43 protein-coding genes (1 of these 43 running past the window's edge) are annotated in these 57671 nt (G+C 37.8%); 8 read left to right on the top strand and 35 right to left on the bottom strand.

Annotated elements, in window-relative coordinates; all coding sequences use genetic code 11:
- Positions 1–260, top strand: a 260-nt coding sequence (locus Q0779_RS17140) for a hypothetical protein (protein ID WP_298774400.1), incomplete at its 5' end; no start/stop codon positions are given.
- 88 nt (positions 261–348) lie between these two features.
- Here the strand turns inward: Q0779_RS17140 and Q0779_RS17145 are convergent.
- From Q0779_RS17145 to Q0779_RS17235, 19 genes are all read right to left on the bottom strand, one after another.
- Positions 349–879 carry an acyloxyacyl hydrolase gene (locus Q0779_RS17145; RefSeq protein WP_298774403.1) on the bottom strand — a complete coding sequence of 177 codons (531 nt, stop codon included), beginning with the start codon at positions 877–879 and terminating at the stop codon, positions 349–351.
- Positions 880–1342: 463 nt separating this feature from the next.
- Positions 1343–2122 (bottom strand): 3-deoxy-manno-octulosonate cytidylyltransferase, encoded by a 780-nt coding sequence (gene kdsB, locus Q0779_RS17150; RefSeq protein WP_298774406.1) that lies wholly within the window; start codon positions 2120–2122, stop codon positions 1343–1345.
- Between the two features lie 11 nt (positions 2123–2133).
- Complete coding sequence (locus tag Q0779_RS17155; RefSeq protein ID WP_298774409.1) at positions 2134–3222, bottom strand: galactosyltransferase-related protein; 1089 nt, start codon at positions 3220–3222, stop codon at positions 2134–2136.
- A 159-nt stretch (positions 3223–3381) separates the two neighbouring features.
- A complete protein-coding gene (gene wecB, locus Q0779_RS17160) occupies positions 3382–4554 on the bottom strand; it encodes a non-hydrolyzing UDP-N-acetylglucosamine 2-epimerase (protein ID WP_298774411.1) in 1173 nt (390 codons plus the stop codon).
- Between the two features lie 27 nt (positions 4555–4581).
- Positions 4582–5556 (bottom strand): glycosyltransferase, encoded by a 975-nt coding sequence (locus tag Q0779_RS17165; protein ID WP_298774413.1) that lies wholly within the window; start codon positions 5554–5556, stop codon positions 4582–4584.
- A gap of 14 nt (positions 5557–5570) precedes the next feature.
- A complete protein-coding gene (locus Q0779_RS17170) occupies positions 5571–7244 on the bottom strand; it encodes a polysaccharide biosynthesis/export family protein (RefSeq protein ID WP_298774415.1) in 1674 nt (557 codons plus the stop codon).
- Positions 7241–8476 (bottom strand): lipopolysaccharide biosynthesis protein, encoded by a 1236-nt coding sequence (locus Q0779_RS17175; protein WP_298774418.1) that lies wholly within the window; start codon positions 8474–8476, stop codon positions 7241–7243. The genes Q0779_RS17170 and Q0779_RS17175 overlap by 4 nt, the downstream gene beginning before the upstream one ends.
- Entirely contained in the window at positions 8466–9131 is a 666-nt protein-coding gene (locus Q0779_RS17180; protein WP_298774420.1) for an ABC transporter ATP-binding protein, read from the bottom strand. Before Q0779_RS17180 ends, Q0779_RS17175 begins: the two co-directional genes overlap by 11 nt.
- Positions 9128–9949, bottom strand: coding sequence for an ABC transporter permease (locus Q0779_RS17185; RefSeq protein WP_298774422.1), 822 nt, complete (start codon positions 9947–9949; stop codon positions 9128–9130). Before Q0779_RS17185 ends, Q0779_RS17180 begins: the two co-directional genes overlap by 4 nt.
- A gap of 56 nt (positions 9950–10005) precedes the next feature.
- Positions 10006–11511, bottom strand: coding sequence for a glycosyltransferase (locus tag Q0779_RS17190; protein WP_298774424.1), 1506 nt, complete (start codon positions 11509–11511; stop codon positions 10006–10008).
- A 4-nt stretch (positions 11512–11515) separates the two neighbouring features.
- Positions 11516–14053, bottom strand: coding sequence for a heparinase II/III family protein (locus Q0779_RS17195; protein ID WP_298774427.1), 2538 nt, complete (start codon positions 14051–14053; stop codon positions 11516–11518).
- Positions 14040–16664: a glycosyltransferase gene (locus Q0779_RS17200; RefSeq protein ID WP_298774429.1), complete on the bottom strand. Its 2625-nt coding sequence runs from the start codon at positions 16662–16664 to the stop codon at positions 14040–14042. The genes Q0779_RS17195 and Q0779_RS17200 overlap by 14 nt, the downstream gene beginning before the upstream one ends.
- 100 nt (positions 16665–16764) lie before the next feature.
- Entirely contained in the window at positions 16765–17253 is a 489-nt protein-coding gene (locus tag Q0779_RS17205; protein WP_298774430.1) for a hypothetical protein, read from the bottom strand.
- 96 nt (positions 17254–17349) lie between these two features.
- Entirely contained in the window at positions 17350–19695 is a 2346-nt protein-coding gene (locus Q0779_RS17210) for a heparinase II/III family protein (protein WP_298774433.1), read from the bottom strand.
- Between the two features lie 75 nt (positions 19696–19770).
- Positions 19771–24429 carry a glycosyltransferase gene (locus tag Q0779_RS17215; RefSeq protein WP_298774434.1) on the bottom strand — a complete coding sequence of 1553 codons (4659 nt, stop codon included), beginning with the start codon at positions 24427–24429 and terminating at the stop codon, positions 19771–19773.
- Positions 24430–24825: 396 nt separating this feature from the next.
- Positions 24826–26091, bottom strand: coding sequence for a UDP-N-acetyl-D-mannosamine dehydrogenase (wecC, locus tag Q0779_RS17220; RefSeq protein ID WP_298774436.1), 1266 nt, complete (start codon positions 26089–26091; stop codon positions 24826–24828).
- 981 nt (positions 26092–27072) lie between these two features.
- Positions 27073–28326 (bottom strand): capsular biosynthesis protein, encoded by a 1254-nt coding sequence (locus Q0779_RS17225; RefSeq protein ID WP_298774438.1) that lies wholly within the window; start codon positions 28324–28326, stop codon positions 27073–27075.
- Positions 28327–28381: 55 nt separating this feature from the next.
- Complete coding sequence (locus Q0779_RS17230) at positions 28382–30442, bottom strand: capsular polysaccharide biosynthesis protein (protein ID WP_298774440.1); 2061 nt, start codon at positions 30440–30442, stop codon at positions 28382–28384.
- Positions 30443–30476: 34 nt separating this feature from the next.
- Positions 30477–30662, bottom strand: coding sequence for a hypothetical protein (locus tag Q0779_RS17235; RefSeq protein ID WP_298774442.1), 186 nt, complete (start codon positions 30660–30662; stop codon positions 30477–30479).
- Positions 30663–30932: 270 nt separating this feature from the next.
- Between Q0779_RS17235 and Q0779_RS17240 the strand changes: the two genes are divergently transcribed.
- Positions 30933–31361: an HIT domain-containing protein gene (locus Q0779_RS17240; protein ID WP_298774443.1), complete on the top strand. Its 429-nt coding sequence runs from the start codon at positions 30933–30935 to the stop codon at positions 31359–31361.
- Between the two features lie 81 nt (positions 31362–31442).
- Here the strand turns inward: Q0779_RS17240 and kdsB (Q0779_RS17245) are convergent, their stop codons facing one another.
- The 13 genes from kdsB (Q0779_RS17245) to Q0779_RS17305 form a co-directional block, all read right to left on the bottom strand.
- Positions 31443–32261 (bottom strand): 3-deoxy-manno-octulosonate cytidylyltransferase, encoded by an 819-nt coding sequence (gene kdsB / locus Q0779_RS17245; protein WP_298774444.1) that lies wholly within the window; start codon positions 32259–32261, stop codon positions 31443–31445.
- Positions 32262–32279: 18 nt separating this feature from the next.
- On the bottom strand, positions 32280–33245 hold the full coding sequence (locus Q0779_RS17250) for a glycosyltransferase (protein ID WP_298774445.1): 966 nt from the start codon (positions 33243–33245) through the stop codon (positions 32280–32282).
- Between the two features lie 203 nt (positions 33246–33448).
- The gene (locus Q0779_RS17255; RefSeq protein WP_298774446.1) at positions 33449–33688 is read right to left on the bottom strand and encodes a hypothetical protein; all 240 of its coding nucleotides are present in this window, start codon (positions 33686–33688) and stop codon (positions 33449–33451) included.
- Between the two features lie 69 nt (positions 33689–33757).
- A complete protein-coding gene (locus tag Q0779_RS17260; protein WP_298774448.1) occupies positions 33758–35317 on the bottom strand; it encodes a heparinase II/III family protein in 1560 nt (519 codons plus the stop codon).
- Positions 35307–37355, bottom strand: coding sequence for a hypothetical protein (locus Q0779_RS17265; protein ID WP_298774449.1), 2049 nt, complete (start codon positions 37353–37355; stop codon positions 35307–35309). Before Q0779_RS17265 ends, Q0779_RS17260 begins: the two co-directional genes overlap by 11 nt.
- Entirely contained in the window at positions 37355–38032 is a 678-nt protein-coding gene (locus Q0779_RS17270) for a hypothetical protein (RefSeq protein WP_298774451.1), read from the bottom strand. Before Q0779_RS17270 ends, Q0779_RS17265 begins: the two co-directional genes overlap by 1 nt.
- 132 nt (positions 38033–38164) lie before the next feature.
- Positions 38165–39433, bottom strand: a complete 1269-nt coding sequence (wecC, locus tag Q0779_RS17275; protein WP_298774453.1) for a UDP-N-acetyl-D-mannosamine dehydrogenase — start codon at positions 39431–39433, stop codon at positions 38165–38167.
- A 76-nt stretch (positions 39434–39509) separates the two neighbouring features.
- Complete coding sequence (gene wecB, locus Q0779_RS17280) at positions 39510–40691, bottom strand: non-hydrolyzing UDP-N-acetylglucosamine 2-epimerase (protein WP_298774455.1); 1182 nt, start codon at positions 40689–40691, stop codon at positions 39510–39512.
- A 19-nt stretch (positions 40692–40710) separates the two neighbouring features.
- On the bottom strand, positions 40711–41685 hold the full coding sequence (locus tag Q0779_RS17285; protein ID WP_298774457.1) for a glycosyltransferase: 975 nt from the start codon (positions 41683–41685) through the stop codon (positions 40711–40713).
- Between the two features lie 12 nt (positions 41686–41697).
- Positions 41698–43437, bottom strand: coding sequence for a polysaccharide biosynthesis/export family protein (locus tag Q0779_RS17290; protein ID WP_298774458.1), 1740 nt, complete (start codon positions 43435–43437; stop codon positions 41698–41700).
- Positions 43434–44639: a lipopolysaccharide biosynthesis protein gene (locus tag Q0779_RS17295; RefSeq protein ID WP_298774459.1), complete on the bottom strand. Its 1206-nt coding sequence runs from the start codon at positions 44637–44639 to the stop codon at positions 43434–43436. Before Q0779_RS17295 ends, Q0779_RS17290 begins: the two co-directional genes overlap by 4 nt.
- Before the next feature lie 11 nt (positions 44640–44650).
- Complete coding sequence (locus Q0779_RS17300) at positions 44651–45316, bottom strand: ABC transporter ATP-binding protein (protein WP_298774461.1); 666 nt, start codon at positions 45314–45316, stop codon at positions 44651–44653.
- Positions 45317–45322: 6 nt separating this feature from the next.
- Complete coding sequence (locus Q0779_RS17305) at positions 45323–46111, bottom strand: ABC transporter permease (protein WP_298774462.1); 789 nt, start codon at positions 46109–46111, stop codon at positions 45323–45325.
- Positions 46112–47055: 944 nt separating this feature from the next.
- Between Q0779_RS17305 and Q0779_RS17310 the strand changes: the two genes are divergently transcribed.
- Positions 47056–48330, top strand: coding sequence for a CinA family nicotinamide mononucleotide deamidase-related protein (locus Q0779_RS17310; RefSeq protein ID WP_298774464.1), 1275 nt, complete (start codon positions 47056–47058; stop codon positions 48328–48330).
- 112 nt (positions 48331–48442) lie between these two features.
- On the opposite strand, the gene Q0779_RS17315 is transcribed toward Q0779_RS17310, so the two are convergent.
- From Q0779_RS17315 to argE, 3 genes are all read right to left on the bottom strand, one after another.
- A complete protein-coding gene (locus Q0779_RS17315; RefSeq protein ID WP_298774465.1) occupies positions 48443–48952 on the bottom strand; it encodes a DUF1439 domain-containing protein in 510 nt (169 codons plus the stop codon).
- 149 nt (positions 48953–49101) lie between these two features.
- Positions 49102–51738 carry a phosphoenolpyruvate carboxylase gene (gene ppc / locus Q0779_RS17320; protein ID WP_298774466.1) on the bottom strand — a complete coding sequence of 879 codons (2637 nt, stop codon included), beginning with the start codon at positions 51736–51738 and terminating at the stop codon, positions 49102–49104.
- Between the two features lie 365 nt (positions 51739–52103).
- Entirely contained in the window at positions 52104–53255 is a 1152-nt protein-coding gene (gene argE, locus Q0779_RS17325) for an acetylornithine deacetylase (RefSeq protein ID WP_298774468.1), read from the bottom strand.
- Positions 53256–53524: 269 nt separating this feature from the next.
- On the opposite strand from argE, the gene argC reads away from it, so the two are divergent.
- The 5 genes from argC to argH all read left to right on the top strand — a co-directional run.
- Positions 53525–54505, top strand: a complete 981-nt coding sequence (argC, locus tag Q0779_RS17330; RefSeq protein ID WP_298774470.1) for an N-acetyl-gamma-glutamyl-phosphate reductase — start codon at positions 53525–53527, stop codon at positions 54503–54505.
- Between the two features lie 47 nt (positions 54506–54552).
- The gene (gene argB, locus Q0779_RS17335) at positions 54553–55338 is read left to right on the top strand and encodes an acetylglutamate kinase (protein WP_298774500.1); all 786 of its coding nucleotides are present in this window, start codon (positions 54553–54555) and stop codon (positions 55336–55338) included.
- 29 nt (positions 55339–55367) lie between these two features.
- Positions 55368–56273 (top strand): ornithine carbamoyltransferase, encoded by a 906-nt coding sequence (locus tag Q0779_RS17340; RefSeq protein ID WP_298774471.1) that lies wholly within the window; start codon positions 55368–55370, stop codon positions 56271–56273.
- Between the two features lie 40 nt (positions 56274–56313).
- The gene (locus Q0779_RS17345) at positions 56314–57537 is read left to right on the top strand and encodes an argininosuccinate synthase (protein ID WP_298774472.1); all 1224 of its coding nucleotides are present in this window, start codon (positions 56314–56316) and stop codon (positions 57535–57537) included.
- 81 nt (positions 57538–57618) lie between these two features.
- Positions 57619–57671, top strand: partial view of an argininosuccinate lyase gene (gene argH, locus Q0779_RS17350; protein ID WP_298774474.1) — the 5' end (the start) only. Its footprint extends 1309 nt past the window's final position; the window shows 53 of its 1362 coding nt (coding positions 1–53); its start codon is at positions 57619–57621; its stop codon lies beyond the right edge, outside the window.

Genomic DNA, 57671 nt, shown 5'->3' on the forward strand with positions numbered 1-57671 from the left:
AAGTGAAACGCAATCGCGCCGATGGTAGTGTGGGGTCTCCCCATGTGAGAGTAGGTCATTTCCAGACGCCAAATAAAACACAGAGGCCACCCAATAGGGTGGCCTTTTTGTTTTGTCTGCTTTTTGGTAATGTCTCCTCACCCATGTGGGTCTACGACAATTGTTCCAGACATTGTCTGCATTCCCCACATCCTTTTGGGTTAACGCGGAGGGGGGACCGACAGGATGTTGGGAATGTCATTTATGCAGAATGCATTTAAATGGCCCCGCAGCTGGCCATGACAGGCGCCACTCTTTAAATGATAAGAGTGGCTTTTTTGTTTTGTATGCTTTTAAGGAGATATGGCGTTAAAATTGATACCTCAAAACGAGATTGTGAGTGTTTAATGCGGGGTTATGATCATAGTTATTCCAGTTGGACATGTGTTCAAATTGATAACCAATAGTCCAACTCTTGGTTGCATGGAACATAGCATTAGCACCTATGATAAATTGGAAATTACCGCCATAGTCCTTTGTATTAACATCGTTTTCACCGAAAACGGTTTTAGTGAGGTAGATCCCCCCACCTACCAGTGCGAAAGAGAATGATCCCACGTTGACACCCGGAGTTAAATAGAGGCTGAGACGTTCGCCTTTTTCATCATCGACTGATATTTGTCCAATTGTTGCACCCGCACCTAAAAAATAACGGTTAGAGTCAGAGCGAAGGAAAATGCGTTGGTATTCGACATCATATGTGTAGATGGTTTTATTTTGAGTATTGGTCGGCTCGCCGTAAATTAATCCGATACTATTATTGCTAATATCAGAAGCACTGACTGTCATGAGTAATGATGGGATAAAGTATGAACAACAAAAAACAGTATATCTGTACATCATTTTGACCTTTATAATCATGTCTCAAATCACTCAGACCATTGAGTGAGTTATTGATTTCAGCCTGATTAATTAAGGTGACTTCATGTTAGCTAACCTTAAAGCGTTAAATATTGTTTGTTTAACGCTCAAGCTATAGATTATTTATAGTACAAAATAATTACAAATGTTATTTTGAGGACGTTTTTTCTAGTTAAAAAGAATGATCTTATTGTCTTGTAGTGAATAAGCAATTGAAAAGATGATATAAGGCGTTTCAATAAAAATAATGATTTTTATGTAAAATAGAGAGGGGAAAAGCAGAATTCGATAGGGCAAGTACATGTTAAAGATAACATATGGTGAGAAAAATAACAGAGTGGGCAATTGAATTAACAAATGCTAATAAGAAATCATTGATATTCAAGGAGTACTAATCGAAGGTTTACTTGAAAGTGATCAATTGAGTCATGGCGAAACAGGTTCAAATCAATATTGCTTTACGGTTTGAAAATATTTGTCTAATTCGGATTAAGTCTTCAGGTGTATCAATCCCATGTATTGGTGGGGAGCTGATTTCGGTGACTTGTATTTTGATACCAAAGAACAATGCTCTTAATTGCTCAAGCCTTTCGTAGTGCTCTAATGGACAGCTAGGTAGAAGATGCAACTTTTTAATTGTTTCGGCTCGATATGCATATACACCTATATGGCGTTTAAAAGGGGTTTGCTCATTTTGACAATCAGTGAGTGTGATCGCTTCCCTAGGATAAGGCAATAATGCTCGAGAGAAATAAATGGCATGTTGGTTTTCATCGCATATAACTTTAACACAGTTTGGATCTTGTGCTTCTTTGAGTGAACTAAATGAGGTGCTGAGTGTGGCCATGCCCATTAATGGCTGATGATGTAAACTACTGGCAACCAGTTGAAGTGCGTTTGCAGGAATTAAAGGTTCATCTCCTTGTAAGTTGACAATAATAGTCTCATTGTCCCATTTCATTTTTGTGGCGACCTCAGCAATTCTATCAGTGCCTGAAGGGTGACTACTGGATGTCATCATTACTTGGGCATTGAAACGTTCTGCTTGTATTTTTATCTGTAAACTATCGGTAGCAATAATAATATTATTAGCGCTAATCCCTGTTTCTAGTGCTCTTTGATAAACATGCCAAATAAGCGGTTTGCCCTCAATTTCTGCTAGCGCTTTACCGGGTAATCGAGTTGATGTCATGCGAGTGGGGATAACGATTTTATAGTGCATAACGTGTACCTTTAGGGACGATTGATTTTTTGTGAAAATTTATAAACTTGTTTCTTGATGAGGTCGATAAAAAATAATCTCGGTTTGACATAGAGTTTTCGACACTTTCTCCAGAAGTATCTCTTAATGACAATATCTTGTTGCCAGTGAAATAAGCCAGGGTAAGTTTGAAGGGGCCAGTTATACTTTTGTTGTAATGATTGGATCCAATTACGGTAACCTTTATTGAGTGAAATGGGCTGATCGGAACTGATTGCAATACATTGAGTATTGATTAAAGTTTGCAGTTTCTCTTGCAATAATGTTTCATTCACTTTGCGTTGGCGATGATATTTATGGGTTAATGGTCTCGGATGCCACTTATGAATAAAGAAGTTAAATTCAAATAAATGTTCTAAAGAATATTGGGTTAAATAGCGTCTAAAACCTTCATAATTGGCGGGATGAATTGTTTTTTTATCATGACTGAAGTCAATAGGAATTTCCCCTTTCTGGTAATGTAACGTTAATCGGCAAATGAGCTCTAAATCTTCTCCACCATGACCGATAAAAGTTTCATCAAATCCCTTTAACTGTTTAAACCATTGCCTGTTTATGAGTAAGCAACTGGTAATAAGGGCAATATTTTCAATAATGTCATTTTTACCTTTCATGAATGAATCAAGACATTCTATTAATTTTGGCTTAGTCAAATGTTTTTCGTTGTTGAATACTGTTTCTTTTGTTAAGTAAAAGCACGGATACATTTCAAATGCGGTGATACTTCTGCTCATTAATCTTTCTGCAATTGAAACAAGTTTATTGAGTAATACACTCGGGACAATCAAATCAACATCAATGAAGAATAAATAATCACTTTTAGATAATTTAACCGCTTGATTTCTCGCAAAAGCGGGAGAGTAAACTTTGCCTTTAAAGGGGGAATGGATATAAATAATATTGTTAGAATGAGGCAAGTTATTAGCAGGTTTCGGGCTTGAATCAAAAATAATAATATCCGTTTGTGGAATACCATTAATCGCAGTGATAACCGAGAGCAATCTGTTATTGTTTTTTTCAAACGAACGTTGAGAATACGGAACGATGAATGAAATATTCATTTGGGGTAATCCTTTACCTTTAAACATTAAATTGAAATTTTAGAGGGCATTTTATGTTTTGAAAAATAAAGAGACGACATCAGTTCATGGAGAAATACACACCATGGCACTTAGTCTCAGGGCTATTATTTATGCTGACTTCTGATTTTAAATCAATATTTAAGCTGCAAAACTCGATTTATCAATTTGTAAGCTTAGTGCGCCATTTGTGCCTAAAACGGCATTAACAATACGTTCGCTTGTATGACCATCACCATAGGGGTTGATAGCATGACTCATGACTTGATAGGCAAAGTCATCATCAAGTAATCGAATAGTTTCGTCTACTATAGTTTTATCGCAAGTGCCAACTAAGCGCACAGTACCCGCTTTAACTGCAGCAGGCCGCTCGGTTGTATCGCGCATGCACAATACTGGGATCCCAAGTGTTGGTGCCTCTTCTTGAATACCACCCGAATCGGTTAAAATGAGATAACTTTTTTTCATTAAGTACACGAAAGGGAGGTAGTCTTGCGGCTCAATTAAAAAGACGTTGTGAAAGCCTGATAAATTTCTTTTTACTGGTTCTTGTACGTTCGGATTGAGGTGCACTGGGTAGACAATTTGTACATCATCACGGGTCGCTAATACAGACAACGCTTTGCAAATACGCTCAAACCCATCTCCGTGATTCTCACGTCTGTGACCTGTGACGAGAATAAGTTTTTTGTCAGTTTGCAAGAAAGGGAACTGCTCGGCAAGTTGATTTTGTACCGCTGGATTATTGTCAATATGTTGATTGATGTCTACTAAGGCATCAATGACTGAATTTCCAGTGACAAAAATGCTGTCAGGTGTAATATTTTCTAAAATTAAGTTTTTTAATGAGCCTACGGTCGGTGTGTAATGTTGATCGGCAATACTCCCTGTGAGCATGCGCATACCTTCTTCTGGCCAAGGTGAGTAAATATTACCGGTACGTAATCCTGCTTCAACATGACCGACGGCTACTTTATGGTAATACGCTGATAATGTGCTTGCAAAAGAAGTCGCTGTGTCACCATGAACTAAAATGCGATCGGGTTTAAACTCTGCAAAAATAGGTTTAAGCCCATGCAAAATAGCAGTCGTGACATCGGTGAGATCTTGTCCTGGTTTCATGATGTTTAGATCATAGTCAGGAATAATATCAAATAATGCTAGCACTTGATCGAGCATTTCTCTGTGTTGTCCTGTCACACAGACTTTAATATCCACATCTTCTCTTGCCTTAAATACTTTGACAATGGGAGCCATTTTTATTGCTTCAGGCCGGGTACCAAAAACCATTAAGATCCGTTTTACACTTGCCATATCAATCTCCTTATGTAGTTAATCGTACTATTTAAAACCAATATCCATTTTGATCTGTGCTAATCGGTGTTGCCATGTGTGTTGATCGAGCACAATTTCTTGGATGATCTTTGCATCTTTTAATCTTTTGCCATCATCTTTTAAGTAATCCTGATAAAGGCTGCTCACTGGATCGGTTTGTTGTATTTGAATGATGTGTGAGCCAAATATATTTTCTATTGCATAAGAGGGAGTACTTAACATTGGACTGGCACTGGCAGCCAATTCGAATACGCGTCTTGAAAGCATAGTGTGGGAATGTTGAACGGTATTAAAATTAAGATAAACTTGGTATTGATTATAAAGTGCATAAATGGCTTTTTCTGAAACTGCTGGGCGACAATTATCAATGAGTGATTGAGGAAAACGACATGACTGCTGAGATGTCCAGAAACGGTCGTATATCACTAAATTTTGTTGTTTTAATGCCTGCAAGATATGTAGTTGCTCTTCGCTCCTATTAGGTAATTCTTCCCCATAGAATCCGCCTAAAAAAGCAATGCTAGATAGTCGCTTCGTTTGCGTTGAAAAGTGTAATTTAGGTTGTGCGGCAAACATTAAGATGTTTATTGCATGGAATGAATGAGCCAGTGCTTTATACTTTGGAATGCAATTCGAATCGGTTGTATAAAGGACATTAAAACACATTGCAGCTTGCAAAAATCGTTCAAAATGAATGGGATCTTCTTTATTCCAAAAAATGGTGGGAATCGATTTTTTGCGGCAATAATCAGTGAGCCGTTTTAGACTTGAGTTTTCATTTGTATCTAAATCCACGACTTTTTTTTGCCAAGAAGCGTTAAAGCCCCTCCATGCAGACTCAACAAATAGTAAATCAGGTTTATGAACATTAATACACCAACGCCAATTGAGAGGGGTTAAATGAATGAGCTGTGCTTCTTCTTGTAGGCCTAAGCAGGTTGCTTCATCGACAATCACAGCCATTTTTAGTTTTTGACGCATAATAAGGGCGCTTCTTATATTGCTAAGACCACTGCTGCAGACATGGTGATTTGAAAAATAATTTGAGTAATATCTTTGGCTAGCTGAAAGCCTTTTTCATCGGGTTTGGAGATCACAAAGATCTCATCCCCTGGGCCAATGAGTTGTTCTTCAGATAATTGATCGTTGGCGCTAACAAAGCTGCCATTGGGCTTCATGACGAGTATGTTCATATCATCAAGATCGGTATTGGTTCCACCGGCTTTATTAATAAAATCTTCTATATCCAGCTTAGGGTTGTAAGCGATAGCGGTAGGAAACATGACTTCGCCATGGATCATGACTAAATTTCGCTTCGCAGGAATAACAATGCGATCGCCTTGCTGTAAAATAATCTGACTAAATGCATTTTTATCATTTAATAATACTTGGCCTTTGGGTTCCACTTGTCGGGCTTTTTCAATCCATTTTAAAATGGTTTCTGCCTCTGCTTGCCGCAATTGGGCAGCTTCTGTGGTATCCGAGCGCTTTGTCAGTACATTTTGTTCAAGCGCCGACAATGAGGCTTGTAACATGTCATATTGTCTTTTGGCAACGGACTGGCGATAGAGTTGCACTGCATCTTGGTTCGACAGTGGTGTAAATTGTGCTTGCGCTAACAAATCAGCAAGACTCGATCCCCACGGTAGTACCATTTCTTGGGCAGAATTATGTTCACCAATTAAATCAATGCTAATACTGCTGGGCCTTAATTGAGAGCTGACTTTAATCAATGCACCTGCAGGCACTTTTATATATTTTGCCTGTGATAATGTGTATTGTTTTGCATTGATGGGGCGATTACCGGGATTATTTGAATCTGACACAATAAGTTGTGAGGGGGTTAGTGGGCGAGCAGGTTCAGCTGCAATGACAGTGATATGGGTCGCTTGTTCATCGACAACCACAGCGTTAAGGATGTTTTTGAGTGTTGAACTTGTGACCAACTCGTATTGACCACTAAAACCTACATGACCTTCTATGGTGACCTCACCTTGTTTTGGGCCAATAAAAATGACATCCCCATCTTGAAATTGCAGTGATGGGATCGTACCCAGTTGTAAAAAGGCATATAAATCGATTTGTTTGATTGTTTTGTTATTACGTTTGAGTTGAATATTGCGATAACTGCCAATGTCATTTCGAATACCGCCCGCTTGATCGATAAAACGTAGCACGCTGTCTGCACTTTGGCCTTGGTATAGTCCAGGTTGATTGACCATACCCGACAAGAAGACTTTTACTTGCTGGCTTGACATCAAAGAGGCATAGACTTCGACATTGGATTTATAAACGCGTTTAACACTATTGAGTATGACTTGATTCAGCCTAGCGTTGGTCACGCCCAGTACTTTTATAGGGCCGACTTTAGGGATGAAAATATTACCTTGGGGATCGATGGTGACTTCGGCTTGGTAATCAATCGCTCCCCAGACTTGAATGAGTAGATTATCACCTTGGGTGAGCTGATAATTAGGATCAACGGCGGAAAACGAATATTGACTAAATCCGCCGTTGAATAACCAATTACCATAACGTTGTTGATTATCAGTATCATAGATACTAGCGGTTTTTTCGGCTGTCGATTCTTGTTGTAGTGCTACGGAAGCCATCGATGAGAAGCCAGTAAAAAATCCGATAAGGATAATAAATTGCATTAATTGCTTCATTCTCTGTGCTCCTTAACAATAGCAATGATTAGTTTTCCAATCAGGTAAATCAGTATTAATACAACAAACCAGGTGATGATGTTATAAAGCCGTTTGGGATAAAGGTTGTCTTGGGCGATGCGAGGTTGCTCGACCACAAGCAAATGTTTTAATTTTTTAAATGCTTCACTGCGGGTTTTTTCTAAACTGGCTAAGGCCGATTGATACAGATCGGTTGCCAGTTGAGTATTAAGTTCAATTTCTTTAAAGGTGAGGCTGACCTTATTGAGTGATGGTTGATCAGGTTGTATAAGTTTTTGTTTTTCTTGTTCTAATTGTTTTTCTAAAGCTTCAATTTGATATTTTTTTGCCACTATTTCACTGGCATCACTACGCATATAGGCACTGAGGGATTTCAGTTCGGCTTGTTGTGTCATAATTTGTGAAGCAAGTTGGTTCATGGCATTGAGTAAAGCGCTGCTTTGTTGTTCAGGATTAAAGAGTTTGGCAGTATCTTGAAATTTGATAAGTTTCATTTGTTCTGCTTTAAGTTGTTTATAGGCTCGAGTCACTTCTTCTTCAGCATATTGCATTTGTTGTGTGGCCATCTTTTCACCCAGTCGATTAATAAATTGCTCACTTATGGCCAGTAAGGTTTGGGTTAATTTGAGTGCGTATTCGGGCGTATAACCTTGAATTTCTACGGTAAGGATCTCAGACAAGTCATCATAATGTACTGATAAATGCTCTTGGTAATATTGAATAAAATCTTCTTGGGTACTGCTTTGATTTAAGCGACTGACTTTATCCCATTGTGTATTTTGGTAGTGAGACTTGAGTGCGAGTTTCTCATTTAATGCTAGAGCCATTTCGGCAGAATGAATATACTCTTGTAATATCAATGCATCACGCATATTAGGTGATGAGCTACCCAGTGAGGCTAATCCCAATAAAGGCAGTTCATTGCTACTGCTTTGTTTGACAATAAACTGGGTTTGACTCACATATCGTGGTGAGGCAATGATGCTGAAATAAATAATGACTGCAATAGAAGCAATGATTACCAGCGCAAAAGATCCCAGTTTCGCCCATGTTTGATATAAGGTCTTACGGGTAGTGATATAAGCTTTAGAGTCGGCTAAAAATAATTTAGGATCCCGACGTAACTTTCTTAATTTACGTTGAGTCGAGCTTAATATCGCTGGAGGGCTATGGTTTTCTTTAAGTGAGCTTGTTACTTGATTATTTGGCATAAGTTATTTGGTACTCTTCAATGGCATCGTTCAAGTTATCAAAATAAATTAATTTTTTATTCTTAATCACTAATCCCGCCTGACAATGTTGTTTAAGTTCAGATAGCGAATGGTTCACCATAATGAGTTTGGTGCTTGCATATTTTTTGGCGAGTAGCGCTTCACTCTTTTTTTTAAAATTGGCATCACCAACGGCCCCTAATTCATCGATGAGCAAAATATCGAAGTCAAAGTCAAAAGCCATGGTGAGTCCAAAGGTGATGCGAGAGCGCATACCGCTAGAATAATTTTTTACTGGTTCATCAAAAAATTGACCTATCTCGGCAAATTCTTCAACCTTGCTTTCGATGGGTTGAGTGTTTTTATAACCATGAATACGTGCAACAAAACGTACATTTTCTCGAGCGCTCATGGAGCCTTGTAATCCGCCTTGCAAACCTAAAGGCCAAGAAATATTCAGTGGTGAATGGATCGTGCCAGAACTTGGGTTTTCGGCGCCGCCGAGAAGGCGGATCAGGGTCGACTTTCCTACACCATTGGGGCCAAGTATGGCAATATTTTTATTGCTAGGCAGTGCTAAGTCGACGTTTTTTAACACGTAATGTCGACCACTTTTAGTGCGGTAATATTTACTCAATTGTTGAAAATATATCATGAGCCAATAAACCTATGTCGGCAAAGATGAAAAAGAGCCAGACCCAGACTAAAGCTCACAAGAGCACAAAAACTTAAATAAGACCATTGTCCAGCGGGGCTTGTATAGGCATTAAAAAAACTGTCTCTGCTCAGTTCGATGGCATGAAAAATAGGATTCCAATCAAGTAAATACCAATATTGGGGGGGGATCATCGTCGCGCAAAAAAAAATCCCTGAAATAAAGAATAATGGCCGAGTGATTATGGCCGTTAATTTATTGGCATCCTTCCAAAAACTGATAGCTGTGCATAAGAGCAAGCCTAATCCAACGGTGAAAATAATTAATAAGGCGGTTGCGGTTAATAAACCCAATAGATTATCTGGCCAAGCAGTAAAACCTAGCCACGCCATGACACTGAAGATAAAGACATACACTAATATGAAGGTCGCGACTTCAATAACGATGCGTGTAATAACAGGGTCGATGGCGGTGACTTGCCGATAACTTAATAGTCCTTTATTGGCATCGATTGCGGCTGATAATTGATTGAGTAATTTTCCAAATAATTTAAAGGGTAAAATAGCGGTAAATAAAAACAAGGCGACCGGAATGTTGGCAACGCTATTACGACCAATCAGTGAAAAAATAAGCCCTAAAATAGCAACTTGACCAACGGGTTCCATGATAGCCCAAAAGTAACCCAGCCGATTATGACCAAAACGGGTTTTAAGTTCCCGCATTGTTAACGCAAAAATGACATCGGACATAATTTTAAGACTGGCTCTTTTTTGTATCGCTCTGCGTTCAGGTTTCACAGAGTGCAGTCGATAAGGCATGTGAATATCCTCTTTTATCCGTATGACTTTCTAATGACTAGAAAAATACGCTTTAGTTATGATTCAGCAACAGCCGTTAAAGAAGGGGAGAGTGGCATTAACTTGGTTATTTTTGTTATCTCAATATCCCAGGTTTTCTCTTTTTTAATGAGGATGATGTCCTTTTGTACTTGTTTTAAAATATCATTATGATGCGTCATTAAGTGGATTATTTGTTTTTTTAAAGACGATAAACTCCCAGGTTCGCAATAAAGCACTGACTGTAAATCAGTTAACTGTTCTCTTAGGGCTGGCAAAGATGAAACAATGACAGGAACGCCATGACTTAATGCTTCTAAGGGTTTGAGCGGTGGCACCATTTGAGTGACATCGCATTTGATTCGAGGCACGATAACGCCGTGGTATTGAGAGTACAGTTTTGTTAAGGCTTCTCGGGTTAGTTTTCCATGGTAGCGAATGCGAGGTGTATCAAGTGCCTTAATGTGTTTTTCAATGTCGGCTTTCAAGCGGCCATCACCCATGATGTCTAATGTGATTTTATAAGCACTTAATTCAGCAACGGTATTAATCAATAGCTCAAGACCTTCATAAAAAACTAAGCTGCCAGCATAGAGTAATTTGAATGTTAGGCCTTGTTGGTAATGTAATTTGGGATAATTTGCATTAATTTCTTTTATATCGACGCAATTTTTTAAGACAAGATTTGGAATGCCAGTCAGACTCTGATAGTGGTTTTTCATACATTCAGTAATGAAAATATTGGCGCTGGCATGATTTAATACGAAGCGTTCCATGATCTCTTCATAACGAAACTGCTCACTGGTTTTGAATTGGCTTGATTTACTGCCACCTGTGATATGCCACATACCTCTTGCTTCATAAATAAAGGGGATGTGGCATTTTCTGCCAGCAAAATAAGCGGCAAGTCCATTGATATAATTAGATGAAGCTTGCAGTAAATCGATTTGTCGCTCACAAATAATATCAGCTAACAGGCCTGCGTATTGCAGGGCGTACTTTATATCACTATCCACTTTATATTGACGAATCCCGGTCAGGGTGATGATCTCCACTCCATCGACCCATTGATGGCGTTTTTTAGGTAAGTTTCTGTGCTTAGCTAAATCCCAAGGGTAACCCAATCTCGTGGCTATGATCACATGATAACCATGTGCTTGGTAGGCTTTGGCTTCATGCAATGTTCTATGGGCGTAGCCTGCACTGTCATAGGGAAAACTATTATGGACAACAAGTAATATGTTTTTATATTGATTACTGCTATTAAGAGGCAGAGTTTTTGTGTATTGCTGTGTGTTTGAATTGGGACTTAAACATTGTAAACAATGGGATAGTCGATTAATTCGTTTGCGATCTTGTTTTGTTTTATGCTTGATTTGTAATAATGAGAGGAGGGCAAGTTTAAATAGTCCTTTACTGATAAAATAGTTGTGTCTTTTTATTAGTGACTTTTTTTTTCTAAAGAAGACTGTCAATATTTTATATTTGTTATATATGAGTAAGTTATACGCATAATTGAATTTTGCTTTTATATTAACTTTCATATGGTTATGATACTTTAATTTCGATTAGGTTGTTGTTTGTCTTTTCTTGTATGAGTAATGCTTTATTACTTTCTTGGTGTTCAATAAATAAATTTAGATCTTCTGATTTGTTATTGAAACTAAATTCAGTAATTAATAAGCAGTTAGTGCTTGTTGTGTTATTTGAAAGTGCAAAGTTGGGTGTTAAAGAACTATAAGATAAAGAACGCCAGCCTTGTAATTCTGGGGTGGTTTGTCCTTTTATTATTTGTGTATTTTTTATATTGTCTTGAATAATCTGGGTGATTGAATCTAATTCAAAACTAGAGCACTTTATGCTCATATTTATTTTATCATGGAGAGTGGAGCAGTAATGTGTACTTTCATTATTGATACTCATGTCTTGATGAAAGTGCCACCATTGTGTGTAATCTCGTTTAATATTCGAATGCATCTCATCGATGACGATCAAGAATTCTTTTGGTTTATATACAATATGGCGAGAGTGATAGACATTAATATCTTTCCTTTCTATTAGTGTTTTTAATGTATAAACGCCATTACTTTCACTATGATGGACTAATCTTGTGTTATAATAGTGTTCTTTTTTAACTGAGTAATTTTCATTATCTATTATTAAACAGTTATGGGCTTTAGTTGATACAACAAATTTTCTTTTTTCATTATTATATTCATATGAATATTTTCCTGAGTCAACTAGTATATTAGTTTCATGTTCATAGAGTAATATATTGAAATCATCAGCATGTCTATGTGTATTGTTTTTAAATGCTGTTTGGAAGAAAAGCATGGATGCTCTACTTTCATGTTCATTAAAGTTACTTCGAATAAAAAAATACCCAGCATCTTTAAAATATTTTGTTATATAAGTTTTTTCATTGTTATCATTTTCCGCTATACTTTTGTTGATATTCCTTTTTGTAAAATTACTATCACCAATTGATATTGAAGTTAAATCAGGAAAAACTGTCCACTTTTTACACTCTTCAGTTAATTTAATCAAGTTATTTAAATTGTCATTTTTTTTACATATGTCTATTTCACCAAAAATATTAATAGAATTTGAAATAAACCAATGGTATTCATCTGAATTTTCAGTATGATAACCATCATTGTAAAATTGATTTTTTAATAAAGTTATAAGTTTATCCAATGAGTATTTAATGTTTTTATTCGATTTTTCATATCTAGATAACATTAATAATCCATGGATTTGAAAAACTCCATGATTATTGTTTGATATTGGTTGGCTTTTTAATTTTTTTATATGGAGTTCAGCTAATTCATATAGTATTAATTGATATTCATCTCCAATATCATCTTGTAGTTCATGATACTTTATATTGTATAATATATAAGCTATTTTTAAAGCCCTTAATCCAGAAGACATATCATACCATGTGAACTTATTATCATCATTATTTTTAAAGAAAATAAGCCATTCTTTCATTATACTGAAACATGGTCGTAATGTTTCGACTTTTTTGTCTTTTTCAAAGGCAAATAAACTACTTTCCATCATACGCCAAGCGTTAAGTTGAAAGCACCAATTTCTATCGTTAAATGGATCTATATTCCAATCTATTGGATATGTCAAATCATAGGGTGAATTGTCTTTTCTAGGTTTGAAAATATCAATGGTGCTTTGGTTTGGAGTAATACCAAAATGCTTTATGGTCAGATGCTTTGATTTGTTTTTAGAAAAATATTCATAAGTTTTTACTAAATCATCGAGAGCCTCATTGTATAGAGGTATTGCTGTATGGCCTCGATCATCATTTGTGATTATTGATGTTAATTTGTTATTGTTATTAGTGTTTAAGTACAAATTATTTATGGGCAGATAATGTTTTTCATAGTGAAGTGTGTCATTACTATTTTGCTTATAATAAATGTAAGGGAAATTGTTTTCTTTTTTTATTAATTCTATGATATTCACTCTTGATTGTCTGTTATCTTCTGATGATATATTCAAAAAATCAAAAATTTTATCAGTATATTTTTTATAATAATTACTTATTATTATTTGTGGGTTAACAACACAGGCTTTACTGTTTTGCAATAGTGTTGCAGATACTATAGAGGCGAATCCTCCAGCACTCGAACCATAAAAAATAACTGAATCCGGTAGTATAGCCAACTGATTTATTGTGTTTTCTATGAAAATGTTAAGCTTCTCTAGGAAGAATTCTTTTTCATCACCTTGATACCATGTGATGTAATTATTGTCTTTTTTGTTTAATAATAAATCTATAGTTGGGTCCATAATAATCATGGAAGAATAAGGAAGTTTATGTAACCAAGAGTGTCGTTGAAATGTTGGTAAAGGTGTTTTGTTAATATCAACTGCGCCATTAAAAAATACAATTAATTTATCAGAGTTTGTTTTGAAATGGGTTAGAATATGGGTTTTTCTGCTGCCAATATAAACTTCATGATGTTGATTTTTTTCATATGTTATATTTGGTATTTTTGATAATACTTGAGTTGGCTGACTGGTTTCGTGTTGATCTTTTTTTTGAGTGTGTTCATTTGGCATCATTGATTTTCCTGTAAACTTCGGCTACTTTTGTCGCCAGCATTGACCAGTCTTTTTCTTTTACAACCCATTCTCTTGCTTGTTTACCTAAACGGGTTCTTAAATCTGGGGCTGTGATTAGTTGCTTGAGCGCATCAGCCAGACTTTCTGGATTATTTTTTTCAAAGGTGATCCCTGTGTGATTATGATCGACTATTTCTGTAAGGGCTGCGACATTGGATGCAACGACGGCTTTACCCATACTCATGGCTTCAAAGGGTTTGAGTGGCGATACCATTTCACAAACGGGTAAAGCTTTTCTGGGAAAAGGAGCAATATCAACGAGAGAATAATAGTCTTCAACTTGTTCATGAGGGACACGACCAGTAAATGTGAATAACTCTTGGACATGCTTTTTCTTAACTAATGCTTTAATATCATTCAACACTGCACCATCTCCCACTATCATGACGGCGAAGTTATTGATAGATGCTTTTTTTAATATGCTGCTTGCTTCTACTAAATATTCTAAACCTTCATAACTGACCACTGAACCGATAAAACCAATGACGACTTTATTTTCATATTGCATTTTTTGTTCGAGTTCTTTCACTCTGCTCTTGGGGGCAAATCGATCAACATGTACACCATTGGATACCACTGTAATTTTGTTTGCAGGAAGGCCTCTGGAAATCATTTCATTTTTGAGTGCGTGGGTAATAGTGATCACGGCATCGGCGTTCATAGCCGCTTCCGTTTCCAGTCGTTTTATCATATTGAAATGTTCACTATTTTCCCATTCTGGCTGGCGTGACATACGCGTTATTTCCCATAATCCACGTACCTCATAGACACTTTTTATACCTAAGGTGCGTGCGGCATAATTAGCAGCAATTCCATTCATGAAATTCGATGCCGCATGGATAATCGCAATGTCTTTCTTATCTGCTAATGTTATTAATTCAGTCGCATAATTTTCAATATAATCAATTAAATTGGCAACACCATATTGGTTAATGTTAGTGAAAAGTCGATGGTAATTCAGTTGATCAACAACATCGATGCTCGATTGATCAGGGCTAAGGTTTTTGTGTGATGAGAGATCATGGGGGTAGCCTAATCGAGAACACATTTGGATATGCCAATGATTATTTGAAACGCCTTTCGCTAAACCATGTGATCGGGTCGCATAACCGCCGCTGTGGTAAGGTAAACTATTGTGTAAACAATAAAGTATATTTTTATTAGTAGTAGTCTTGGTTGATTTTTTAGGTAATGTAAATCCATGTTGGAGTAGTTTTTGATAAGCACAATAGTGAGATAGTTTTAACGCATGTTTAGGGTTGTTTAGCGATAGTCCTTTTACATTAATGGCATCGTGAATGTTACCTTGCTTAAAATATAAATTACTAATCGCTAGAGATGTGTATCCATCAGTAACTTTTTGTAGAATTTTTTCACCGTGTTTTATGGCTAATTCAGAGAGTTCATCATTGTTTCTACAGGCTTCGAAAATAATTTTTGACAGAGTTAAATTATTATATTTAAGTTCATTAGGTAATAGCTTCTTTATTGCTTTTTGTGGGTTTTTATGGCTTAAAGTCTGTATTATTTTATCTTGATTTAATTTACTAAATGAATTTATTACCTTGCTTTCTATTTTCTGGTTTTTATTTTTTTTGTATAGTGATAGATATAACTTATATGCATCTTTTTCTTTATTGTTTCTCATTAGTCTTAAAGCAAAAACTAGGCAAAATGATTCATCAATTTCTATACAGTTATTGATGTACTTTTTACCGAATTCAAGTGCATATTCTGGTTTTATGTCTTTTAGGTTAGCAAAGACTGATTTGTAGAAGTTGTTACTTACCTTGTTATTTTTTATGGTGTTATCTATGTATTGCTTTATATCTATAAGAGGCGTGGCTTGTTTTTTTAAAAAGTTTAAGTTTTTATTAAACTCTTCCATATTTATTTTTTTGGAATGTATTGCTTTAATTAGACTGCTTTCTTCGTTAAGATTTATTTTTTTGTATCGGTTAGATATAACATTTAAATACTTTGAGTCATGTATTTGTATAATATACTTACTTATAAAATTCAGTGATTTTTCAGTGTCTTTATCTTTTGTTATTGAAAATATATACTTAGCTAAACTTAACTCAATGTTTTTGTTTTTTAATTCTTCAAATAGTAGTAATGCGGAATCAAAATCCTTATTTGTGTATTCTGTAAATATTCTTTTCTTGATTGTTTTAAAGTGTTCTTTTTTAAATTCTTCTTTTTTATTTGAAACTATTTTGTTAATTTCTTCTGCTCTTTCTCTAAATCCTAGATTATTTAATCGGTTAAGGTATACATTGATAAAACTCAACTCTTTTTCTTCTTCAATGACCTTTTCGGCAAAAAAAAATGATTCTTCTGGATTGATATCTTTCAGGATGGAAAATGCACATTTATTGAGGGATAGCTCTGAATAACCTTTATTTTTATAGTGTTCGATTGTTTTTATTAACCCTTTATAGTCTTCTTTTTTAATATGTGCATTTATTTTTATTTTTGCTGTGATGTAATTTCTTTTTTTACCGATTAAGTTTAGTTTTTTTATTTTATTGATGGCTGCAGATAACAAGTTCAACTCCGTTCATGTTGTTGTTAAAGTAGGAAAAAACCATCGTTATTTATTTCCTACCTTAAATGTATAAGTTATTCTTGTAATTTATTCTTGTAATTTATTCTTGTAATTTATTCCTTAATGTATTGTATAAGTTTATATTTTTTTTATGGTAGAACCTTGCTAGTCTTCTGTATATTGTTTGGGATAAGTAAGGATGTGTATCGAGTTGTTTTGATAGTATTATTAAAGCTGTCGATTCATCTTGAGTACTCATGTTTTTATGGAAATCTATCTCAATCTCTCTCAATAATACTTTTTTAAGAACGGTACGTTTATCTTCTTGACCTGATTTTATAAGATCGTAAACTCTGTCTTTTACAACGCTGAGAAATTTATTATCTAGATTAGGTATAGCGGGTTCTATAATATCAACAGCCAAGTTTTTTTTATCATTTTTTAATATGGAAAATGACGCTTTACGGTAAGAGAAAGATTTAGAGGGGTCTTGCTCAAGAATACTATTGATGAAATCTGAAATCTTACCTTGATTTTTTCCATTCTCAATACATTGCAATAGGTCATTTTTAAATTGATGATACTCCATTTTTCTTCCTTTTGTTGATTTTACTGAGTATTGTTAAATTGTATTGGTACTATTTCAGCTAGTGCTAATGATTCATGGTTTAATAAGTGAAGATTATTATTGAGGCTTTGGATGTATTTTTATCTTCACTGAAGAGCTGTAATCTCTATTTTTAGGATATATGCGGCATCGAATGGAATTTACTGCTTGTAAATCGCCTAATCTGAGTGATTGCCAGCCTAGTACTTCTGGTTTACTTTGGCCACTAAAAACCTCAATAATTACATCAAAATCACCACTAAATAGCATAGTCATCTGATGACCGGAAGGTGAGCAAATAGTGACTTCTTTATCTTGTACCCTAATGGTTTTATCTTTCGGCAAGTGGAACATAACAGTGTAAAATTCCACTGTACCTATTGGAAGCGCTACTGAATCTGATATAATTATCTCATTGAAATCTATGAAATTTATTTTTCTTGATATTTTTATGCCTTCATGTATAAAGCTTTCCCCTTTAACCCAAGTGTCATTGTTTTCATCATTGAAGTTAACTATTTTCGAAGGCCTTAATTGGTTTATTTTCCTTAAGGCTATTCCATTTTCGATAAGTGGGACATTATGGGCTTTAGTTGATCTTAGGTAATGGCGATATTTGTTTTTTTCATCATATTGATAAATGCCACCATCAATTAACCAATCTTCGCCCAATGCGTAAATGAGAATATTGAGATCATCATCATGTCTATGGTACGTACTTAAAAATCCACATTTAAAGACAATATGAGTGAGGTCTGAATCTTTATTGACAGCTTGATCGCCTTTTCTATAGACGGCATAGCCGCTTTCGGCTAGCACGGTTAAAGGAGTTAAACTGCAGAGAAGTTTAGCCGAAGTATTTTGATCGATCTTCTTGAAAAATTGATAGTTAGGGTAACTTTCATAGCCTTTAAATGTTGGGATTTTAGTGCCTAAATCCGTATCACCTAAAAGGGGGAGTTGTTTATCGGGTCGCATTAGAATCGCCAGTATTCTTAGCGCTGAATTAACTAGCTTGTCGAGGTGGGAGAATTGTTGTTGTCCTAAACAATCAAAAAATTGCAATGTAAATTGTACTTTTTGAAGCATGTCGACCTGATAACTAGGGCTATTCTCAACATGCATGCCTTCTGATGTAAATGCGATACTGATCTCACTGAGTAACCTGTCAAATGCTAGTTTTTGCCAAAAAGAAGCATGCTCAAATTCAGGAAAAGTAATGGATGCTAAGTAAAGAAACAGGCTTTGATCGAACCCATGGTTGGTATGCTTACTGTAAAAGTGATCATCACTGAGTACAATGCAATGGGATTCAATCATATTTAACAGTGCGCTAGCACATTCCATTGACATTCCCTGTTCCGTTAACCTTAAATATTCCCAACTATAAATAAGATTTCGCAGCCTTAATGCGGTAGTGTGATCATGCCAAGATAATGTTGAAGGGGGTTTAGTCTTGTAGTTTTTCTGGTACCAACTTAGTAGGGTGTCTTTCAGCTTATCGTCAAATGCTGTATTACCTGTCATATGGCTGGCAGCCATCAAACTAACAGAAAATATCAGTTGCTGAAATTGCCATTGCCAACTTTTATTGTTGTAAGGATCTTCATTCCAGTCTAACGTTAAGGGAAGTTGTACGTCATTAAAACGGTTAAATGAATATATTCCTTGTAATATTTTTTTCCCTTTTTCAGCATTAAATTGGGTAAGACTCGGCTTGATCATGCTATAAATACCTTCATTAGCAGGTTTCTCAATTGCTGTCTTTAAAAAGTCATATTTTCTTTTGGGTTTTCTTTGAGTGTAAGGTTTCCAGAATGCTTTTCTATGTCGATTCGATGGCGTTGTACTTATGGTTTCTTGGGTGAGCCACATCGTATTGACAAGCAGTGCATGATGCTGTTTTCCTGATTTATCAAAGGCTATACATCCTTTATTTTCAATGAGATCCCATTGAGCGACATCGATATTCTTTAATGTTTCTGTATTTAAACTGGTGATTTTGACAGAATAAATATTCGTTTCACCTTCGTGCTCAAAGCCTGTGAACCCACTGCCTATCGCGTTAAACTCAACAGCCTGTTTAGCAAAGCAAGATATTTCTTTATCGTCTATGGTAAATACCCAAATACCAGAGCGGTAGGTGACCATTAATCGAACTAAGCGACTTTTATCGTATACAATGCCGCCTATATATTCTCCTCCTAATAATCTGTAATAAATCTTATTTTTTAGGCAGACAAAACCTTGATAGCGAGTACCCCGTTCACCAAAAAAAAAATTAAAAGTCCCCATTTTACTTAAATCGCTAAACTCAATCTTTAAAGTCCAAGATGCATCATCAGTGAACTTTATTGCTTGATAACAAGCGAATGAGTCAGGGCCTGAAAATTTTAGTCCCCTACTGGTTTCTCTACTAGCCATAATTAACCTGCGCATATAAGATTTAGCATTCCATGTTTCATCATGATAATCATTTGTATTAAAGCTCATTAGAATTTATTGCTTCTCTAATAATGCATTATCGGATTCAAAACTTGCCATGGAAGCAGTTAAAGCCCACTTAGTGGAGTGATCTTTGACATATTTCATATTATGTTTGATTTGATTGTCTGATTTACACTTTTTTAAGAAGTGACAAATACTGCTTATGTCTTTAAATATATATTTTTTAGGGTATATTTCATCCGCTCCTTTCCAGTTAGAGATTAAGGGTATCGTTCCACTGCCCATGGCTTCCATTGCTGATAAGTGGCATCCTTCAAAATCACTGAATGAGAGTAAGAAGCCAATGTTTCTGAACCAGTGATCCATATCATTACCATGGCCATCAAATAAAACGGCTCCTCTTAAGTGCTCAGAGGCTTCAATACGCTGGAATTGTTTATCAAAATAGTTCATTTCATCTTTTCGAGATTTCATCCAATGATAATCATTGGGGAGTTTACCTTTAATTCTAAGAATATAGCGGTCATCTTTCTTTCTTAAGACTTCTAGTAGATCTAATGCTTTATCGATTCGTTTCATTTTTGGGACGATACCCACAATGCCTAAGGTAAATTTAGCATTGGTAAATTTAGGCTTATTTAATGCGTCAGCATCTATATAATTTTCTCTTAATATTCCTATATCTTTACCGCGCCAAAAAAGCTTTCTTGCGTCTCTCATCACAAGCGGAGCAATAAAGTGAACTTGATTGACCTTGCTAATGATGACTTCTTTAGGGTAAGTCGTTTCAATTTCTTGTCGGTGAAATCGAACTATCAAATTTTGCTTTTTGAGTTTGTTTTTTGAATACCAAACAGCATTTTCTAGCATCCACTCACAGTAAATGGAATTGGATTGGACTAATTTTCTCGCACTGTCTAACTCATTATGATCATTATGACTAAGCCATTTATCAACGTTAACTTTATAGCCTTTCTGTCTAGATAATTCGATGTACTTTCTAACAAACTTTAAATCATGGCCAGCAATTAGGCAGGTTTTGTTTTTATATTGGTTTAATATGTCAGTAATAGTGGGGGTTAAACTTTTTTTGATGACTGTGCTATAAAAGTATTGATTAGATGAATGATAGGTGATTTCAGATGCTTTATTTAATAATGTTTTATTAGATAGCATTGCAATAACTTTTTCGATGAGGTGGCTTTCTTTTTCTACGTATAATGGGTAATCCTCACCTAAGTTTGCAATGTAAGCCTTACCAGGAACGCATAAAATAGGCAGTCCTTTACTGGAGTATTCAAGAAATTTTGTCGATATTTCACTAGTATTCATGTCCAGTTCGGGGGAGCGCCATGCCCATGCCAAATCATATTTGGGCAATTCACTCAGCACTCTATCTCGACTGACACCTTTATGCCATATGACGCCCTTGCTATTAAGCAGGCTGGTTACTCTTTTGGTGAATAATTTATTATCTGATCTATCATTAAATTTATTACCGTAAACATGTAATTCTACATTTTTTATTTTTTCTCGAATCCCTTGAAATGCAGTTAACATTTCTTCTGTTGCCCATAATGGATCAAATTTTCCAGCATAAACTATTCGCTGAATCTTGTCTGGTGTCGCTTGTTTATATTGGTTAATGGAATCAGGGACCATAGGTGGAAGATCGATAACCTTATTTTTGTCCACATTAAATTGAGTAATTAGATCAGTTTTAATAAATTCAGATTGGCAAAGAATTTTGGCTGCATTGTGAAGGATAGCTCTGTCTTCTAAAGTGACTTCATTGAATGCTTTTTGAAATATCTCAACTGGGTATACCCATGTAATTCCGGCGAATTCGGGATATCCCAAGGCAAGCTTATTGATTTCTGAGCCTCTTAATACCACCGCATCGTAGTCATTTTTTTGCATCAATTCACAAATGAGATCGATTGCCTTGGTTGCAGAGAGTCTCCCCTTTATTCCGTGCTGAGACGGCTGAATGATTTTAATATCTTTCTCTATTTGGTTAATTTGTTGCAGCACGAGAGAATTGAGATTATCGGATTTGAGTAAAAAATCGACTTTTGTTTGCTTACATTGAGAGAATACATCCACAATAGAGACTGCCCATATAGAGGAACCGTCGGTGTAGTTAATATCAACATCACCATAGATGAGGATTTTTAGTTCTTTATTTGTGCTTTTTTCTTGTGTCATATTCCTATGGGGGTTTTGGAGCACACTTGAATACTGCTCCGTGACAACTGACCAAAGTCTATTTTTTAATACCCAATCACGTGCATTTTCAGACAAGGATTTACGTAAATCCACTGAACTCATTAGCTTATTTAATTGAGTGGTAAGGTCTTTAATCGAGCCTTTTTCAAAGAGTAAACCATTATCTCCATTTATTATTTCTTTTAATGCGTTAACATTGCTTGCGAGGATGACTTTACCCGATAACATAGATTCAAAGGGTTTGAGTGGAGAAACTAATTCGCAAACCTCTATACTTTTACGAGGAAAGGGGGTGATATCGATCGTTTTTAAAAGTTGATTGACCTCTTCATGGGGGATCCTTCCTAATAAACGCACCTTAGTGCCAATGGTGGAGTTTTTCACAATATTCGTTAGCTGTGCTAGGTATGGCCCATCACCAGCGATAACCAGTTCAAAGTCTTTACCCATTTTATCTATGTTTTCTAAAGCAAAAATTAAATCATCTAGCCCTTCATATTCCACAATAGAGCCAACATACCCTATGACGATTTTTTTCTTTTCTTTTTGCTGAGTAAAGTTGAATTTTTCTTGGTTAATCGCATTTGGGACAATTGAAATTCTTGACTTATTTACCCCTCTCTCAATGAGCTCTCTTTTTAATCCTTCGGTGATAGTGATGACTGAATCAGCATGTTTAGCGACATAAGCTTCTAGTTGAGATTCTAATTTAAAGCGGTCACTATTTTTCCATTCTGGAATGGCTGAAGCTCGTGTGATCTCCCATAAGCCTCGCACTTCATAAACGAAAGGGATCCCAAGAGATCTTGCCGCAATTAAAGCTGGTAGTGCATTATAGAAAGAAGATGCGGCGACTACGGTTTGAGGTCGGTCTTTGATAAACTCTGATATCAATACTTCAGATGATTTTTTGATGTATTCGTCTAGGGGATCATCATAATAATCGGCACCACCTATGTTTTTATATTTGATACCATCGACTGCTTTGGATGCGAATTCAATTTCATCTTGAAGTACATCACAGGGATAACCTGGACGAGTGTAAACGGTTACTTTTTCTTTTTTTGATATTGCTTTGATTAATTCATGGGAGCGAGTTGCGTAACCATTACTGTGAAACGGTAACGAACAATGCAATACAAATGCAACTGGCGAGTGGCGATTTTGTTCATCGGTATGTGAAGTTAACAGTGTGGGAATAATGGGAAGACGTTTCTTCAAGTTTAAATAGCCGATTGCTGAGTTGACCTGTTTTTTATAGGTTATCTTATCACTTGCTGTGATGTGAGTTAGGGCCTTATTCAGTAGATTGAAGTCTCCCAAATCGGTTAACTGACGCATATTTTTAGCAAGCAATACTGAACAAGGATAATGTTCGATAGTAAAATTAAGTACCGCTAGTTTTTGACTGCGTGTTAAATCAGAGGCGTATTCATATAAAGCCGCAGCCTTAGTGTTATCATCGCAATCTAAAGACTTTGCTTTTTGTTTCCAATCTTCTGCAGCGGCGAGTTCCTGCGATAATGTTTTAATACTTGTATGAATCGTTATTGATTCTTGATTTTGATGATTATCTATTAATCTCGCCCTAATTTTTCCATTGGGGTACCAAGATAAAGTTGAAACTTTTACTTCTGAGGCAGAGTCAGGAGTACGAATTTTAATTGAATTTAATGAGTCATTCTCAGTATTTAAATATTTATAAAGCCCAACTTTTTCAGAATATGACATACCGAGTTGCTTGGCTGTGGCTGGATCAGCTGAAATGGAATTAAATTGAAATTGAATTAAAGCTGCTTTTTGTTTTTCACCTATACCCACTCGAATATCAATGTCTATTTGCAGTTCTTTTTTGTTCTTAAGTGGGTATGTTTTTGAAGGTAACATGTCAATATCAAACCATTCGTTGTGACCTTCGACTTCTTTTAGTTTTATAGACTTAAAGCGTCGGTATATTTTTGCAATTTTAAAGGGCATTCTAAGCATATTCAGTGGCTTTTTTGGGGTGGTCACTAAATAGTTGCCTAACTGATATGATAGCGTTGACTTGAGGTTGTTCATTGCATTTAATAGTTTTAAATTTTGTAACTCAAGATCTTTATTTTCTAACTGTAATCGCTCAGAAATATTGGCTTTCTTCTTTGCATGTGCATTAATAGAAGAGGCATTGGTTAATGGTATGACATCAATGGATTGAATATTACCGCTGCCTTTCCACTCAGATACAGATAATCCGAGTACTGCATGCTCATCTACTTTTAGAAGTGCGGAGTAAAAAGAGCTACCTTGTTTAGTCGTAATATAATCAAATGCGCCGTATTGTTTTGACAACCTTAGTCGATTATTTGATACAAAACCATGGATGTTGTCATACCCTGAATATTTTAATACTAGGGCTTTTTCTTTTTCTTCATGACTGTCAAACTTCACGTGTACGCAATAGCTTCCTGCATTTAATTCAAACTGGCTACTAAATAACATTATTCTTTATTTCCCAATAAAATAAATTAACGTTTAAAATGAATCAAAGCCCACTTATTATTTACGATTACAGTGATATTGCTAAGGTTAATAAGTTAAATCCTGTTGGTTTTGCTGTAATAGATACTGTTGTTTATTGTTTTAGGCATAATGATTAACAGGAAATAGTGGGCTTAAATGACTTTTTAAGTAATAGTTAAACTATAACCCATTGTGTCTGTTGGGAATTCAATAGTTTTTACTATACAGGCCAATTTTGGGTGGCGAATTTATTTCTTTTTTAGGAAATGGATATTTTATGGTTGCTGTACCTTTAAGTTGACTTTGTCTCATATTATTATAACCATCTGTTTAATTTATGTTTATGGTTTAGATTCTTATTGGGTTTAGCTGAGTTCAAGCATTGACAAAATTGAGCACATTGTCTTGCTTAAAAGGATATCGAATAAAGGCTTTGTGTTTAACAAGAATGGCAATGACATCGGCCTGTTTGATGGCGGTATCAAGACTGGTGAGTTGAATGTTTTCGAGAGTATTGAACTTTTCAGGCAAGGCTTGAATATGAGGCTCAACGGCGAGCACATCATAGCCTTTTAACGCTAATGCTTGGGTGATGTTCAGTGCTGGACTTTCACGTAAATCATCGATATCAGGTTTAAAAGACAGTCCTAGGCAAGCAATGATAGGTTTGTCGACCCCTTTTAACTTTAACTGGTGGCAGGCCGCTTCGATTTTATTGATAATCCATTGAGGCTTACCTTCATTGGTTTTTCGTGCTTGGTGTATGAGTTTTGCATCCATTGGATTTTGATTAACAATAAACCAAGGATCGACGGCAATACAATGACCACCCACACCAGCACCGGGCTGCAGAATATTCACTCTAGGGTGTAAATTTGCCAGCTCAATGAGTTCCCATACATTAATATTTTGTTTATCACAAATAATTGAGAGTTCATTGGCGAAGGCTATTTGCGCATCGCGGCTGGCATTTTCGGTGAGTTTGGCCATTTCGGCAGTACGGGCATTAGTGGCGATGCAATGACCTTTATGAACAAACTGCTGATAAAGAGCGATGGCAGCATGGGTACTGGCCTTGTCCATTCCTCCTATGATGCGATCATTTTCAACTAATTCGCGCAGTACTTGACCGGGTAATACACGTTCGGGGCAGTGGGCAATAAGAATGTCAGGGGTTTCGCCTGCCTTTAGGGTATGAGGAAAGCTTAAATCGGGTCTAGCGGCTTGCAGCCAGTCGGCCATTTTTTCAGTCGCGCCAACAGGGGAAGTGGATTCTAGTACCACTAAGTTTCCCTTAACGAGCAACGGGGCGAGCGCATTAGCGGCCGTTTGGATATAACTTAAATCGGGTTGGTGTTCATCGCCAATAAAGGGAGTGGGCACGGCAATTAAAAAGGCGTCAGCGGCTTGTGTTTCTGTATGAGCCGTTAAGTATCCTTCGTTGACTGCTTGTTTGACGACAGTTTCAAGCCCAGGTTCAACAATGTGGATTTTTCCTTGATTAATGGTATTCACTGCATCTTGATTAACGTCGATACCTTTAACACGTATGTTATTACTGGCAATCACAGCCGCTGTGGGTAAGCCTATATAACCTAAGCCTATGACTGAGATGGTTTCAACTTGGACGATGTCTTGCATGATTTCCCCCTAAAGAATGATTGAATTTGGCATGAATTTATTTTTCTAATTTCTCTCACTTTTAATATTTATGTTCTAAACTTTTATGATTCTTTTACTACTCTATGTGTGAATGGAAATGGTTTAAAATGTCAATTGTAAAATATGGGCTAGTATTAATATGCCAATGCTTCAAATGCTGGTATTAATAATATAGTAGTAATACTATTATTGGTGTTATTGAAAATGCTTTAATTGATTATTGTGTTTTTTACTGGAATATTTAAGCCTTTTATTTGAATATATAAGGAGTGTTATCTTTTAATATGAAAATGGAATGTAGGTTTTGTGATGTATTGTCGACTTTTTTATTGGAAGTTTATTGAAAAGGCTTAGTCCAATTGTCTTATTTTATCAATCTGGCATAGCGAAAAATATCATTTTAGTTTTTTTAGATAATAGCTACCGCACTAGATTTCAGCTTCTAGAATGCTGCTAATAATTGTTTGGATTAAATTTAATATGAACGATACCTTGTTTTAGTCGGTCTATTAACGCCTTTGTCAGTGTGGTTATCATTCATTAGACTACATAGATAACTAAAGGTAATACTTATTTCTACTAACCATAAATATCATATTTATCTATTTTTATTTGTGTACAACTCATCATCATATTATTCATAAGTTGATGGTAAATTATAATTGTTGCATTTATATGTAACGGTACCATTATTTTTTATAAAAACATATCAACTTGTATTGATAAAGTCTATTTTTGTTTTTCATTGGTTTTTTGTTTTTGTTTTTGTTTTTGTTTTTTTGTATTTGTTATTTATGGCTAATTATAATGGCGTAATAAAAAGGCCTATAAGAAATAAATTTTATAGGCCTTTATTACTGGTTATATTTTTCCTGGCGTGAATGAAAAATGACTAATTTAAAATGTATTTAAATACACTGTGTCAGTTGATTGTGTTTTTATGTAAGAGGTATTACTCATTTAGGCAAGCTTAGCGGAAGAATAAAAGGCGAGGTTTGTTGGAGTTTGAAAGGCTTGTGAATGATGGGCTTGAATGTGTTCGATAATTTTGTTTGCAGTCGTTACTTGGTGTTTAAAAAAACTGCCATTGAGTTGAGTATGATGGCGCAATACGAAATGTAAACCTTGATATAAGTGTTCAGATACTGGACTTGGTTGTGTCCAAAAGCTGTCAAGCCCTAACTGATGGGTTAGTCCTTTTAGGTTGTAAAGCGCTCTACCTAAACAGCAGGTCGGCACACTATGGTGTAGTGCTGATAGCCCAACTGTACTATTGATGGTGATAACGCCCGTTAATAGCGGATAGAGTGGTGGTAAAGGCAATTCATAGGCATAGTGAACACGGGCGTGTAGTTGATATTTTTCGATGAGCGTGTTGATGTGTTGCTGATAGCTGACAAACCCTCTGTCCATGGGATGGTGTTTAAAGATGAGTTGACTATTATGTGGAGCATGTTGGCTAAATGAGCGCATGACACGGTTGATCATATCGGTGACGCTGCAGAGATTGGAATGCTGCCTAATTTGAAAATCTTCACTCACCTGTAAAGGGACAAAAAACAATTTGGCCGATGTTTGACGTAAACCTTGCATTAATTGTTTATCAGGACCTTTACGTAAGAGTTTTATCGCGCCACCTTTGACCCAACTGAAGGCTTCTTGGTACACATTCCAGGGGCGATGATTGTGGTAGTGGCTAAATTGCTTGGCTTTAAGAGTACGTAGAATATGATAACGTGAAGCAAAATAGGCTCGTTTTGAGAAAGTTTTCCCTATGGTGATATTATTTTCCTCACAGCTATCAGCAAGGGGAGTAGTTTGTTCGCTGAGCTGTTGAATCGTCGGTAAAAGAGGGCTGAATGCATTGACACCTTGTTGCTCTAAAGTAATAAAGTCGGGCCTGATGTATCCTTCTTCTAATACCCAAAAGGTGAGGTTAAGTTGCTGGCAGATGCGAGCCGCTTGCTTGTGGTAAAAGCGACAATCTCCAAAACAAATAACGGCGTCAATGGACCATAAAGTCAAGTGATGTGTAAGGTAGGTAGACCATTGGTGTGTATGCCCGGCAAAGGCTTGATTATGGCCATCAATGGGCCAAGATTGATCGCCGCCATTAAAATCAATCTTATACACTTGATGTTGTTGCTGGATCAGTTGATTTCCCAAGGTCTGGAAAAATGACCCCAAAGGGCCTTGTAACAACAAAATTTTCATAACATCCTATGTTCGAGTAATGAGGGCTTTACGCTCTAGGTAATATCATTGATATTTAATAAGCTTTTAGTGTTTCAGCTAGATAAATCAGTTTAAGCCGCCAACGTTGCCAATAAGATTGCTGGCTTTTTATATTCACTTTGTTGTTAGCCATTTTGGCTATCAATTGCTCGGGGGTGATCCGCAGCCGTGTTTCCCAGTCAATATAGGTTGGGTATAAAGCGACACAAATATACACTAAGATGGGTAAGCTAAGTGTGCGCTGTCTATCATTTGCAGGGTATTTATCTTCAGTGAGTCCCCAGCCAGAATAAAAAGGTTGACCCCAAGTCACCACGGTGACGTTTCTGAGTAAGGCTTCAAAACCACTTAATGACGTCATAGTGTGTAACGCATCAATATGAGGATAAAGCTGCGTTAACGCGATGTCGGTAATGTATGCATCGACGCAAGTTTCTAAGCAGGAGTGAGATAATTGTCCTTCTCGATTGCCTGCAACCACATCAGGATGAGGCTTGTATATGATAAATGCATCGGGGTTATCCTTTCGAACAACCCATAATAAGGCTTCATTACTGGTGATCTGCAGGCTCCCTGTGACAATAGATGCATCGCCATCCACTTGCCCTACAACGAGTAAACGAACTTGCTGGGTACGCGCTGGTATATTGTGATCTTTTATTGCTAATGTTTTTTGTCCAATGAGGTTATATTTATTAATATCATTATCAACCAGTAATTGAATTAACTTTTGTCCTCTGTGATACATGTCGTCATTAATGTCAATATGATTGAGTTTTTCTCTTAAGCTGTTATTGACTTGCGCGTTAAAATACATGCCTAAGGGATCGATGATGAGTGACGACGGTCTGGCTAAATTTGAGCCCAATCCACTGGAGCGAATAAAGCCATCTTCAATGCGAATGGCTTGAGTGAGTTCAGGGTATTTGTTGCCCCAAACCACAATTTTGTCATGTGTGTTTAATCGCTTTGGGACTTTACGAATGAATTTTATGCGTTTGGCCAGTTTTTGACAAAATTCCAGAATAAAAGCTCGCTTCCAAAATGAAAACCCTAATAAATAGAGGGTGTCGTAGCGCATTTCTGTCTTATTTTGTTGGGCGATTAAGTTGATGGCATTTTCGGGGGTTGAAGGGGTAAGGGTAATAGGATCAAAGTACAAAGGGTATTGAATTAAGCTGGCGGCGATTAATTGATTGAGTGAAACAGAGCGTCTTCTGTCACACTGTTTATCATCTTCAGTGAGTCCCCAACCAGCATAAAAGGGCATACCAAAACAGTGGACACTTTTGCCCAATAATAAGGCCTCAAATCCCATTTGCGACGAGACGGTAAATACCGCTTGAGCATGGCGAATAAGGGCGTGAGGATGGCATGGATGACTTTCTAAAATGACGTGATTTTTTAAATGTGCAGGCAATGATTGTGCTACGGTTTTAGCTAAAATCCCTGATTTTCGGCCTAAACGCGTATCTGGATGTGTCCGTATGACCAGTTTACTATTGGGGTAACGCTGGTGGGCTTTTTCAAGCATACGATGGAAATCAGCTGGACACGCCAACGCCCCTTCAATAGATTGATCGCCACTGACTTGATCAACAATCAACACCATGTCTTGATTTTGTAATGCCTTGATTAACGATGAAGGCAATGTATGTTGAGCATTGAATTCGGGATAACAATTATATTTAGTGATCCCAAGTTCAACGAGGCTTGTCGCTAGCTTTTTAGCGCGAACTAACGTCGCTTCATTACAAGGGGTATTGATCAATTGCTCAAGGGTGGAAGGTTGACGGGCATCATAATAAATACCGATTTTATCGGCTATCATAGACACGGCTTGCCCTTGAGTATTGGGGTGGCCCGCATAGCCAATAAAGCCATCTTCCAGATGGATAAAAGGGCAAGAGAGCGTGTTTGCAAGGGCTTTGAGTTTTAACGCGTTGGGTTTGACACCCCAGCCGACGAGGGCGTCAGATCCAGGTAACAATTGATGATGATTATGTTTAGAAAGTCGTTGGATATCTTGGTTTAGACAGGCTTTAATATTGGCCTTTCTCGCTAAAATACCTGCGGATGTTGTATATAAAGTCATAAAATCGGCTACTAAAAGTGGTGTTGTCGCGTCTTTAACTGATATTAAAGGTACTGAGTTGATGAAGGGCGACTTGATTAAAGTGTGTGCAACTTTGTGTGTCGAACATGCAATAATTCTGTAACTGTGTCAACCAGATAAAAATATCATGGGTATATACCCAAATCACTTGAAAGTGCATGTTTTCAGAGCCCGTAAAAGGGCTTAATTCAAGGCGCATTAGTGAAAGAATGCTTATTGCCTTGTGAGATCATGCAACGCAGAAGTTAGCGTTTTTACGGACTCCCAACGGGCTGGTTTAAAACACTTTTATACTGCGTTATTGAGTATCAACTTAGAATGACTAAGCCAGAAACTCAATACCTTGCCTAAAAATGTTTTAATTCCAGCTGAATCCTGCATCTTCAAGTGGTTTGGGTATAACTGTTATTGAGTTATTTTTTTCTTTAGAGTAGGTTACAGCTTTAAAGAATTTATTAGTGTGATGGTTATGGCCTTTGAATTAGATAAGCAGCTTGAAAAAGAAACCGTGAAAATTATTAGTTTGCCTTTGTGTGATGTTTTGCTCAGTAAAGAAGACATAGGTCCTTGGCTTATTTTGGTTCCACGGGTTGAAAATAAAACAGAAATTTTTCAATTAACGCTAGAAGATCAAAGGCAGTTATTGCAAGAGTCATCTTTGATCAGTGAAATGCTAAAAATTGAATTTAATGCCGATAAAATGAATGTGGCCGCAATAGGCAATGTCGTGCCGCAGTTGCATGTGCATCATGTGGCGCGTTTTTACAATGATGCGATTTGGCCTAAACCTATCTGGGGAAATACTTCAGGGCAGCAAATGAGTGAGAATAAGCTCAATCGCGTGATTGAACAGATAAGCACTTATTTGAATGCATCTTCAAGTATCACGGGGTTATAGGGTTTAAATCTGAAAAAATACCCGTGCAATGTGGATCTGCACGGGTATATATAAAAAACATCATAAAGTGACTGCGGTCATTTAAAAATAATGACTATTTGCCGAATTTTGTTTTTGTAGCTGTGTTTGTTCAGCAGAGCCTTGGGCAATGATGTGACGCACTTTTTCTAAATCATCAAAGGTATCGACGCCATGTCTTGGCGCTTTATCAATGAGGGCCACTTGAATGTGAACATCATTAAAAATGGCTCTGAGTTGCTCTAACTTTTCGAGCTCTTCCAGAACCGAGCTAGGCCAAGCTTGATATTGGTACAAAGCCGATACACGATAGGCATACATGCCAATGTGGCGTTGCCACGGGTTACGAGGGGTATCAAAATGGGCCTGTTCAAAACCATCTCTGGCAAAAGGGATGGCTGAACGTGAAAAGTAAATGGCTTTACCATTTCTGTCACAAACAACTTTCACACAATTGGGGTTGAGTAAGTCAGCTTGCTCTTTAATTTGACAGCCTAAGGTTGAAATACCTGCATGTGGATTATCCGCTAAAGTTTTTGCCGTTAATTCAATTAAATCTGGCGCGAGCAGTGGCTCATCACCTTGCAAATTAACCACTATGGTGTCTTCATCCCAATTGGAACGTCTTGCGACCTCAGCAAGCCGTGAAGTGCCAGACTCATGCTCGCTAGATGTCATGACCACATTGGCACCAAAGTCCGTTGCAATTTGGGCTGTTTCAGCATGATCCGTGGCGATAACAATGTTTTTATTACCAATTAAGGTTTCTAGCGCCCGTTGGTAGGTATGCCAGATCATGGGTCGCCCAGCGATGTTCATCAAAGGTTTACCCGGTAATCGCGTCGACGCGAACCGAGCCGGAATGACAATTTTGTACTGCATCTTGTTCATCTACTTTTATTATTGTTTTTGTATTTTGCTAAAGAAATCTCTAGTGAATAACTTAGGATTAATATAAAGCTTACGTATTTTCCGCCACAAGGGCCGCTTAATAACAGCATGCTGTTGCCAGCAAAATAATCCATTATATTTAGGGTAAGCCCAGTGATACTCTTGTTGTTTTTCTATCAACCAATCAAGGTATTGGTGCTCAATTCTAAAATCCTTGTTAACAAAACCTGCATGTATATTATTCAACGGTTCGGGCTGATTAATGAGCAAGTCTTGAATTTTTTTTATTAAGTATACGTCATTATACTTTCGTCTACGATAATAATGTTGAGTGAGTGGCCTTGGATGCCAAAGATGTACGAAAAAATGCTGTTTAAATAGGTGTTCTAGCGCATACAAACTTAGATACCGTCGAAATCCTTTATAATCCCCTGGATGTAGTGCTTTTATATTTTTTTTAAAATCAGTTGGCAAAGGTGCGCATGGAAAATGCCATGCCAATTGGCAAATGAAATAAAGATCTTCCCCTCCATGACCAACAAAGGATTCATCAAATCCGCCTAATCGATTAAACCACGTTTTATTAACGAGTAAGCAGCTCGATGCCAGTGCGATACCTTCAATGATTGAATTTTCACCTTGCATATAACTCAATAAATAATCGCTAGGGCTCAGATTGTTAGTGTTCTGATTGAGGCTGGCATTTTGCGTTAAATAAAAGCAAGGGAACATGTCAAAGGCTTTACTGCTTATTTTTTTAAGGTTATTTGCTTTAGCAGTGAGGCTTTGTAAAAAAGTGAAGTCTGCGGTTAAGTCCACATCCATAAAAAACAAGTATTCACCTTTTGAACGTCTCACCGCTTGGTTTCTGGCATAAGCGGGTGAAAAAACACCATGTGCTTGTCGATTCAAAGGTTCATGAGTGTAGGTAACATCAGGGCGGCCCTCTAAATCTGTTTGTTTATTAACGCTCATGTCATAAACAACCACCTCACAATCAGGTAGCAACAATAAGGTATGTACCAGCGACAAGAGCCGCTGGTGTTGTTTATCAAACGAACGCATCGCATAAGGAATAATAAAAGAGAGTTGCATAGTAGTTGGAGAATTAGAAATGACTTAATCTGGTAAGAATTTAATCCATTTTCCTAATTATTGTAATATTAGAAAGTTAATAGTTATGCTACTAAATTTACTGATTTATTAGCGTAATTATTGATAAATTGATTTAGAGCATTTTTTGTATCAGAATGCATTAAGCCATACTCTAAATTGGCTAACATATAACCTTCTTTGCTGCCACAGTCATGACTTTTTCCAATGATATTATAAGCGGATACTTTTTTATGCTGCATCAGAGTGGCGATGACATAGGTCAATTGAGTCAGTAATTTATCAAACAGCTTAAAAGGCAACATAATTGAAATAATATATAATGACCTTATTTAAATTTTAAAAATGAGGCTAATATTTATCGTTATCATTTTTTACTTTATGAAGTTTTTTATTAAATCATTAATATTTATAGTGTGAACAGTATCACTTGATATATATATTCCATCATTATATGTTGGATGGTTGACATTGTTACTTTCTGATAGTGATGAAGTGATAAATTCTTTTTGCTTTACTTTATCTTCTAATACAAACTGATTGTTTGCAGCAATTATATTATCGCTAGGGAAATATATACCTTTTGTTTTTTCTTTGTCGAAGTGATACCGTCCGATACTTTGACTTCCATGTCCAAAAAAAATGTAAAGATTTTTCTTGTTGACTGTTATCATAAATTTATTTCTAATTGTTTTTTTTGTTTTAATTGAATCTTCTAGGTGGAAATTTGTTTCTGTCATTAATATGTTATTATAGTTGTGGTTAATATAATCAGATACAAAAAAACTTCTTTCAGTTATTTCAATTATTCTTACGTGTAAAATTCCTTTTTTTAATAAATGTGGGTTGTATCCAATACCAATTAAACCATTATTAATTTCTAAAACATATAACATACCACTTCCATAAGGCTTTAGATTCTTTGCATTATAATCAAAGTCTTTAAATTTAAGGCAATTATGACCTGCAAGGCTTCTTGCGTATTTGTTAAAATTATCGTTGTAATTGAACCCATAATTACCTGAATCAACAAAAACTCTATTATCATTATAAGATAGTTCAAAATTTAGTTCATCGGAATGTTTGTGAGTGTGAGAATGGTGCCAACAAGTAAAAAAAAGATCCCATTTAGAAGAGCGATAAATAATAATTCCAGCTTCTTTATCAAAAAAAAGCTGGTTCTTTTTTACGAAATGATAACCCTTAGTTCGATATGTATCTCCTAGTTGAGGTAGAGTTGTATCTGGATAAACATAAAGTTTAGAGATAAATTTCATTTTATCTCTAATACTAGAGAGTGATGGATTATTATTGTTAGTAAGAAAGGTGTTAATTAATCTTAATATTGTAAAATGATAAGCTGAAGAATGCTCTAAATGTACCCCCATTTTACTGACGCTATGAGAAATACTTTCTGTGAACCTTTTATTAGCAATTTTTATGTATTTATCAGGAATAATATTAAAAAAACTTCCGTATTCATTAAAAAACTTTACAATAGCTATGTCTTGATATTGGCCATGATTATGTTTACCAACATAATTTTCTTCAGTTATTAACCATTCCAGATGATTAATTATATCTTGAAGTAATTCCTTTTTTTGTTTCTTCAAATAAAGAAATGATAAAACAAATAGTCTTGCTGTTACACTTATTTCATTCCAACAATAAGACTCAGGATCTTTTGAACGTATTTTAGGTGTAGAATAGCGTTTCCTCCAAGATATGTAAACTTTATAAGCTTGATCTATATCATTTGATTCAAAGTCTTTAGAAAGATAAATCAGGGATGTCAACCAGAGATCGTTAACGTTAACTTTACTTAAATCTTCCCACATTTTATCTGAAAAAAGTATAGTTTGTCCTTCTATCGTATAAAAACCTTTTTCTAAAGGTTGTACATAAGAATAATTATGAATATTACTATATTTCATTTACAACCTCTTTTATAAAGAATTTTTTTAGTAATCCAATATCAAAGTTTTGTTTAGCATAATATTTGTGATTATTAGGTTGTGTTTTAAGATCTAAAATAGCTTTTACAGCATCATCAATATTATCAACAACGGGATAACCTGAATAGACTGATTTAGCTCCTTTCCATGGAAATAAAATAGCATTACATCCTGAAGCAAGTCCTTCTGCAATAGCTGTATGACAACCTTCGACCGTACTGGTTGATAAAACTACATTAATTTTTTTAAACCAATTTGCCATATCGGGCCCAGGTTCATCAAAATAGATAGCATCTCGTAAAATAGGGTTATTATTGATTTTATCAAAAATATTTTTAAATTTTATTTTTTCATTTGGATCGGACCAGATGAAATCAAATTCCCAAGGCATTTTTGAACGAATATATAATCGATACCTATTATCTATTTCAATTAATTTTTCCATAATTTGAATGGCGCGATCAAATCGTTTTATGCTGGTGGGAACAATTCCAACTAATCCTAAATTAAATTCATGACCAGATATTTTATCTCTATCAAAATTTCTACAATTAACATATTGTGGAAATACGCATATTTTTTCTTTTTCCCAGCCGAATTCTCGTATGCATTGCTCTTTGATTTCATGGCTTACAGTAATGTATTTGTTAATATTTTTTTTAATTATTTTGGAGGGGAAATCAGTATTTAATTCAAATCTATGTAAGCGTACAAACATTTTTTGGTGCTTTTTTTTATGTATTGAGTACCATTCAGCAGGTCCTACACACCATTCTGCCCAAATAATATCTGCCCAATCTAGCAATTTTTTTGACTGTTGTAGATCACCCTTTTTTGTATATTTCCATAAATCTACTTTAACTTGAGCGCCGGACTTTATTATTTCTTTTCGAAATTGATCAATAAATTTTATATCATGTGAAGCTATGAGTATTTTTTTATTTTTTAGTTCTTGGTTAAAATCAAATATATCATAAATTTTTTCAGATATTGATTTGAAAGTGTATTTTTTTGCAATGTCTTTTACTTTTTTTGCCCAATATTTTTCTTTTTCTCTATTAAGATTTATTACGTTTTCAATATCATCAATTTTTTCAATATAATAGGGGTAATCTGCTCCTAGCAAACGTACAGTAGCATTTGTTTTATTTAATATTGGTAATGTCCCAACATTCATAGATTCTAATAATTTTGTTGATATTTCATTGATATAATTAAACTTATAACTTCTGAAGTTGTAAGAAAAAGTAGATTGAGCAACGTGTTTAATGGCTTCTTTTCTTTTCATTCCTCCGAGCCATTTGATGTTTTTTGTAGTAAGCTTATCTTTAATTCTCTTAACAAAAAATTTATCTTCTTTGTTATGGTTGAATTTATCTCCAATGTAAATTTTTTCTAATTTTATATTTTGATCTATATATTCTTCAACTAAATAATTTTTATCTGCTTTTCCTGTATAGATAATTTGCCTTTTTTTTGTTATTTTAGCTTGGTGTTCGGGTACCATAGGGGGTAAAATTTCAACTTTACCAGAAAATTCAACATATTTATGTTCAATTAAACATCGGGTGCGCTCTGTTTGAACAAAAATATAATTAACTCTATGGTTAGCATCTATCATTTTATCAATTATTTGATAATCATTATTTAGATTAATAATATAAGGTGTGACAGGGTAATCAGATTGTTCCAATATATAAGAAAGAAATCGATTTCCTCTTATGATAATACTGCTGATACAATTACTATCAGAAATAATTTTTATAATCTTTAGTAATCCATAGGGGGATAAAGAATCTTTATATTCATTACCTAAATATTGATTGCTTGATGGATCAATTAAGGTAATAGTGTTATCAAGTCCATCTGCTAACTTATTATCTGATGATAACTCATGCCTCGTGACTAGGAATACTTTTTTTCCAGATCTTGAAACTACATTTGAAATTGATTGTAACCAAACAGATGAACCATCAATGATATTAAAGTTAACATCGGCAAAAATAATAATACTCATTATGTCCACTCCAAGTTTAATGAATCCATTTCTTTTTCATATCCAGAATTTTTAAAATAAATAAGATATTTATGTCTTTTTATTTTGTTTATTTCTGCTTCTAGTCTAGCAGTATCAATAGATGTGTCTATATATAGTAAGTTTATGCTTTTATTTAAATTGTCTAGTTCATTTTTTATGTTAGACTTAGGGGAAATAATGATTTCTTTTCCTATGTACTTATTGTTTGTCTTTTTGAACTCTTTCTTTATTTCAATATATTCATTTTTTGTTATTGTATGGTCAAATACATCAGATATATCACTTGAAAAGTGTATGTTTTCATCTTTTACTAGAAATAGATTGTTTTCTTTTTTTATTTTCAAAAGAATTGAGGTAAGCTTATGGTCGCTACTAATTTGGTCATAAATGTAATAGCCATTAAAAACACCTTGTTGTTTAAAGTCAGATGTAAAAATAAATATATCGCATCCAACTGGGTAAATTTCCTCCATTTCAAGCTTATATCGACTCAGATACTCACATTCATTTTTTTTGAATGTGAGTAATTTTCTATCATTACTATCGAGTAAATGTACTTTAGGCAATGGGGTTGTTTTTTTAGAGCTGATTTTTATTCTTGTTGTTTTATTTATTCTTAGTTTGAAATGAGCTTTTAATTTGTTTAAAGATAGCATTTATATTTACCGGTAATTTAAAGTTTATATTAATCACATTCACATTTATGTTGGGGTTATATAGTTTTCAAGGTGACTTTAAAACTGCTACATGAATTTTTAATAATATTTAAATAAAAAATCTTTTAATGATTAAAGGCGAGTATATACCTCATTAAATGATCTAGCATTCACAAAATCAAGCACATTGGTTTGCTCAAAGGGATAGCAAATAAAGGCTTTATGTTTGACAAGAACTGCAATCACATCAGCCTGTTGTAAGGCATTGTCTAAATCGACGAGTTTGATATTTTCGAGAGCATTAAATTTTTCGGGTAAGGTGTCTATATTGGGTTCAACCGCGAGCACATCATAGCCTTTTAAGGCTAAAGCTTGGGTGATGTGCAGTGCTGGGCTTTCACGTAAATCATCAATGTCAGGTTTAAACGCGAGTCCTAAGCAAGCGATAGTGGGGTTTTGAATATGGGCAACGGCGGCTTCAACTTTTTCCATGACCCATTGGGGCTTTTGATCGTTCGTTTTACGTGCTTGATGAATGATTTTGGCATCAGTGGGGTTTTGATTAACAATAAACCAAGGATCAACCGCGATACAATGGCCGCCGACGCCAGCACCGGGCTGCAGAATATTCACTCTAGGGTGTAAATTTGCCAGTTCAATGAGTTCCCACACATTGATATTTTGTTTATCGCAGATCATGGATAATTCGTTTGCGAAAGCGATTTGTACATCTCGACTGGCATTTTCGGTGAGCTTGGCCATTTCAGCTGTACGCGCATTAGTGGCGATGCAGTGACCTTTATGAACAAACATCTTATATACCGCTGTAGCAGCTTCGGTACTGGTGTTATCCATGCCACCTATGATGCGATCATTTTCAACTAACTCACGAATGACTTGACCGGGCAGAACTCGCTCGGGGCAGTGGGCGATGAGTATATCAGGAGTTTCGCCTTGCTTTACTGTGTGTGGAAAACTTAAATCCGGTCTAGCGGCTTGCAGCCAATCGGCCATTTTTTCGGTGGCGCCAACAGGGGAAGTGGATTCTAGTACCACTAAGTTTCCCTTAACGAGCAACGGAGCGATCGCATTAGCGGCAGCTTGAATGTACTTTAAGTCAGGTTGATGTTCGTCGCCAATAAAAGGCGTGGGGACGGCAATAAGAAAAGCATCGGCGGCTTGTGTTTCTGTATGCGCCGTTAAGTATCCTTCTTTTACCGCTTGTTTAACGATGGCTTCAAGCCCAGGTTCAACAATGTGGATTTTTCCTTGATTAATGGTATTCACTGCATCTTGATTAATATCGACGCCTTTTACACGGATTTTGTTACTGGCAATGACAGCCGCTGTGGGTAAACCGATGTAACCTAAACCAATGACTGAGAGGGAGTTAAATTTCATTTTCGACTCTTTATTTAGAGATATTTTTAAAAGGAGAGGTTTTTACTTAATAAACAGAATTTATTGCCCATGATGGCTAGGCTGCTGACATTGACATATCAATTTGCAAACTAAGGGCATTATTTGAATCTAATACTGCGTTGACAATACGTTGGCTGGTGTTGCCATCACCATAAGGGTTACTTGCATGGCTCATGACTTGATATGCGAGTTCATCGTCTAATAATCGATTGGTTTCATATATAATGGTTTTATCGCAAGTGCCAACGAGTCTCACTGTACCCGCTTTGACTGCTGCTGGGCGCTCTGTGGTGTCACGCATACACAGCACTGGAATACCTAAAGTAGGCGCTTCTTCTTGTATACCGCCAGAGTCGGTCAATATGATGTGGCTTTGTTTCATAAGATAAATAAAAGGCAGATAATCTTGAGGGGCAATTAAAAAGACATTATCAAGAGCGGATAAATTTCGCTTGACGGGCTCTTGAACATTGGGATTAAGGTGTACAGGATACACAATTTGTACATCATTTCGCTTAGCAAGTGTGGCTAATGCTTTGCAGATACGTTCAAATCCTTCACCGTGATTTTCTCGTCTATGACCAGTGACGAGAATGAGCTTTTTATCTTGTTTTAAGAAGGGAAATTGATTGGCGAGTGTCTTTTGCATTTGGCTATCATTATCGATACGTTTATTCACTTCAATGAGTGCATCGATGACAGAATTGCCAGTGACGAAAATGCTTTCAGGTGCTGTATTTTCTAAAATCAAGTTTTTAAGTGAACTCACCGTTGGCGTATAATGTTGATCTGCAATACTACCGGTCAGCATGCGCATGCCTTCTTCCGGCCACGGTGAATAAATGTTACCCGTGCGTAATCCTGCTTCTACGTGCCCGACAGCCACTTTATGATAATAAGCGGATAGCGTTGCAGCAAAAGAGGTTGCCGTATCACCATGAACGAGGATCCGAGTAGGTTCAAAGGCATTAAAAATAGGTTTAAGGCCTTGTAAAATAGCAGTTGTTATATCGGTTAGATCTTGGCCCGGTTTCATAATATTTAAATCATAATCGGGTATGATTTTAAATAATGCTAATACTTGATCGAGCATTTCTCTATGTTGTCCAGTCACACAAACTTTAATATCAACATCTGGTCTTTTTTTAAAGGCTGTAACAATAGGCGCCATTTTTATTGCTTCAGGGCGAGTGCCGAAAACAATTAAAATCCGTTTTTTATTATTAATGATTGTCATTTTTTATCCTTATGGTGACTTAGGCCAGTGTTTTTATTATTTGGTCCAATCTGTGTTGCCAAGTGTGACTGTCGAGCACAATTTGTTGAATATTGATGGCATCTTGATGGCGAAGTTCATGATCCTTTAGGTACTCATTGCAAATTACTGATGCTAATTTTGCATCGTGAATTTGAGGAATATATGACCCAAAAATAGCGTCAATAGCGACTGAGGGGCTACTTAACATTGGACTTGCGCATGCCGCTAATTCAAATACTCGTCTCGATAACATGGTTTTGGATGATTGAACGGTGTTGAAATTCAGATATAAATGATATTGCTTATATAAGTTATGAATGTCTTTAGCTGGGATCCCAGGTTGGCAATATTTTCTAAAGGCCAATGGAAAGCTGCAGGGTGTTTCGTTTTGCCAAAATCGATCAAAGATAATCAGGTTTTGATCTTCAATCTCGCTTAGTATTTTTTTTTGTTCTTCACTTCGACTTTTTAGTTCATTTCCATAATATCCACCTAAAAAAGCGAGATTGGCTAATCTTTTTTGTGCTTTTCTTGAATGATGTATTTGGGGTTGAGCGGCAAACATGAGTACATCAATATGTTTAAAATTTGCGTTCAGCGATAAATAGTGGGGAATACAATGAATATCTGTTGTATAGATGTACTCAAATAATTGTGCCGTGTGTGAAAAGCGATCAAAGTGTATTGGATCTTCTTTATTCCAAAATACGGTTGGAATTGATCTTTTTTTACAATATGAGACTAATTTTTCCAGAGATTTATCATGAATATTAATATCTAAATCAACGATTTTTCTGCGCCAGCGATTATGGTGTCCTCTCCAAGCTGATTCAACGAGTAAAAAATCGGGTTTATAGCGATTGATATTCCATAACCAGTTTCTTGGGGTTAAATGAATCAATTGTGCGTCAAATGACAAGCCTAATGTGGTGGCTTCATCGACAATAACGGCTATTTTAAGTTTTCGGCGCATAATAGGGACTTCTTATATCGCCAAGACCACGGCTGCCGACATGGCGATTTGGAAAATAATTTGAGTGATGTCTTTGGCAAATTGAAAGCCTTTTTCATCGGGTTTGGATAACACAAAAATTTCATCGCCGGGGCCGATGAGGGTAATGTCATCAAGAGAGTCATTGACGGTTATAAAGCTGCCATTGGGTTTCATGATGAGCACATTCATGTCATCAATGTCTCGATGACTGCCGCCCGCCTTGTTGATGAAGGCTTCAGCATCCAGTTTAGGGTTATAGGCGATGGCGGTGGGGAACATGACTTCACCGTGGATGATCACTAAGTTACGTTTGGCTGGGATCACCACGCGATCTCCTTGCTGTAAAATGATTTGGCTAACATCCTTATTATCATTTAATAATACTTGGCCTTTAGGGGTCACTTTGCGAGCCTTGTCTATCCATTGCAAAATGATTTTTGCTTCGGCGGCCCGCAGCTCTGCGGCCTCTTTAGTATCAGAACGTTTAGTGAGCACGCTTTGCTCAAGGGAAGACAATGAGGCTTGCAGCATGTCATATTGTCTTTTGGCCACAGAAGGGCGGTAAAGTTGAACTGCCGCCCTATTGGATAAGGATGTAAATTGCGTATTGTCGAGTAAATCGCTAAGACTGGATCCCCAAGGTAGGACTGTTTCTTGGGCAGAGTTATGTTCGCCAATCACATCGACGCTGATGGTTTGGGCTCTGAGTTGTGAGCTGATTTTAATCAAGGCACCGGGATTGACGTTGACATTGGCTGCTTGAGCGAGAGTATATTGCTTGGCATTCACCGCGCGATTGGCACTAATGGATAAAGCGGGCTGAGCAATCTTGATGGCAGCTGTTTGATTAGTTTCATTAGTTTCATTAGTTTCATTAGTTTCAGTGAATGGCTGAGCGGGTGATGTATTTTGCTCGGCTTCAATCACAGTAATGTGAGTGGCTTGCTCATCAATGACCACGGCCTGTAAGATGCTCTCAAGGGAGGAATGGTCATTGAGTTCATATTGCCCATGGAACCCAATTTCGCCTTCAAGGGTGACTTCCCCTTGTTTGGGGCCGATAAAAATCACATCACCGTCTTGAAATTGCAAGGCGGGCATCTCGCCTTGTTGCAAAAATTGATATAAGTCGATGCGTGCGATTGCTTGATTATTTCGTTTAACTTGAATATTGCGATAACTGCCAATGTCTTGTCGAATACCACCCGCTTGATCGATAAAACGCAGCACGCTGTCGGCACTTTGGCCCGGATACAGACCGGGTTTTACCACCATGCCCGCGAGAAACACTTTGACCTCTTGACTCGACATGAGTGACACATAGACTTCGACATTGGCTTTATAGACTCGTTTAACGCTGTTTAAAATCACTTGGTTTAAATGGCTATTTGTGATCCCAAGGACTTTAATGGGGCCGACTTTAGGAATGAAAATATTGCCTTGGGGATCGACATTGACCTCGGCTTGGTAATCGATAGCGCCCCAAATTTGAATAAGCAGTTTATCCCCTTGAGTGATGACATAATGAGGATTGATGGCCGAAAAGGCAGTTTGGCTAAAGCCGCCTTCAAATAACCAGCTCCCATAGCGTTGGGTTGCGTGAGTATCGCTAATGCTAATGCTGGGGCTGAGCTCGGCAGTGGGATCTTGTTGTAAATTGGCTGACACACTCTGTGTGTATATCATGGATAAACAGAGCATACTCGTTACTATGCGGGAGAGGGCATTCATTCGCGATGTTCCTTGATAATGGCAATAATTAAACGGCCGACTAAATACAGTAATAGGAGTACGACAAACCAGGTCATGATGTTATAGAGGCGTTTGGGATACTGGTTGTCTTGGGCAATTCTAGGGTGTTCAATAATTAATAAGTGTTTTAATTGATTGAAGGCGTCACTTCTCATTTGTTCAAGGGTGATGAGTGACGATTGATACAGATCCGCCGCCAGCGTGGTATTGAGTTCAATGTCTTTAAAACGCAGGCTCACTTTATTCAGTGAGGGTTTGTCTTCTTGCGTGAGTTTTTGTTTCTCTTGGGCTAGTTGTGAAGTGAGAGCCTCAATTTGAAATTGTTTCGCAATAATTTCGCTGGCATCACTTCGCATGTAAGCGTTTAAAGACTTGAGTTCGGCTTGCTTGGCAATAATTTGTGATTCTAATTGATTCATGGCTTCCAGTAAGGAGGCGCTTTGTAGCTCGGGATTAAATAAGCTAAATTCATCTTGAAAAGCAATTAACTTCACTTGTTGCAGCTTTAATTCGTCATAGGCGCGATTGACTTCTTTTTTTGCATATTCTAACTGTTGCTTAGCCATGCTTTCGCCGAGTTGATTAATAAACTGCTCACTGACTTTAAGTAAGGCTTGGGTCGTTGCTAACGCAAATTCAGGTGTAAACGCTTGCACTTCAATGGTTAAAATCTCTGACATTTCATCATAGTTGACGTGAATGTGTTGTTTGAAATAGGCAATGTACTCTTCTTGGCTGCTGCCTTTTGATAAGCGGCTGATGATATCCCAAGTGTGAGCTTGATAATGTTGCTTGAGATTAACTTGCGTATTTAACGCCAGCGCCATTTCGGGTGAGCGAATGTACTCTTGTAAAATAAGTGCATCACGCATGGTGGGTGAGCTGCCCGTGATGGCGGCAAGTCCCATGAGAGGAATGGGGCTCTGACCGGCTTGCTTAACGACAAATTGTGCTTGGCTGACATATCGTGGCGAGGCGATGAGACTAAAATAAACAACGATGAGTAAGGATGCGGCAATCACCAGTGCAAATGACCCCAACTTGGCCCATGTTTGGTATAAGGTTTTTCTTGTGTGTATGTAGGCCTTAGAGTCGGCGAGAAATAATTTGGGATTCCGGCGTAACTTGCGTATTTTTCGTTCCACTTTACTCAGTGGCTGCACTTTTTTTTGAGAAGTCATGGGCATAATCGTTAACTTATATACGTCTTTTGGTATTCATTGATGGCATCATCGAGTGTGTCGAAATACAACAAGCTTTGTTGTTTTATGAGCAGACCCGCCTGACAATGACGTTTGAGTTCGGTTAATGAATGACTCACCATAATGAGTCGAGTTTGATTGAATTTTTCTTTGAGTATGGCTTCACTTTTTCGCCTAAAGTTTGCATCACCAACGGCGCCAAGTTCATCGATGAGCAGCACATCAAAATCAAAGTCAAAGGCCATGGTGAGTCCAAAGGTGATGCGTGAACGCATGCCGCTGGAGTAGTTTTTGACGGGTTCATCGAAAAATGGGCCAATTTCAGCAAAATCTTGCACTCTTTGCTCAATGGGTAAAGTGTGTTTATAGCCGTGTATTCTTGCCACAAAGCGCACATTCTCTCGCGCGCTCATCGAACCTTGTAGTCCGCCTTGCAAGCCTAAAGGCCACGAAATATTAAGCGGCGAATGAATCTTCCCTCGAGTGGGATTATCGGCGCCGCCCATCATACGTATGAGTGTGGACTTGCCCACGCCGTTGGGGCCGAGAACGGCAATATTCTTATGGGTGGGTAAGTCGAGACTCACATTATTAAAGACGAAATGGCGCCCTTGCTTAGTGGCGTAAGATTTAGTGATATTGTCGAAATAAATCATAAGGTGTTAACCAATAAACCGTTGGCGAGATAAGTGAAAGGTGGCTAAGCCGCTACTAAAGCTGAGCAAGGCACTTAAACTTAAATAAGTCCAGCTGCCAACGGGTGAATTATAAGCATGAAAAAAGCATTCTCGGCTCAGCTCAATGGCATGAAAAATCGGATTCCAGTCAAACAGAAACCAATACTGTGGTGGGATCATGACTGCGCAGAAAAAAATGCCCGAGACAAAAAAGAGCGGCCGAGTGATCAGCTGGGTTAATTTTTTACTGTCTGACCAATAGGTGACAGCGGTGCAAAGTAATAAGCCTAATCCAATAGTAAAAATAATCAGTAACAGACTGGCGCTTAGCACGCCCAGTAAGTTATTGGGCCACGCATCAAATCCCAGCCAAGCCATGACGCTAAAAATGAGGCTGTAAACGATTAAAAAGGTCACTAGCTCTATGATAATCCGTGTGATAATCGGATCCATTGCCGTGACTTGCCGATAGCTTAATAATCCTTTATTCGCTTCAATGGCGGCGCTCAGTTGTGTGAGTAATTTACCAAAGAGTTTAAAAGGTAAAATCCCCGTAAAAAGAAACAGGGCGACAGGAATATCGGCGACACTGTTTCGGCCCATTAAGGTGAAGATCAGGCCAAAAATAGCAGCTTGCGCAACGGGCTCTGCGATGGCCCAAAAATAACCCAGTCGATTGCTACCAAAGCGGGTTTTTATTTCGCGCATCAATAGGGCAAAGATCACATCTTTTGTTATTTGCCAGCTGTTACGTTGGGGGCGGATGACGTCCAATTTCAATCCTTGATGAGTTTGAATGAGTTTGATAAATAAGCTTGATAAATAAGGTTGAATGAAAATAGATACCGTGCTTCAGTTTCAATCCTTGATGAGTTTGAATGAGCTTGATAAATAAGTTTGAATGAAGGCCGATACCGTTCTTCAGTTTCAATCCTTGATTTTTTTGAAAAATAAGAGATATCGCGTTTCAGTCTTAATACTTGATTGTCGCTTTAACGTTTTGTGTGAATATGTATGGATCCCTTGATTTTGTTATAGGTATATTTTTTACAGGCATATTTTCTACAGGCATAGCTACCGCACAAAGTTATGGCTCTTTGAATGCCGATGTCATGATTTTTACGAAAATAAAAGTGGGATAAATCAAGGCGCAGCAGGCCAGAGCAGCACTTTATTGAGGCGCTGCTGTATCTACTGAATGCGTTAATGATGTAATCGAGATGGGATGCTAGGCGACCAACTCAATGTCCTTATTTTTACTTCTTGTCCGTTTTTTGTCGCTTTTGTGCTAGTTCTGTGTTGGTGCTGATATAGAAGAATGTCTTTTGGCTAAAAGGCTTATTTTTGCCAAGTAAAGCATGACTTCTAGAGTGGATAGAATAAGTATCCCTCCTGTCTGTGTCAACATTGTGTTTACCTTTGCGTTACACGTTGGGGAACTGTTTTTGAATAAAGACTTTTATTTAACTTATTGTTAAATAAGTTTTTATTTTACTTGTGATTTACTTGTGAATTATTTTTCTGATAATTTACAATGTTTTAATGGCTTATGTCTTACATTGTTAATCTCTATTCTCTGATAGCCACTCAAGTGTTCTGCTTACCTTTTAGGTTTTATCTCAATGTTATTTCCCATGTTAATTTCTTCCGTATATTGAAGTTAGGTGGGGATAGGTATAACTTTGGCATCACCTTTGATGATGCGGGTAAGGAATAGCATGAAACTGGAAATGATTTGTACTGGTGAGGAAGTATTAGCAGGCCAGATTGTTGATACAAATGCGGCGTGGTTCGGTAATGCCATGATGGAGCAAGGGATAGAGTGTGAGCGCCGCGTGACTGTGGGTGACAGGCTTGAAGATTTAGTGGCTGTTTTCCAAGAGCGAAGTGTCGAAGCTGATATCATTTTAGTGAATGGTGGTCTTGGGCCTACCAGTGATGATCTATCTGCTGAGGCCATGGCATTGGCTAAAGGCGTGGACTTAGTGGAAAACATACAGTGGCGACAAAGACTAGAAGACTGGTTCTCTCGCAATAATCGTCCTATGGCCCACAGTAATTTGAAGCAAGCCTTGTTACCGGATACGGCGATTATGATTGATAATCCGGTGGGTACGGCCTGTGGTTTTGCAGTTAAATTAAATCGAGCTTGGTTGTTTTTCACGCCGGGTGTGCCCTTTGAATTTAAACAAATGGTGACTGAGCAATTTATCCCTTTTGTGAGGGATAGATTTGATTTAATGACGCAAGTGGCATTGAAAAAAATGCTGACCCTTGGACAGGGTGAGTCCAGTCTTGCCGATAAATTATCCGACATTAATTTACCCACAGGTGTTACCTTAGGTTACCGCTCCTTTATGCCTTACATTGAGATTAAGTTGTTTGCTCGAGGCGAAGAGGCCATAGCGTTATTACCAAAAATCGAAGCGCAAGTCATTGGGTTACTCGGCAATGCAATTGTGGCACATGGTAAGGTGAGCTTGGCTGAAGAAATTCATTCGACGCTTTTAAATTCGGGGAAAACCTTGAGTATCGCAGAGTCTTGTACCGGTGGCATGATAGCCAGTCAGCTGGTGGACTTTGAAGGAAGCTCAGCTTATTTACATCAAGGATTGGTGACTTACAGTAATGAGTCAAAAGTGAAGGTGCTTAATGTGAAGCCGGAGACCTTGGACGATCATGGTGCGGTCTCGATCCAAGTTGTGGAGGAAATGGCACTAGGCGCCAGAGGTCTTTTAGACAGTGATTATGCCTTAGCCACCAGCGGTGTTGCGGGTCCAAGTGGGGGGACAGAAGATAAACCTGTTGGTACGGTGGCCATTGCGCTTGCCACAAATAAAGGGGTTTATAGTCAAATGATTAAGTTACCTAGACGCTCACGGAGTTTGGTACGCAGTTTAAGTACGGCAGTGGCTTATGATATGTTAAGACGTGAATTGGCTGGCGAAGCTGTGATTGTCGATTATGGCTCTATTGGTCGATTTAGTAAGTAGCAATTTAGTAAGTAATCTGAACTGGGGATAAGAATAAACAGCAGTTTTTATACTGCTGTTTAGTTGTGATTTACGTCAATTTCTCTATGACACTCGTTATTAATAAGTTAGGTTAATCTGTAAAAATCAGTGAGATCTTACCGGGTTTGACTTCAATACGTTTGGTCATTTTGGCTATGATAGCTTGCTTAGTGTCATTAGTATCAAGCACATATACCGGTTGGGTTGATAAAAATTCCGTTAAATAATTCATCAGCTGAGGTGAAAGGGGTTGTATGATTTTTTCAATTTTCTTATTGTCTGTTTTCAGTTCTACTAGCTTTAATTGGTGTAAATAGACGCTGTGTTTTTCAATATCATACCAAGGTTTAGCCTCAAATTTAGCATAAAGCTTGGCATCAAAAGGTTTTAAAGGGTTGTTAATGGTGACATGTGTGGTGGCCGATACGCTCATGGTATCAGGCTTTTCACCGAGCTTCACTTGAATATCTGTGATGCGCATTTCCATGCCTAATAAATCATTACCTTGTTTTTTATCGTAAGTGATTTCTTTAGATAAATAAGACGTTAACTCACTTTCAGTTACGCTATATTGACTGACACAGGCATTTAAAAAAAGCATGAATGGCAGCAAAAATAAAAGAGGGGTCGATATTGATAATTTCAATGTGTGGGCCTATAGACTTGCCGAATGGAATTTTTTAAGCAGTTTATCATTTTCATGACCCTTGCCCAACTCAATAAGTTTGGCAAGGGGATGCTATGACTAAATTAACCTGTGTTACGCATTCCTGCTGCCACGCCAGCAATGGTGAGCATGAGTGCCAGCTCAGCATTACTCGATGGTGCGTCTTGTTTGCGAGTACGGGACAAGAGCTCAGCTTGCAAGAAGTTGAGTGGATCGATATAAGGGTTTCTTAATTCGATAGACTTTCGATTCCAAGGGGTGAGTGTCATCAAATCATCTGATTGAGTTAAGGCCAATATAGACTCGACACCCAGATTTAAACGTTCACGTAAGGTTTTGCCTAAATGGTGCAAATGTGATGGCACTAAATAAGTGTCATAATACTCGGCTAAATTCGGCTCGGCTTTAGCGTAAACCATTTCAAGCATAGAAATGCGGGTCTGAAAGAAAGGCCAGTTTTGCGCCATATCTTGTAATTGCGTCAGCTCGCCTCGTTCCTTGGCCGCATGAATGGCTTCACCTGCGCCTAGCCACCCAGGTAGCATGAGCCGGTTTTGAGACCAAGCAAAAATCCAAGGGATGGCCCGTAGACTTTCTATGCCGCCATCCAATTTCCGCTTGGCAGGGCGGCTCCCTAAAGGCAGTTTACCTAACTCTACTTCAGGTGTGGCAGCGCGGAAGTAATCCACAAAATCAGGCTCTTCTCGTACTATGCCACGATAAGCTAATACTGAATCCTCGGCTAATCTTTGCATGCTTTCACGCCACTCAGGCTTGGGCTCTGGCGGGGGTAATAAGGTGGCTTCCATTACAGCTGACGTATATAGGGCTAAACTTTGTACTGCTAATTTGGGCAGACCAAATTTAAAGCGGATCATCTCACCTTGTTCGGTCACACGCATGCGGCCATCAACAGATCCCGGTGGTTGAGACAAAATAGCATCATGAGCTGGTGCGCCACCTCGACCAACGGTACCGCCTCGTCCATGAAATAAGGTTAATTTTATATTGGCTTGTTCACAAATGGCGACCAATTGTTCTTGAGCATTATATTGGGCCCAAGCGGCTGCCATAACGCCCGCATCTTTGGCTGAATCGGAATAGCCAATCATTATTTCTTGATGACCTTTGGTATAGCCTCGATACCAGTCGTTTGCAAATAGTGCTGTAATACAATCTGCGGCATTGTTTAAATCATCTAATGTTTCAAATAAGGGCACAACACGCATAGGGTGCGGGCAATCCATTTCTTTGAGTAATAATAATACCGTTAGTACATCTGATGCTTGGCTGGCCATTGAGATAACATAAGAGCCAAGTGCTTGCTCAGATTGTTGTGCGATAAGCCGACAAGTATCCAATACTTCAGTGACTTCTGCAGAAGGTTGCCATTGATGAGGGAGCAATGGACGTTTACTGGTTAGTTCGCGTAATAAGAAGGCCTGTTTTTCATCTTCCGTCCAATGATTAAAATCCCCCATACCTAAGTATCGAGTGAGTTCGGCAATCACATCAGCATGACGCTGAGCATCTTGTCTGATATCCAGTCTTAGCATATGAACGCCGAAACAAGCGATGCGACGAAGAATGTCTAAGAGTAAACCATTTGCGATGAGCTTCATGCCGCAATCGGATAAGCTATGATACAAAAGTGTTAATGGTGTTTTTAGATCCTTGTTATGCCAAATAAGCTCGTCAGTATCTAAGGTGCTGATTTGACCATTTAATCTTTGTTCTAAAAAATTTTGTGTGTTTTCTAGCTGAGTTAATAGTGTTTTTAATACATGACGATAAGGCTCTTTGGCATGATGCGTGAAGGCGCTAAGCGCATCATTAGCTTTGGACATAGACAATTCATCGTATAAATTGTCTATGTCTCTGAGATAGAGTTTGACAGCGCAGAGTCTATTTCTGTCTAAGACTTCTTGTGTGACGGTGGCCGTAACAAATGGGTTACCATCTCTGTCTCCGCCCATCCAGCTGGAAAATCGAATAGGGGCAATATCGATAGGCAGTTGCTCACTCGCCCGCTCTTCAACTAATGTATTAAGTTGTCTTAAAAAATCAGGAATGGCTTGCCATAATGAGGTCTCAGCGGTACATAATCCCCAACTGGCTTCATCAACGGGAGTCGGTCTTGTTTCTCTAATTTCATTGGTGTGCCAAATCTGAGAAATTAACTGACGCAGGCGTAAATGATATTGCTTTTTTTGTCTTTCGCTGATCTGTTGGTTTTCTAATTGGCTGAGGGTGTCAACGATAGCGGCATACTTTTGAATGAGTGTGCGTCTTGATATCTCTGTTGGATGAGCCGTTAAGACGAGATCAATGTCGAGGTTTTTCAGGCAATCAAGCATGGATTGATGATCAATATCACTGTCGAGCATATGATTAAGGACTTGCTCAACGGGATCCGGTACACAAACAAGTTCATCGCAATTATGGCTGATGGTATGGAATTGCTCGGCGATATTGGCTAAGTTTAAAAATTGATTAAAGGCTTTAGCAAAGGGAACTAATTCGTCGTCGGGAAGCGCATTAAGCAAGGTAAGCATTTCTTCCCGCGCGCCTTCTTTGCCTTGGCGAGAACTTTTTGCTAAATGACGAATTTGTTCGATTTTATCAAGAAAAGCGTCATCGAGATCCGTGCGTATTGTGTCACCCAGAATTTGCCCTAAAGTGCCTACATTTGACCTTAAGGATGCGTACATATCTACCATAAAAAGACTCCAAGCACGTTAATATAAAATTATCTCAATATAAGGGTCCATTGTTATTATTGTTATTTTCATACCCGTGATACCTGAATCCTGCATCTTTAGGTATCACGGGTATTATTTTCACGACAAAATAATCCGCGAACTCACCACCTTACCCAGAACTTAGGGTCTGGGTCAACATGAGGATGTAGAGTTATTTCGTTAATAGCGTTCTAAATATAGTCTTTTTCTGGTGAATTTGCGGGGTGAATAATCTTGGTGTTAATGGCGCTTTTTATTATCGACATTTCTTGAAATGACAGTGGATAATAAAAAGTGCCGGAGTACGGATTTTAGCCTAGCTTGTCAACATTGATAAATGAGTGTTATTTAATGCATGCATGATAAATAAGGTTTTTTATAAGTTCTTTTGTTCGACTAATATAATCGACATCGAGATATTCATCTGGCTGGTGCGCTTGGTCAATACTGCCAGGTCCAAGCACTAATGTTTGACAGCCTAGCTGTTTAATATAAGGGGCTTCTGTTGCATAGTTTACAACTTCCGCTTGATTATTTGACAATTTTGCAACGATTTGTGTCCATGGATCATCAAGCTTACCGGCAAAAGACTCTGAAGCGGGATAAAGAGGCGCGATTTCTATTGCGCCTGGGTATTGATTGCAAACTGGGGCTAAATATTGAATCACCAACTGCTCAAGTTCTTCTATCGATACACAAGGTGTTGGACGAAGATCAATATGCAAATCACAGCAACCACAGATACGATTGGCTGCATCTCCGCCATGAACATGGCCAAAATTCATGGTGGGATGAGGGACACTGAATGCGGATTCGTGATAATTTTCACTCAAGAATTGCTTTAATTTCAATAGCTGTGAAATCACTAAGTGCATAACCTCTATTGCATTAAGCCCTTTGCTTGGATCGGATGAGTGACCACTTCTTCCTGTTACTCTTATGCCTTGTGTTAAGTGTCCTTTGTGCATATAGACGGGTTTGAGACTAGTGGGTTCACCTATGATGGCATAATCAGGGGCAATTGATTTTGCTTTAGCAAAGGCTTTTGCGCCATTCATCGTTGTTTCTTCATCGGCACTGGCGAGAATATAAATAGGGCGTTTTAATTTATCCAGTGGTACTTCTTTAATTGCTTCAAGGACTAATGCAAAAAAGCCTTTCATGTCACAGGTGCCTAGTCCGTACCAACGATCATTTTTCTCGGTTAAGGTAAAAGGATCTTGACTCCAACGCCCTTCATCAAAGGGCACTGTATCCGTATGGCCGGCAAGCAGCAGGCCACCCGTTCCTTGACCTATTTGCGCGAGGAAATTGTGTTTATCACGAGAATCAGTCACGGCTTGTGTTTGGCATTTAAATCCAGCGTCAGAGAACCAATTACTAAGCAAATCAATGACTTTCTTATTGCTCATGTCGAACTCGGCTTCAAGTGCACTGATAGATGGAGTGGCAATTAACTGGCTAAAGGTGGTCTTAATGTCAGGTAAAGTTAGCATAGTTCATCTCTTTAAAATATATATTCAAATATATTGCATAAATAACTGTCTGTGCTAGTCTAGCACTTAGCTAATATCAGTACCAGATTCGGTGGGCTTATAAATGAGAGTAACCCTATTTCACTTAATGTACAGTATCGAGTCTGTCCTTTACAGTCTTGACGTTCAGTTTCGACGATAATCCTTTCAGCTAGACTGTATATTAGGCGTCTATTGAGCTGACATCCGCCTCATTTTTTATTACATGTTATTTTGAGAAATCATTCATTATGAAAAGCATAGCTATTATCGGCGCGAGTGGTTATACCGGTGCACAAATCACCGCACTGATCCATGAGCAAGCGACCTTGTCACTTCAAGGTTTGTATGTTTCTGAAAACAGTTTGGATAAAGGTAAACCATTGGGTGAACTTTACCCAAATTACAGTCATATACAGCTGCGCTTACAGCCTCTATCTGAGCATGCCAAAGATAAGATTGTGGCAGAATGTGATGCTGTCGTGTTGGCTACCGACCATAAAGTGAGCTTGCATCTGGCAGCATGGTTTTATCAGCAAGGCATAACGGTATTTGATTTAAGTGGCGCTTATCGTTTCAGTGATGTTGCACAATACCCTAAGTGGTATGGTTTTGACCATGAATACCCTGAGGTACTGGCTCAAGCAGTCTACGGCTTAGCAGAGTGGAATCAAGCTCAAATTGAGCAAACAAAGATGATTGCTGTACCAGGCTGTTATCCAACGGCATCACTGACAGCATTGAAACCACTCGCGCAATTAATGACGCAAACACTGCCCGTTATCAATGCGGTGAGTGGCGTTACGGGCGCGGGCCGTAAAGCGCAACTACACACCAGCTTTTGCGAGGTGAGTTTAACGCCTTATGGCGTTCTGGGGCATCGTCATCAACCTGAAATTGCCACCCATTTAGGGCATGAAGTGATTTTTACGCCACATTTAGGGAATTTCAAACGCGGCATTTTAGCCACTATTACGGTGGAATTGAAGGCGGGTACGCAAATTGAAGATATCGAAAAAGCTTATCGTGTTTATGACAGTGCGCCTTTAGTCACTGTCAAACAAAATCAATTTCCTAAAATCGATGATGTTGTGCATACGCCAAATTGCCATCTTGGATGGAAATTTGATGAAAGTAACCATTATCTTGTGGTGTCCAGCGCCATTGATAACTTAATGAAAGGCGCTGCTAGCCAAGCCCTACAGTGCATAAAGATTCATTATAAGCTTTAATGTTATGAGTGAAAGAGAAGTAACCTATGTCAGTAACGAATGTTGAAATGCAATCAGTGAAAAAAACGCCTATGGTCCTTAAAGTGGGCGGCGCATTATTACAATGTGAAATGGGGATGGCCCGTTTAATGGACACGGCTGCCAAGATGATTGCCAATGGGCAGCCTTTAATTATGGTGCACGGTGGTGGTTATTTGGTTGAAGAACAGCTAACGGCCAATGGTATGGTCACTGAAAAACTGGATGGACTGAGAGTGACACCTGAGGAGCAAATGCCTGTGATAGTAGGGGCACTTGCGGGGACATCAAATAAACTTTTACAGGCTGCTGCAATAAAAGCAGGTGTGACGTGTGTGGGCATGAGCCTGAGTGATGCTAATTTAGTGCACGCGAATATCAAAGATGAGCGCTTAGGTTTAGTGGGAGAAGTGACCCCCAATGATGCCACTTATCTCGATTTCATTTTATCACAAGGCTGGATGCCCATTGTGAGTTCGATTGCAGCCAATGCAAATGGACAGTTATTAAATGTGAATGCCGATCAAGCGGCGACGGTATTGGCAAAATTAGTCTTCGGTGAGTTGGTATTGTTATCTGATGTCTCTGGCGTGCTTGATGGCAAGGGCCAATTAATTGCCAGCTTAAACGAAGCTGACATTATTGAGTTGACGAAACAAGGTGTGATTGAAAAGGGCATGAAAGTGAAAGTGGAAGCCGCCCTTGAAGTGGCCCAAGCAATGGGGCAAGCAGTGCAAATTGCGTCTTGGCGAGATGCGGAGCAATTGATCGCATTAAGTCAAGGTGAGTCAGTTGGCACGCAAATTCAACCATAACACTTTGGAATTGAGTCAAAGGTAAAATAATGAAGCATTTATTATCGATAAAAGAATTGAGCCAGCAGCAGTTAATAGACTTGCTGACTTTGGCAAAAGAGATTAAAGCCAACCCTGCTCAGTATAATCAGTCGCTTGCGGGGAAAAGTGTGGTGATGTTATTTGAAAAGCCCTCATTGAGAACCCGTGTGAGTTTTGATATTGGTATTAATAAATTAGGTGGGCATTGCCTTTATTTAGATCAACAAAATGGGGCGTTAGGCAAGCGGGAACCAGTATCGGATTTTGCAGGCAATATTTCTTGTTGGGCAGATGCCATCGTGGCCAGAACTTTTTCTCACTCAACCATTGAATGTTTAGCTGAACATGGCACTGTGCCTGTGATTAATGCCTTGTCAGATTTGTACCATCCTTGTCAGGGATTAGCGGATTTTCTGACGTTATCAGAAAAGTTTGATGACATCAGTCAAGTGAAATTAGCCTATGTGGGCGATGGTAACAATGTGACTCATTCCTTGATGTATGGGGCGGCCATTTTAGGGGCGAGTTTAACTGTGATGTGCCCACCAGGACAATTTCCTGATGGGCAAGTGGTGTGTGAAGCACAAGCGTTAGCCAAACAACATGGCGGTACGCTCACCTTAACGTCAAATGTTGAGGATATTACTGATCACGATGCAATCTATACCGATACATGGATCTCGATGGGTGAGGATGTTGACTTGGCGGATATTGAGGCTAAGTTTAAGCCTTATCAGGTCAATCAAGCCATGATGGAGAAAGCGGGGGCGCACTACTTTATGCATTGTTTGCCGGCTTATCGTGGCGTGGAAGCCAGCGCGGATGTTGTTGATGGCGAGGGGTCATTGATTTTACAGCAAGCTGAAAATCGTATGCATGCGCAAAATGCTGTGTTAGTGACTTTGCTTGCTTAAAGCAAATATATTGAATAGTAAACCGAATTTAGGAAAGAACATGTCTACAGAAATCCAATCTTCTAGTGTTAAAAAAGTGGTATTAGCGTATTCGGGGGGTCTTGATACCTCTGCGATTATTCCTTGGTTAAAAGAAACCTATGATAATTGTGAAATCGTTGCCTTTTGTGCTGATGTGGGTCAAGGCGAAGAAGAACTTGAAGGCTTGACTGAAAAAGCGTTAGCTTCCGGTGCGTCTGAATGCCACATTGTGGACCTAAAAGAAGAGCTGGTGGCTGATTATATTTATCCGACCATTGCGACAGGTGCGATTTATGAAGGCACTTACTTGTTAGGAACGTCAATGGCGAGACCGATTATTGCCAAAGCACAAGTAGAAGTGGCACGTAAAGTGGGCGCGGATGCTGTATGTCATGGTTGTACAGGTAAAGGTAATGATCAGGTTCGCTTTGAAGGTTGTTTTGCTGCGCTTGCTCCAGATTTAAAAGTGATTGCGCCTTGGCGTGAATGGTCGATGGTGAGCCGTGAAGATTTATTAGATTATCTTGCCGAGCGTAATATTCAAACCACTGCGTCGGCGACAAAAATTTATAGCCGTGATGCCAATGCTTGGCATATTTCTCATGAAGGTGGTGAGTTAGAAGATCCATGGAATGAGCCCACAAAAGAGGTTTGGACTATGACGGTGGCGCCAGAAGATGCGCCTAATGAGCCTGAATATGTTTCTCTTAAGGTTGAGCAAGGTCGGATCACAACAGTAAATGATGAGGCGTTAAGCCCGTATGCCGCATTGGTGAAATTAAATAACATTGCGGGTGCTCATGGCGTGGGTCGTATCGATATTACCGAAAACAGATTAGTGGGCATGAAGTCACGTGGCTGTTATGAAACGCCAGGTGGCACTGTGATGTTTGCCGCATTGAGAGCCATTGAAGAATTAGTGCTTGATAAAACCAGTCGTGAATGGCGTGAGCAAGTGGGCGCACAAATGGCACACCTTGTTTATGATGGTCGTTGGTTTACCCCTTTGTGTGAGTCGTTATTAGCGGCGTCTGAGTCATTAGCACAATTAGTTAATGGTGAAGTGGTGATTAAACTGTATAAAGGTCAAGCTCAAGCCGTGAAAAAGCGCTCGCCGAATAGCCTTTACTCTGAAGAGTTTGCCACCTTTGGTGCAGATGATGTTTACGATCAAAAAGATGCAGAGGGCTTTATTCGTTTGTATTCTTTATCAAGTCGGATCAGAGCATTACAAACTAAATAGGTCAGTGTGCTTGAGTTTATTTAGACTCAAGCGTAAAGGTTATTGCGCAGTGAGTGAAAAAGATTAATAGAGGGCGTTGTCATGGCATTATGGGGTGGAAGATTTAGTCAAGAAAGTAGTGCGTTATTTAAACT

The organism is uncultured Shewanella sp., from assembly GCF_947491715.1.
Classification (GTDB): domain Bacteria; phylum Pseudomonadota; class Gammaproteobacteria; order Enterobacterales; family Shewanellaceae; genus Shewanella.

What these genes read in the sequence shown, in the direction of transcription:
- Q0779_RS17145 (WP_298774403.1), bottom strand. Translation starts at nt 879, where the DNA reads ATGTACAGATATACTGTTTTTTGTTGTTCATACTTTATCCCATCATTA.
- kdsB (WP_298774406.1), bottom strand. Translation starts at nt 2,122, where the DNA reads ATGCACTATAAAATCGTTATCCCCACTCGCATGACATCAACTCGATTA.
- Q0779_RS17155 (WP_298774409.1), bottom strand. Translation starts at nt 3,222, where the DNA reads ATGAATATTTCATTCATCGTTCCGTATTCTCAACGTTCGTTTGAAAAA.
- wecB (WP_298774411.1), bottom strand. Translation starts at nt 4,554, where the DNA reads ATGGCAAGTGTAAAACGGATCTTAATGGTTTTTGGTACCCGGCCTGAA.
- Q0779_RS17165 (WP_298774413.1), bottom strand. Translation starts at nt 5,556, where the DNA reads ATGCGTCAAAAACTAAAAATGGCTGTGATTGTCGATGAAGCAACCTGC.
- Q0779_RS17170 (WP_298774415.1), bottom strand. Translation starts at nt 7,244, where the DNA reads ATGAAGCAATTAATGCAATTTATTATCCTTATCGGATTTTTTACTGGC.
- Q0779_RS17175 (WP_298774418.1), bottom strand. Translation starts at nt 8,476, where the DNA reads ATGCCAAATAATCAAGTAACAAGCTCACTTAAAGAAAACCATAGCCCT.
- Q0779_RS17180 (WP_298774420.1), bottom strand. Translation starts at nt 9,131, where the DNA reads ATGATATATTTTCAACAATTGAGTAAATATTACCGCACTAAAAGTGGT.
- Q0779_RS17185 (WP_298774422.1), bottom strand. Translation starts at nt 9,949, where the DNA reads ATGCCTTATCGACTGCACTCTGTGAAACCTGAACGCAGAGCGATACAA.
- Q0779_RS17190 (WP_298774424.1), bottom strand. Translation starts at nt 11,511, where the DNA reads ATGAAAGTTAATATAAAAGCAAAATTCAATTATGCGTATAACTTACTC.
- Q0779_RS17195 (WP_298774427.1), bottom strand. Translation starts at nt 14,053, where the DNA reads ATGATGCCAAATGAACACACTCAAAAAAAAGATCAACACGAAACCAGT.
- Q0779_RS17205 (WP_298774430.1), bottom strand. Translation starts at nt 17,253, where the DNA reads ATGGAGTATCATCAATTTAAAAATGACCTATTGCAATGTATTGAGAAT.
- Q0779_RS17210 (WP_298774433.1), bottom strand. Translation starts at nt 19,695, where the DNA reads ATGGCTAGTAGAGAAACCAGTAGGGGACTAAAATTTTCAGGCCCTGAC.
- Q0779_RS17215 (WP_298774434.1), bottom strand. Translation starts at nt 24,429, where the DNA reads ATGTTATTTAGTAGCCAGTTTGAATTAAATGCAGGAAGCTATTGCGTA.
- wecC (WP_298774436.1), bottom strand. Translation starts at nt 26,091, where the DNA reads ATGCAAGACATCGTCCAAGTTGAAACCATCTCAGTCATAGGCTTAGGT.
- Q0779_RS17225 (WP_298774438.1), bottom strand. Translation starts at nt 28,326, where the DNA reads ATGAAAATTTTGTTGTTACAAGGCCCTTTGGGGTCATTTTTCCAGACC.
- Q0779_RS17230 (WP_298774440.1), bottom strand. Translation starts at nt 30,442, where the DNA reads ATGACTTTATATACAACATCCGCAGGTATTTTAGCGAGAAAGGCCAAT.
- Q0779_RS17235 (WP_298774442.1), bottom strand. Translation starts at nt 30,662, where the DNA reads ATGCGCCTTGAATTAAGCCCTTTTACGGGCTCTGAAAACATGCACTTT.
- Q0779_RS17240 (WP_298774443.1), top strand. Translation starts at nt 30,933, where the DNA reads ATGGCCTTTGAATTAGATAAGCAGCTTGAAAAAGAAACCGTGAAAATT.
- kdsB (WP_298774444.1), bottom strand. Translation starts at nt 32,261, where the DNA reads ATGCAGTACAAAATTGTCATTCCGGCTCGGTTCGCGTCGACGCGATTA.
- Q0779_RS17250 (WP_298774445.1), bottom strand. Translation starts at nt 33,245, where the DNA reads ATGAGCGTTAATAAACAAACAGATTTAGAGGGCCGCCCTGATGTTACC.
- Q0779_RS17255 (WP_298774446.1), bottom strand. Translation starts at nt 33,688, where the DNA reads ATGTTGCCTTTTAAGCTGTTTGATAAATTACTGACTCAATTGACCTAT.
- Q0779_RS17260 (WP_298774448.1), bottom strand. Translation starts at nt 35,317, where the DNA reads ATGAAATATAGTAATATTCATAATTATTCTTATGTACAACCTTTAGAA.
- Q0779_RS17265 (WP_298774449.1), bottom strand. Translation starts at nt 37,355, where the DNA reads ATGAGTATTATTATTTTTGCCGATGTTAACTTTAATATCATTGATGGT.
- Q0779_RS17270 (WP_298774451.1), bottom strand. Translation starts at nt 38,032, where the DNA reads ATGCTATCTTTAAACAAATTAAAAGCTCATTTCAAACTAAGAATAAAT.
- wecC (WP_298774453.1), bottom strand. Translation starts at nt 39,433, where the DNA reads ATGAAATTTAACTCCCTCTCAGTCATTGGTTTAGGTTACATCGGTTTA.
- wecB (WP_298774455.1), bottom strand. Translation starts at nt 40,691, where the DNA reads ATGACAATCATTAATAATAAAAAACGGATTTTAATTGTTTTCGGCACT.
- Q0779_RS17285 (WP_298774457.1), bottom strand. Translation starts at nt 41,685, where the DNA reads ATGCGCCGAAAACTTAAAATAGCCGTTATTGTCGATGAAGCCACCACA.
- Q0779_RS17290 (WP_298774458.1), bottom strand. Translation starts at nt 43,437, where the DNA reads ATGAATGCCCTCTCCCGCATAGTAACGAGTATGCTCTGTTTATCCATG.
- Q0779_RS17295 (WP_298774459.1), bottom strand. Translation starts at nt 44,639, where the DNA reads ATGACTTCTCAAAAAAAAGTGCAGCCACTGAGTAAAGTGGAACGAAAA.
- Q0779_RS17300 (WP_298774461.1), bottom strand. Translation starts at nt 45,316, where the DNA reads ATGATTTATTTCGACAATATCACTAAATCTTACGCCACTAAGCAAGGG.
- Q0779_RS17310 (WP_298774464.1), top strand. Translation starts at nt 47,056, where the DNA reads ATGAAACTGGAAATGATTTGTACTGGTGAGGAAGTATTAGCAGGCCAG.
- Q0779_RS17315 (WP_298774465.1), bottom strand. Translation starts at nt 48,952, where the DNA reads ATGCTTTTTTTAAATGCCTGTGTCAGTCAATATAGCGTAACTGAAAGT.
- ppc (WP_298774466.1), bottom strand. Translation starts at nt 51,738, where the DNA reads ATGGTAGATATGTACGCATCCTTAAGGTCAAATGTAGGCACTTTAGGG.
- argE (WP_298774468.1), bottom strand. Translation starts at nt 53,255, where the DNA reads ATGCTAACTTTACCTGACATTAAGACCACCTTTAGCCAGTTAATTGCC.
- argC (WP_298774470.1), top strand. Translation starts at nt 53,525, where the DNA reads ATGAAAAGCATAGCTATTATCGGCGCGAGTGGTTATACCGGTGCACAA.
- argB (WP_298774500.1), top strand. Translation starts at nt 54,553, where the DNA reads ATGCAATCAGTGAAAAAAACGCCTATGGTCCTTAAAGTGGGCGGCGCA.
- Q0779_RS17340 (WP_298774471.1), top strand. Translation starts at nt 55,368, where the DNA reads ATGAAGCATTTATTATCGATAAAAGAATTGAGCCAGCAGCAGTTAATA.
- Q0779_RS17345 (WP_298774472.1), top strand. Translation starts at nt 56,314, where the DNA reads ATGTCTACAGAAATCCAATCTTCTAGTGTTAAAAAAGTGGTATTAGCG.